56 protein-coding genes (2 of these 56 only partly in view) are annotated in these 56869 nt (G+C 73.2%); 20 read left to right on the top strand and 36 right to left on the bottom strand.

Translation table 11 applies throughout. The features are described from left to right. Both BGP03_RS32310 and BGP03_RS32305 read right to left on the bottom strand, forming a co-directional pair. Positions 1 to 1000, bottom strand: the 5' portion of a protein-coding gene (locus BGP03_RS32310; protein WP_298796238.1) for an acyl-CoA dehydrogenase family protein. Its footprint begins 179 nt before the window's first position; only the first 1000 of its 1179 coding nucleotides appear in the window; the start codon lies at positions 998 to 1000; its stop codon lies off the left edge, out of view. Between the two features lie 148 nt (positions 1001 to 1148). Then, positions 1149 to 2594, bottom strand: a complete 1446-nt coding sequence (locus BGP03_RS32305) for a DHA2 family efflux MFS transporter permease subunit (protein WP_298796240.1) — start codon at positions 2592 to 2594, stop codon at positions 1149 to 1151. A gap of 116 nt (positions 2595 to 2710) precedes the next feature. On the opposite strand from BGP03_RS32305, the gene BGP03_RS32300 reads away from it, so the two are divergent. Further along, on the top strand, positions 2711 to 4198 hold the full coding sequence (locus BGP03_RS32300) for an NAD-dependent succinate-semialdehyde dehydrogenase (RefSeq protein ID WP_298796242.1): 1488 nt from the start codon (positions 2711 to 2713) through the stop codon (positions 4196 to 4198). Positions 4199 to 4232: 34 nt separating this feature from the next. Here BGP03_RS32300 and BGP03_RS32295 read toward each other — a convergent pair whose 3' ends face one another. Genes BGP03_RS32295 through BGP03_RS32275 form a run of 5 tightly spaced genes read right to left on the bottom strand, consistent with a single transcriptional unit; the run spans position 4233 to position 9139 of the window. Next, positions 4233 to 4532, bottom strand: coding sequence for a hypothetical protein (locus BGP03_RS32295; RefSeq protein WP_296376203.1), 300 nt, complete (start codon positions 4530 to 4532; stop codon positions 4233 to 4235). Continuing rightward, the gene (locus BGP03_RS32290; protein ID WP_298796245.1) at positions 4529 to 6463 is read right to left on the bottom strand and encodes a hypothetical protein; all 1935 of its coding nucleotides are present in this window, start codon (positions 6461 to 6463) and stop codon (positions 4529 to 4531) included. Before BGP03_RS32290 ends, BGP03_RS32295 begins: the two co-directional genes overlap by 4 nt. Next, positions 6460 to 7767 (bottom strand): hypothetical protein, encoded by a 1308-nt coding sequence (locus tag BGP03_RS32285; RefSeq protein ID WP_298796247.1) that lies wholly within the window; start codon positions 7765 to 7767, stop codon positions 6460 to 6462. Before BGP03_RS32285 ends, BGP03_RS32290 begins: the two co-directional genes overlap by 4 nt. A 22-nt stretch (positions 7768 to 7789) precedes the next feature. Next, positions 7790 to 8167, bottom strand: coding sequence for a hypothetical protein (locus tag BGP03_RS32280; protein WP_296376210.1), 378 nt, complete (start codon positions 8165 to 8167; stop codon positions 7790 to 7792). A 51-nt stretch (positions 8168 to 8218) separates the two neighbouring features. Next, on the bottom strand, positions 8219 to 9139 hold the full coding sequence (locus tag BGP03_RS32275) for a glycosyltransferase family 2 protein (RefSeq protein ID WP_298796249.1): 921 nt from the start codon (positions 9137 to 9139) through the stop codon (positions 8219 to 8221). Between the two features lie 275 nt (positions 9140 to 9414). On the opposite strand from BGP03_RS32275, the gene BGP03_RS32270 reads away from it, so the two are divergent. The 5 genes from BGP03_RS32270 to BGP03_RS32250 all read left to right on the top strand — a co-directional run bounded on the left by BGP03_RS32270 (position 9415) and on the right by BGP03_RS32250 (position 12929). Beyond that, positions 9415 to 10221: a glycosyltransferase gene (locus BGP03_RS32270; protein ID WP_298796251.1), complete on the top strand. Its 807-nt coding sequence runs from the start codon at positions 9415 to 9417 to the stop codon at positions 10219 to 10221. A gap of 149 nt (positions 10222 to 10370) precedes the next feature. Next, entirely contained in the window at positions 10371 to 11057 is a 687-nt protein-coding gene (locus BGP03_RS32265; protein WP_298796254.1) for an energy-coupling factor ABC transporter permease, read from the top strand. Continuing rightward, positions 11054 to 11398, top strand: a complete 345-nt coding sequence (locus tag BGP03_RS32260; protein ID WP_298796256.1) for a PDGLE domain-containing protein — start codon at positions 11054 to 11056, stop codon at positions 11396 to 11398. Before BGP03_RS32265 ends, BGP03_RS32260 begins: the two co-directional genes overlap by 4 nt. Further along, positions 11398 to 12162: a cobalt ECF transporter T component CbiQ gene (cbiQ, locus tag BGP03_RS32255; RefSeq protein ID WP_296376218.1), complete on the top strand. Its 765-nt coding sequence runs from the start codon at positions 11398 to 11400 to the stop codon at positions 12160 to 12162. The genes BGP03_RS32260 and cbiQ overlap by 1 nt, the downstream gene beginning before the upstream one ends. Next, entirely contained in the window at positions 12159 to 12929 is a 771-nt protein-coding gene (locus tag BGP03_RS32250) for an ABC transporter ATP-binding protein (RefSeq protein WP_296376220.1), read from the top strand. The genes cbiQ and BGP03_RS32250 overlap by 4 nt, the downstream gene beginning before the upstream one ends. Here BGP03_RS32250 and BGP03_RS32245 read toward each other — a convergent pair. From BGP03_RS32245 to BGP03_RS32235, 3 genes are all read right to left on the bottom strand, one after another. Further along, positions 12905 to 14257: an SPFH domain-containing protein gene (locus BGP03_RS32245; RefSeq protein WP_298796258.1), complete on the bottom strand. Its 1353-nt coding sequence runs from the start codon at positions 14255 to 14257 to the stop codon at positions 12905 to 12907. The genes BGP03_RS32250 and BGP03_RS32245 overlap by 25 nt on opposite strands. A gap of 74 nt (positions 14258 to 14331) precedes the next feature. Continuing rightward, complete coding sequence (locus BGP03_RS32240; RefSeq protein WP_296376222.1) at positions 14332 to 14766, bottom strand: NfeD family protein; 435 nt, start codon at positions 14764 to 14766, stop codon at positions 14332 to 14334. 34 nt (positions 14767 to 14800) lie between these two features. Continuing rightward, positions 14801 to 15628 carry a DUF3097 domain-containing protein gene (locus tag BGP03_RS32235; protein ID WP_298796260.1) on the bottom strand — a complete coding sequence of 276 codons (828 nt, stop codon included), beginning with the start codon at positions 15626 to 15628 and terminating at the stop codon, positions 14801 to 14803. Positions 15629 to 15760: 132 nt separating this feature from the next. On the opposite strand from BGP03_RS32235, the gene BGP03_RS32230 reads away from it, so the two are divergent. Continuing rightward, on the top strand, positions 15761 to 16558 hold the full coding sequence (locus BGP03_RS32230; RefSeq protein ID WP_298796262.1) for a hypothetical protein: 798 nt from the start codon (positions 15761 to 15763) through the stop codon (positions 16556 to 16558). A gap of 365 nt (positions 16559 to 16923) precedes the next feature. Here BGP03_RS32230 and BGP03_RS32225 read toward each other — a convergent pair whose 3' ends face one another. Continuing rightward, positions 16924 to 17757, bottom strand: coding sequence for an alpha/beta hydrolase (locus BGP03_RS32225; protein WP_298796264.1), 834 nt, complete (start codon positions 17755 to 17757; stop codon positions 16924 to 16926). Positions 17758 to 17897: 140 nt separating this feature from the next. Beyond that, positions 17898 to 18932, bottom strand: a complete 1035-nt coding sequence (locus BGP03_RS32220; protein ID WP_296376231.1) for a response regulator receiver protein — start codon at positions 18930 to 18932, stop codon at positions 17898 to 17900. Positions 18933 to 19107: 175 nt separating this feature from the next. Between BGP03_RS32220 and BGP03_RS32215 the strand changes: the two genes are divergently transcribed. From BGP03_RS32215 to BGP03_RS32200, 4 genes are all read left to right on the top strand, one after another. Next, complete coding sequence (locus tag BGP03_RS32215) at positions 19108 to 20331, top strand: cytochrome P450 (RefSeq protein WP_296376320.1); 1224 nt, start codon at positions 19108 to 19110, stop codon at positions 20329 to 20331. Continuing rightward, positions 20328 to 21509 carry a tyrosine-type recombinase/integrase gene (locus BGP03_RS32210; RefSeq protein WP_296376233.1) on the top strand — a complete coding sequence of 394 codons (1182 nt, stop codon included), beginning with the start codon at positions 20328 to 20330 and terminating at the stop codon, positions 21507 to 21509. Before BGP03_RS32215 ends, BGP03_RS32210 begins: the two co-directional genes overlap by 4 nt. Positions 21510 to 21734: 225 nt before the next feature. Continuing rightward, positions 21735 to 22070 carry a metalloregulator ArsR/SmtB family transcription factor gene (locus BGP03_RS32205; RefSeq protein WP_296376235.1) on the top strand — a complete coding sequence of 112 codons (336 nt, stop codon included), beginning with the start codon at positions 21735 to 21737 and terminating at the stop codon, positions 22068 to 22070. Continuing rightward, positions 22067 to 22702, top strand: a complete 636-nt coding sequence (locus tag BGP03_RS32200; protein ID WP_296376237.1) for an SRPBCC family protein — start codon at positions 22067 to 22069, stop codon at positions 22700 to 22702. The genes BGP03_RS32205 and BGP03_RS32200 overlap by 4 nt, the downstream gene beginning before the upstream one ends. A gap of 32 nt (positions 22703 to 22734) precedes the next feature. Here the strand turns inward: BGP03_RS32200 and BGP03_RS32195 are convergent, their stop codons facing one another. From BGP03_RS32195 to BGP03_RS32165, 7 genes are all read right to left on the bottom strand, one after another. After that, a complete protein-coding gene (locus tag BGP03_RS32195) occupies positions 22735 to 23772 on the bottom strand; it encodes a ferrochelatase (RefSeq protein ID WP_298796267.1) in 1038 nt (345 codons plus the stop codon). A 161-nt stretch (positions 23773 to 23933) separates the two neighbouring features. Continuing rightward, positions 23934 to 24710: an enoyl-ACP reductase FabI gene (fabI, locus tag BGP03_RS32190; protein WP_296376241.1), complete on the bottom strand. Its 777-nt coding sequence runs from the start codon at positions 24708 to 24710 to the stop codon at positions 23934 to 23936. Between the two features lie 41 nt (positions 24711 to 24751). Next, positions 24752 to 25477 carry a beta-ketoacyl-ACP reductase gene (locus tag BGP03_RS32185; RefSeq protein WP_296376243.1) on the bottom strand — a complete coding sequence of 242 codons (726 nt, stop codon included), beginning with the start codon at positions 25475 to 25477 and terminating at the stop codon, positions 24752 to 24754. Between the two features lie 11 nt (positions 25478 to 25488). After that, complete coding sequence (locus BGP03_RS32180) at positions 25489 to 26478, bottom strand: VWA domain-containing protein (RefSeq protein ID WP_296376245.1); 990 nt, start codon at positions 26476 to 26478, stop codon at positions 25489 to 25491. Further along, on the bottom strand, positions 26479 to 27402 hold the full coding sequence (locus tag BGP03_RS32175) for a DUF58 domain-containing protein (protein WP_296376246.1): 924 nt from the start codon (positions 27400 to 27402) through the stop codon (positions 26479 to 26481). It abuts the gene before it with no gap. Continuing rightward, entirely contained in the window at positions 27399 to 28427 is a 1029-nt protein-coding gene (locus BGP03_RS32170; protein WP_296376248.1) for a MoxR family ATPase, read from the bottom strand. The genes BGP03_RS32175 and BGP03_RS32170 overlap by 4 nt, the downstream gene beginning before the upstream one ends. 47 nt (positions 28428 to 28474) lie before the next feature. Next, positions 28475 to 29827 carry an NlpC/P60 family protein gene (locus BGP03_RS32165; protein WP_298796271.1) on the bottom strand — a complete coding sequence of 451 codons (1353 nt, stop codon included), beginning with the start codon at positions 29825 to 29827 and terminating at the stop codon, positions 28475 to 28477. Positions 29828 to 30079: 252 nt separating this feature from the next. On the opposite strand from BGP03_RS32165, the gene BGP03_RS32160 reads away from it, so the two are divergent. Beyond that, the gene (locus BGP03_RS32160; protein WP_296376252.1) at positions 30080 to 32878 is read left to right on the top strand and encodes an aconitate hydratase; all 2799 of its coding nucleotides are present in this window, start codon (positions 30080 to 30082) and stop codon (positions 32876 to 32878) included. A gap of 185 nt (positions 32879 to 33063) precedes the next feature. On the opposite strand, the gene BGP03_RS32155 is transcribed toward BGP03_RS32160, so the two are convergent. The 3 genes from BGP03_RS32155 to BGP03_RS32145 are packed head-to-tail and all read right to left on the bottom strand — an operon-like array spanning position 33064 to position 35918. Next, positions 33064 to 33486 carry a MarR family transcriptional regulator gene (locus BGP03_RS32155; protein WP_298796272.1) on the bottom strand — a complete coding sequence of 141 codons (423 nt, stop codon included), beginning with the start codon at positions 33484 to 33486 and terminating at the stop codon, positions 33064 to 33066. After that, positions 33483 to 34928 carry an MFS transporter gene (locus BGP03_RS32150; RefSeq protein WP_298796274.1) on the bottom strand — a complete coding sequence of 482 codons (1446 nt, stop codon included), beginning with the start codon at positions 34926 to 34928 and terminating at the stop codon, positions 33483 to 33485. Before BGP03_RS32150 ends, BGP03_RS32155 begins: the two co-directional genes overlap by 4 nt. Positions 34929 to 34973: 45 nt before the next feature. After that, positions 34974 to 35918: a TetR/AcrR family transcriptional regulator C-terminal domain-containing protein gene (locus BGP03_RS32145; protein ID WP_298796276.1), complete on the bottom strand. Its 945-nt coding sequence runs from the start codon at positions 35916 to 35918 to the stop codon at positions 34974 to 34976. Positions 35919 to 36061: 143 nt separating this feature from the next. Here BGP03_RS32145 and BGP03_RS32140 point away from each other — a divergent pair, with 143 nt between their 5' ends. Further along, on the top strand, positions 36062 to 37252 hold the full coding sequence (locus tag BGP03_RS32140; RefSeq protein ID WP_296376261.1) for an FAD-dependent monooxygenase: 1191 nt from the start codon (positions 36062 to 36064) through the stop codon (positions 37250 to 37252). On the opposite strand, the gene BGP03_RS32135 is transcribed toward BGP03_RS32140, so the two are convergent. The 5 genes from BGP03_RS32135 to egtA all read right to left on the bottom strand — a co-directional run bounded on the left by BGP03_RS32135 (position 37234) and on the right by egtA (position 42178). Further along, entirely contained in the window at positions 37234 to 37698 is a 465-nt protein-coding gene (locus BGP03_RS32135; protein ID WP_296376263.1) for a cupin domain-containing protein, read from the bottom strand. The two genes, BGP03_RS32140 and BGP03_RS32135, sit on opposite strands and share 19 nt — an antisense overlap. A gap of 149 nt (positions 37699 to 37847) precedes the next feature. After that, positions 37848 to 38819 (bottom strand): L-histidine N(alpha)-methyltransferase, encoded by a 972-nt coding sequence (gene egtD, locus BGP03_RS32130; protein WP_296376265.1) that lies wholly within the window; start codon positions 38817 to 38819, stop codon positions 37848 to 37850. A 15-nt stretch (positions 38820 to 38834) separates the two neighbouring features. Beyond that, positions 38835 to 39566: an ergothioneine biosynthesis protein EgtC gene (gene egtC, locus BGP03_RS32125; protein ID WP_296376267.1), complete on the bottom strand. Its 732-nt coding sequence runs from the start codon at positions 39564 to 39566 to the stop codon at positions 38835 to 38837. Between the two features lie 3 nt (positions 39567 to 39569). Continuing rightward, a complete protein-coding gene (gene egtB, locus BGP03_RS32120) occupies positions 39570 to 40910 on the bottom strand; it encodes an ergothioneine biosynthesis protein EgtB (RefSeq protein WP_296376269.1) in 1341 nt (446 codons plus the stop codon). Then, positions 40877 to 42178: an ergothioneine biosynthesis glutamate--cysteine ligase EgtA gene (gene egtA, locus BGP03_RS32115; protein WP_298796279.1), complete on the bottom strand. Its 1302-nt coding sequence runs from the start codon at positions 42176 to 42178 to the stop codon at positions 40877 to 40879. Before egtA ends, egtB begins: the two co-directional genes overlap by 34 nt. A 119-nt stretch (positions 42179 to 42297) precedes the next feature. On the opposite strand from egtA, the gene BGP03_RS32110 reads away from it, so the two are divergent. Both BGP03_RS32110 and BGP03_RS32105 read left to right on the top strand, forming a co-directional pair. Continuing rightward, a complete protein-coding gene (locus BGP03_RS32110) occupies positions 42298 to 42864 on the top strand; it encodes a TetR/AcrR family transcriptional regulator (RefSeq protein ID WP_296376273.1) in 567 nt (188 codons plus the stop codon). 101 nt (positions 42865 to 42965) lie between these two features. Next, entirely contained in the window at positions 42966 to 43352 is a 387-nt protein-coding gene (locus BGP03_RS32105; protein WP_296376275.1) for a group 1 truncated hemoglobin, read from the top strand. 54 nt (positions 43353 to 43406) lie between these two features. On the opposite strand, the gene BGP03_RS32100 is transcribed toward BGP03_RS32105, so the two are convergent. The 5 genes from BGP03_RS32100 to BGP03_RS32080 all read right to left on the bottom strand — a co-directional run bounded on the left by BGP03_RS32100 (position 43407) and on the right by BGP03_RS32080 (position 48972). After that, positions 43407 to 43853, bottom strand: coding sequence for a MarR family transcriptional regulator (locus tag BGP03_RS32100; protein WP_296376277.1), 447 nt, complete (start codon positions 43851 to 43853; stop codon positions 43407 to 43409). A 70-nt stretch (positions 43854 to 43923) separates the two neighbouring features. Next, the gene (locus tag BGP03_RS32095) at positions 43924 to 45783 is read right to left on the bottom strand and encodes an ABC transporter ATP-binding protein (RefSeq protein WP_298796294.1); all 1860 of its coding nucleotides are present in this window, start codon (positions 45781 to 45783) and stop codon (positions 43924 to 43926) included. Positions 45784 to 45966: 183 nt separating this feature from the next. Beyond that, positions 45967 to 46776 (bottom strand): enoyl-CoA hydratase/isomerase family protein, encoded by an 810-nt coding sequence (locus BGP03_RS32090; RefSeq protein WP_296376279.1) that lies wholly within the window; start codon positions 46774 to 46776, stop codon positions 45967 to 45969. A 30-nt stretch (positions 46777 to 46806) separates the two neighbouring features. Continuing rightward, a complete protein-coding gene (locus BGP03_RS32085; protein WP_296376281.1) occupies positions 46807 to 47016 on the bottom strand; it encodes a helix-turn-helix domain-containing protein in 210 nt (69 codons plus the stop codon). Between the two features lie 324 nt (positions 47017 to 47340). Further along, the gene (locus BGP03_RS32080; RefSeq protein WP_296376283.1) at positions 47341 to 48972 is read right to left on the bottom strand and encodes an ABC-F family ATP-binding cassette domain-containing protein; all 1632 of its coding nucleotides are present in this window, start codon (positions 48970 to 48972) and stop codon (positions 47341 to 47343) included. Between the two features lie 127 nt (positions 48973 to 49099). Here BGP03_RS32080 and BGP03_RS32075 point away from each other — a divergent pair, with 127 nt between their 5' ends. Continuing rightward, on the top strand, positions 49100 to 49891 hold the full coding sequence (locus BGP03_RS32075; protein WP_298796283.1) for an SDR family oxidoreductase: 792 nt from the start codon (positions 49100 to 49102) through the stop codon (positions 49889 to 49891). A gap of 388 nt (positions 49892 to 50279) precedes the next feature. On the opposite strand, the gene dgt is transcribed toward BGP03_RS32075, so the two are convergent. Beyond that, complete coding sequence (dgt, locus tag BGP03_RS32070) at positions 50280 to 51737, bottom strand: dGTP triphosphohydrolase (protein ID WP_298796285.1); 1458 nt, start codon at positions 51735 to 51737, stop codon at positions 50280 to 50282. Between the two features lie 136 nt (positions 51738 to 51873). Between dgt and BGP03_RS32065 the strand changes: the two genes are divergently transcribed. The 4 genes from BGP03_RS32065 (at position 51874) to BGP03_RS32050 (ending at position 55426) form a co-directional block, all read left to right on the top strand. Further along, positions 51874 to 53040 carry a lycopene cyclase family protein gene (locus BGP03_RS32065; protein ID WP_298796287.1) on the top strand — a complete coding sequence of 389 codons (1167 nt, stop codon included), beginning with the start codon at positions 51874 to 51876 and terminating at the stop codon, positions 53038 to 53040. Between the two features lie 75 nt (positions 53041 to 53115). After that, positions 53116 to 53565 carry a universal stress protein gene (locus tag BGP03_RS32060; RefSeq protein WP_296376292.1) on the top strand — a complete coding sequence of 150 codons (450 nt, stop codon included), beginning with the start codon at positions 53116 to 53118 and terminating at the stop codon, positions 53563 to 53565. 73 nt (positions 53566 to 53638) lie between these two features. Next, the gene (locus BGP03_RS32055) at positions 53639 to 54604 is read left to right on the top strand and encodes an adenylate/guanylate cyclase domain-containing protein (RefSeq protein WP_296376294.1); all 966 of its coding nucleotides are present in this window, start codon (positions 53639 to 53641) and stop codon (positions 54602 to 54604) included. A gap of 33 nt (positions 54605 to 54637) precedes the next feature. Continuing rightward, positions 54638 to 55426, top strand: coding sequence for an arylamine N-acetyltransferase (locus tag BGP03_RS32050; protein WP_298796289.1), 789 nt, complete (start codon positions 54638 to 54640; stop codon positions 55424 to 55426). 67 nt (positions 55427 to 55493) lie between these two features. On the opposite strand, the gene BGP03_RS32045 is transcribed toward BGP03_RS32050, so the two are convergent. The 3 genes in view from BGP03_RS32045 to BGP03_RS32035 are tightly spaced (at most 6 nt apart) and all read right to left on the bottom strand, a layout consistent with a single transcriptional unit that may run on beyond the window. Then, positions 55494 to 55880, bottom strand: coding sequence for a metal-sulfur cluster assembly factor (locus BGP03_RS32045; protein WP_296376298.1), 387 nt, complete (start codon positions 55878 to 55880; stop codon positions 55494 to 55496). Next, positions 55877 to 56329, bottom strand: a complete 453-nt coding sequence (gene sufU, locus BGP03_RS32040) for a Fe-S cluster assembly sulfur transfer protein SufU (protein WP_296376300.1) — start codon at positions 56327 to 56329, stop codon at positions 55877 to 55879. The genes BGP03_RS32045 and sufU overlap by 4 nt, the downstream gene beginning before the upstream one ends. A 6-nt stretch (positions 56330 to 56335) precedes the next feature. Then, positions 56336 to 56869 carry the 3' end of a cysteine desulfurase gene (locus BGP03_RS32035; protein WP_296376302.1) on the bottom strand. The gene runs 714 nt beyond the window's last position, so 534 of the gene's 1248 nt are visible here — the last part of the coding sequence; its start codon lies off the right edge, out of view; the stop codon is at positions 56336 to 56338.

Raw genomic sequence — 56869 nt, 5'->3', positions numbered from 1 at the left:
CGTAGCGCGTGCCCAGGTCCTTGACGACCGCCGCGGCGAGCTCGGGCGCCTCGCCCGACTCCAGCGCCCCGGCGATGGCCAGCGACATCCGGCGCAGCGCCCACAGCCGGCTCACCAGCGCGCCGATCTCCCGGCGGGTACCGGCGTCGACGGGACCGGCCGTCAGCTCCCCGATCAGCGCCGCCAGCAGCGGGTAGGTGGACAGGAACCGCTCCGGCCCGCTGCGCTCGAACGCCAGCTCGCTGGTGACCTGGTGCCAGCCCGAGCCGATCTCGCCCAGCACCATGTCGTCGGGGATGAAGACGTGGTCGAACACGACCTCGTTGAAGTGGTGGGCGCCGGTGATGATCGGGATCGGCCGGATCTGCACGCCGGGCGCGTGCAGGTCGACGATGAACTGGCTCAGCCCCGCGTGCCGGTGGGTGTCGTCCTTCGGCGCGGAGCGGGCCAGGGCGAAGAACGCGTGGGCCTGGTGGGCGCCCGACGTCCAGACCTTGGTACCGGTGAGCTCCCAGCCCCCGTCGACCTTCTCGGCCTTCGTGCGGACGCTGGCGAGATCGGACCCCGAGTCGGGCTCGCTCATGCCGATGCCGAAGTACACCTCACCGGCGGCGATGCCCGGCAGGAACTTCCGCCGCTGCGCCTCGGTGCCGAAACGCATGAGGGTGGGGCCGATCTGGCGGTCGGCCACCCAGTGCGCGGCCACCGGCGCCCCGGCGGCGAGCAGCTCCTCGGTGACGACGTAGCGGTCCAGCGGCGTGGCACCCCCGCCCCCGTACTCGGTGGGGATGGTCATCCCCAACCAGCCCCGCTTGCCCAGCTCCCTGGTGAACCGCTCGTCCCAGCCCGAGAGCCAGACGTCGGCCCGGGGCGACCAGGCGCCCGCCGCCCGCTCGGCGGCGAGGAACGCCCGCACCTCGGCGCGCAGCTCCGCCGCGCGCGGCGGCAGGTCGACGGGCGGTGGGACGAGGGCAGGCAACCGCGAGAGAGTGGAGGTCACCCCGACATCCTGCGCCACACCGCCGCGGGTGGCACGCCACCCCGCCCAACGTCACCCCCCACGCGTCCCACCCCACCTCGCAGCCCGCGGAGCTCGTCGCAGGACGCCGGCGCGCTGCGAGGTGACACGACGGGCTGCGAGGTCGGGGTCAGTGGACGGGGACGGCGTCCGCCGCGGCCTGCTCCTGAGCCGGGGTGCGGATCAGGAACGCGCCGGCGACGGCGACGACCGACAGGCAGGCCGCGACGAGGAACGCGGCGTGGATGCCGCCCGCGGTCTGCTCGACCTCGCTCGCCCCGCCGGCCGCCAGCGCCGCCTCGCGGACGCTCAGCACCGACACCAGCAAGGCCACACCGGCCGCGCCGGCGAGCTGCTGCGTGGTGCTGAAGATGGCGCTGCCGTAGGAGTACAGGCGCGGCTCCACCGCCCCGAGACCGGCGGTGAACAGCGGCGTGAACGCGAACGCCAGGCCTGCGCTGAGCATCAGGTGGAACACCAGCACCAGCCACATCGACGACGTGGCGGTGAACAGCGTGGCGAACCACAGCGCCGCGCTGGTGACCACCGCGCCGGGCACGAGCAGCATCCGCGCGCCGACCTTGTCGTAGAGCCGGCCCACGATCGGACCCAGCAGGCCCATCAGCAGGCCGCCCGGCAGCAGGAGCAGGCCGGTGCCCAGGGGGTCGAGGCCCAGGACCGTCTGCATGTAGATCGGCAGCAGCACGATGGTGCCCAGCAGCGCGGCCATCATCAGCATCATCAGGATCGACGCGGTGGTGAAGGTGCGGGCCCGGAACGTGCGCAGGTCGAGCAGGGCGCCGTCGGTGCGCTGCAGCTGCAGCTGGCGCAGCACGAACGCCACCAGGCCGAGGCCGCCGGCCACGAACGGCACCCACAGCGGCACGACCTCACCGGACGCGGCCTGCCCGATGCTGCTCAGCCCGTAGACGAGGCCGCCGAAGCCGACCACCGACAGCAGCACCGAGACGACGTCGATGCGGGTGTCGGTGGGCTCACCGATGTCGACGATGCGGCGCAGCCCCAGCACCAGGGTGACCACCGCGATCGGCAGCACCAGCCAGAACATGAAGCGCCAGCCCAGCACGCTGAGCACCAGGCCGGACACGGTGGGCCCGATCGCGGGCGCCACGGCGATGACGATGGAGATGTTGCCCATGATCGCGCCGCGCCGGGCGGGCGGCACCAGCGTCATCACGGTGGTCATCAGCAGCGGCAGCATGATCGACGTGCCGCCGGCCTGCACCACGCGGGCCACCATCAGCACCCCGAAGCCCGGGGCCAGCGCGGCGACCAGCGTGCCGGTGCTGAACAGGCCCATGGCCGCGCCGTAGAGCACGCGCGTGGAGACCCGGCGGATCAGGAAGCCCGTGATCGGGATGACCACCGACATCGTCAGCAGGAAGCCGCCGGTGAGCCACTGGCCGACGCTCGCGGTGATGTCGAGGTCGGTGAGCAGGACCGGAAGCGCCACGCTCATGATCGTCTCGTTGAGGATCACGACGAACGTGGAGACGAGGAGCACCGCGATGACGGTGCGGTCCCGCGCGCTCAGGGAGATCGTACTTTCGGTCACGTGACGTCCTCTGTGTCGCGGGCGGTACTTCCGAGGTTATGGGATAGGACCGACAGAACGCCGTCGGTTAATCGGTCGGCACTGCCACGGCCCTCCCCGGGTGGCACCATCGCGGCATGACGACTACCGGAGAACACGTTCCCGGCGACGAGGCCCGAGTGATCGACGCCGTTCCCACCGGCCTGTTCATCGGAGGCACCTGGCGCCCGGCCTCGGGCGGCCGGACGCTGACCGTCGACGATCCCGCCACCGGCAAGGCGCTGTGCGAGGTGGCCGACGCCTCCCCCGCCGACGGCATGGAGGCCCTCGCCGCCGCCACGGCCGCACAGGCGTCGTTCGCCGCGATGCCGCCGCGGGAGCGCGGCGAGATCCTGCTCCGCGCCTACGAGATCATGATGGAGCGCATCGACGACCTCGCCCTGGTCATGACGCTGGAGATGGGCAAGCCGCTCGCCGAGTCGAAGGGCGAGATCACCTACGCCGCCGAGTTCTTCCGCTGGTTCGCCGAGGAGGCCGTGCGCATCGACGGCGGTTACGCCGTGGCGCCGGCGGGCACCAGCCGCTTCCTCGTGCAGAAGCAGCCCGTCGGGGTCTGCCTGCTGATCACGCCGTGGAACTTCCCGATGGCCATGGGCACCCGCAAGATCGGCCCGGCCGTCGCCGCCGGCTGCGCGATGGTGCTCAAGCCGTCGGAGCTCACCCCGCTGTCCATGCACTCCCTCGCGGCGATCCTGGCCGAGGCCGGGCTGCCCGACGGCGTGCTCAACCTCGTCACCACCTCCGAGGCCGGCGCCGTCATGGAGCCGCTGATCCGCGACGGCCGCGCCCGCAAGCTGTCGTTCACCGGCTCCACGCCGGTCGGGAAGAAGCTGCTCGAGCAGTGCGCCGAGAAGGTGCTGCGCACCTCGATGGAGCTGGGCGGCAACGCGCCGTTCCTCGTGTTCGACGACGCCGACCTCGACAAGGCGGTCGAGGGCGCGATGCAGGCCAAGATGCGCAACATGGGCGAGGCCTGCACCGCCGCCAACCGCTTCCTCGTGCACCGCTCGGTCGCCGACGTCTTCGCGGAGAAGCTCGCCGCCCGGATGGGCGCGCTCACCGTCGGGCGCGGCACCGAGGAGGGCGTCCAGGTCGGCCCGCTCGTGAACGCCAAGGGCCGCGAGAAGGTCACCGCCCTCGTCGACGACGCACTCGAGAAGGGCGCCACCGTCGTGGTCGGCGGCGACCCGGTGGACGGACCGGGCTGGTTCTACCGGCCCACGGTGCTCACCGGGGTGCCGCTGGAGGCGCGGCTGTCGCGCGAGGAGATCTTCGGCCCGGTCGCGGCCATCACCGTCTTCGACACCGACGACGACGCCGTCGCCGCGGCCAACGACACCGAGTTCGGCCTGGTCAGCTACCTGTTCACGGAGAACATCACGCGGGCGCTGCGGGTCTCGGAGCAGCTGGAGTCCGGCATGGTCGGGCTCAACACCGGGCTCGTGTCCAACCCGGCGGCCCCGTTCGGCGGCGTCAAGGAGTCGGGGCTGGGCCGTGAGGGCGGCACCGTCGGGATCGAGGAGTTCCTGGAGACCAAGTACGTGGCCATCGGCTTCGGGGGCTGACCTCCGGGGTCGACCGGAACCTGTCCCCGGCGGCTCAGCCGCCCGTCGTCGGGGACGGTGCCGCCGGCGCGGCGGGCGCCGGGCCGTAGAAGGCCTTGGACGGGTCGGTGCCGTTGACGATCGAGGTGACCATCAGGACCCCGCCCTGCATGCCGAGCAGCGCGATCAGGCCCACCAGCACCACGGCGCTCGCCCCGGTCAACGTCTTGACCTGCCGGGATGTCCGGCCCAGCCGGGTCCGGCCGGTCTCCACCACCCAGGCCCGCGCCGCCATCAGCGCCAGGAACAGGGCGGCGGAGGCCCACACCCACACGTCGTCAGCCGGATTGATCACGCCGGGAGGTCCGTCCGCTTCACGGCCCAGTCGAAGCCGTCCTGGTAGGTGATGACGTACTTGCCCGACGCCACGAGCTGCTGCAGGATCGCCAGCGACCAGCCGGGGGTCTTGCCGTAGAGGTAGACGCCCTGCTTCTCGATCGAGGTGTACGAGACGATCGCCGCGGGCCGGTTGTCGTTCTGCGTGCACGGGATCGGGTCGTCGGCCAGCTCGACACAGGCGCCGAACAGCACGCCGCTGCCGTGCTGGTTGAGCCCCACCACGCCGGTGGGCCCGAGCCCGCTCAGGGCCACGATCTGCGCGCTGGGGGCGTTCTTGTCGGCCAGGGTGGGCGTCTGCGCGGACACCTGCCGGTACAGGGCCACCTCCTCCGGGTAGACGACCTGGTAGGAGTCGTTGCCACCCCGGATGAGCACGACGGAGCCGAACAGCACCACCATCCCGAGCGCCAGGAACACCTCGGTGACGCGCCCGCGGTTGCGGACCAGGGCCCGCAGGGCGTCGGTGGCGAGGATGGACAGGATCGGCAGGCCGTAGAGCACGATGCGCAGGATCAGCTCGCCGCCGTAGCTCTGGACGGCCGCGAAGAACATCGGCACCACGGCGAGGCCGATCGGCACCAGGTCGCGCCGGCGCCTCCAGTAGGTCCACGCGCCCGCGATGGCCAGCAGCCAGGTGAGGCCGGGCATCAGGACCCTCAGGTACTTGACGACGACCTGCCCGGTGTCCCCGGTCAGGCGGTCGGCCACCCCCGCCTGGATCGCGCCCTGGTCGCCCGAGCCGATGATCAGGCCCAGCTGGTTGATCCAGAACTCACGCCCGGCGATGAGGATGAACACCACGATCGCCATGACGCCGACGAGGATGATCCCGCGCCCCCGGAACCGGCCGACCACGGCGAGCAGAACGAGCTGGCCGACGATCGCGAACGGGGTGATCTGGTGCTCCGGAGCCGCCGCGAGCAGGCACAGAGACGCGCAGAAGTAGATGAGCAACAGCTGCCGCGGGGGCAGTGTGGGTTTGTTCGGTGGCGTCAGCAACGACACCATCCACCGCCGCACCACCGACAACCGTGGCGCGTCCTCGTGGGGACGCGGCCAGCCCGGCACCCCGGCCGGGTCGGTGCGGCGGGTGGCGAGCGGGCCGAGCGCGAACGTCAGCACCGTGACCATCAGCACGATGCCCGTGGCCTGCGGCGAGAAGTAGTCCTGCTCGATCCAGTTCAGGCCCACGAACAGCCACGCCGCCACCCAGGGCGCCCGGCTGCCGCCGAGCATGGAGCGGGCGAGCGCGTAGATGCCGATCGTCCACACCGTGACGACGGCGGGCGGGAACCAGCGCAGCACCGTGTCGAGCTGGGTGGCACCGCCCGCGTCGCGGAAGAACGCCCACTGGGCGAAGAACGCCGGCCAGTAGAAGCGCGCGTCGATGCCCTGCGGGGACGCGCCGGTCTGCGCGATGGAGTCGGTGAACCCGGCGAGCAGCCACGCCGTGGAGAACCGCGCCACCGGCTCCACCACCGACGGCATCCCCGTGGAGCACAGGATCAGCACGCCGGTGGCGGCGCCGAGCATCGGGATCCGCGGCCGCGGCGACCACAGCTCGGCCACGCACGCCGCCACGGCGCACAGCAGGGCGCCCCACGCGGCGGGGCCGAGGACCTTGGCCAGGCCCCAGCCGTCGAGCTTGTCGAGGTCGGTGGTGGCCGCCGCCACCGGCAGCAGGGCCACGGCCAGCAGCGCGAGCGCCGGCGAGAGCCAGCGGAAGACACCGACCGGGATCGGTCGCGCGGCCGGGGTGGACGGCACCGGCGGCGTGGGCCGCGGTCGCTGCACGGGCAGTGCGGTGGTGGGCGGGTCGACCGGATCGTCCTCGAAGCCACTCCCGCCCGGGCCTCTCCCGTCACCACGGGTGTGCGTCGATGTCACGGTGCGGGCACCTCCGCGTCGGCCCGGCGACGAACGACCGGGAGAAGTAGTACGGCGGCCACGCAGGCCACCTGAACGATGACATAGCCGATCGCCACGGGCAGCAGCGCGGCCACGCCACCACCGGCGACGGGCACCACCGCGGCGTCGACGAGCACCAGCAGCGTGCTCACGAGCTGCAGGCGGGCGTAGCCGAAGGCCCTGCCGACGGCCTGGCGCACGCCGAGCTCGTGCACCACCACCAACCGGAACGCGAGCCCCAGCAGCAGCAGGCGCAGCACGTCGTCGGCCTGCGCGTAGGCGTCGCCGAAGATCTCGAGCACCGGGTGGGCCACCAGCGCCCCGACGGCGAGTGCGGGCAGGAAGATCAGCAGCAGGCGACGCCGCGCCACGGCGGCCAGCTCGGCGGTGCGGTGCGGCTCCCGCGCCACCCCGACGGCCAGCGGGGCCATGAAGTAGGTGGCGGCGAGATCGACGACCATCACGGCCTGCCACGCGATGAAGAACACCGCGCCCGTCTCGGGGCCGAAGCGCAGGTTGACCAGCACCGGCACCTGGTTGAACAGCAGGGCGGCGCCGAGGTGACCGGCGGCGGTGGGCCCGAGGAACCCGACGAGCTCGGCGCGGCGCGGCAGCTCCCCCGGCCCCTGCGCCCGCCGGGTCAGCCACGCGATCGCGAGCGACCCGACGGCCACCCACACGACGATCGGCCCGATCCACGACAGCACGACGCCGAACGCGCCCAGCCCGGCGATCCCACCGAGGACCACCAGCAGTGTGATGCGCGCCACGGCGAACAGCCCGTTGCGCCAGACGGCCCACCACGGACGGCCCAGCGCCACCAGCGCGGCGTCGTGCACGGCGAAGACGCCCCACCCGGCGCAGGCCAGGGCGAACACGAGGACGCCGAGCAGGAAGGGCGCCCCGGGCCCGGCCGTAACGGTGGCCAGCCGTGGCGCGAACCCGACGTAGAGCAACCCGAGCAACGCGGAGAGCGGCATGATCAGCAGCAGGCTGCGCCACACCAGGCGCCCCGTGCGGCTGCCCGCGCCCGGGATCCACCGCATCAGCCCGACGTCGAGGTTCAGCTGCGCCGCGCCGCCCACGAGGATGAACGCCGACACCACCAGCTGCGCGTCGCCGACCTGCTCGGTGGTCATGATGCGCGCCGCGATCAGCCAGCTCAGGAAGCCGGCCAGCGAGCCGAGCACCGAGCTGAGCGCGAGCGCCAGCCCGTCGCTCAGGCCGCGGGGGGCCTCGACGGCGTCGGTCTTCTCCGCGACGGCGGCATGGCGAGGTGTCACGAGCCGGTCACTGCGCGGTCATTCACTGGGCCACGACCGCGTGTCGCAGCAGGAACGGGATGCTCACGATCGTCATCAGGTACAGCGCCGTGGAGGGCTCCCAGATCGCGGCACTGATCATGATCTGGGCGACCAGAAGGGTGGCCGCCACGCCGACCCCGACCGTCAGCAGCCAGACGTGCGCGGCGGGTGCGCGGCGCAGAAAACCCGCCGCCGCCCAGCCCGGACCCAGGATCAGGAACGCGAGCGTGGTGTAGAAGCGCAGGTCGCCGACGAAGCCGCCGGTGACCCCCAGCAGGCTGAACGCGCAGGCGAGCACCCCGGCCACCACGAGCAGCAGCGCCACCACCCGGCGCGCGACCCGCGCGCGGGTCAGCACCGCCGTGGAGGTCACGCTCACCGTCGTCCTCCGTTCATCGTCGCCCGTCGGTGGGAAGTGTAGAGGCCCCGGTCAGGAGGCCTCCTCCTCCAGGGCGAGCCGGATGTGGGTGCCCTCGCGGCGGGTGGCAGCGGCCGGCCGGGCCGCGCGCTTGACCACCGGCTCCGGCTGCGCCGGGGCCACGGCGGGAATGCCACCGGGCGGGGTGAGAGCGCGGGACTCCACCTCGACCTGCACGCGCTCGGCCCGGCGCCGCACGGCGCGGCGACGCTCGGCCGCCAGCGTGCGCAGCACCCGGGTGCCGTCGGCGAAGGTGCGCAGGTTGGTCTGGCCGAAGATCCGCTCGCGCTCCATGGAGGGCACCTCGGTGATCTTCATGCCGGCCGCCGCCACACGGCAGTTGAGCACCGTCTCGATCTCGAAGCCGTCGCCCCACAGCATCTCGCCGTTGGCCGGTGCGGGCAGGTCGACGGCCGGGAGCTCGAGCTCCGGCAGGACGTCGGCCCAGAACGCGTTGTAGCCGTAGCAGAGGTCGGTGTACGACGTGCCGAACAGCGCGTTGGCCACGCCGTTGAGGCCGGCGTTGCCGCTCTTGCGCAGCAGCGTGATGTCGTCGCTGCCGCCGCCGCGGACGAACCGGCTGCCCTTCGCGAAGTCGGCCCCGGCCACCAGGGCCCGGACGAACGCCGGGATCTCGGCCGGGTCGGCCGACCCGTCGGCGTCGAACATCACGATCACGTCACCGGTGGCCGCCCCGAAACCGCAGGCCATCGCGTTGCCCTTGCCCTTGCGGGTCTGGGTGATGACCTTGACCCACGGCAGGACCCGCTGTGCGGTCTCGATCGTGCCGTCGACGGAGTTGCCGTCGACGACGATGATCTCGTGCACCGCCGGACGCACCGCAGCGATCGCCGGAAGCACGACCTCCAGGTTGCGCGCCTCGTTGCGGGTCGGCACCACTACGGACACCCGTGGGTTGCCGCTGCGCTGCATCGCCGTTCTCCCCCCTGCCGCACCTGCGGTCTGCTCGCGTGGCTGTCCGTGGTCGTCAGCCCGCTCGACGCCCGGGACACTCCTCATCACAAGGCTTATCTCCGAGGCACCCCGTCGCGTTACGTAACAATTTTGCGACCGGTTGACTCCGTTTGGAGTAGTTCAGTTGGTACATACGGTCGCAGCAGCTCTGCATCAACCGATGTGCACTCTACGGATCCCGGCCCGGAGGCGACGACGCGGTCCCCGTCCCGGGGGGCGGTACCGTCTGCTCCGTGCTTCCTCTCGCGAGCGTCTCGGTCTGCATTCCCGCCCACCGGGCCGAGGAGACCATCGCCGAGACCCTCGGCAGCGTGCTGGAGCAGACCTACCGCGACTTCGAGGTCATCGTGCTCGACAACGCGAGCGGGGACCGCACGGGGATGGTGGCCCGGGCGGCCAGCGACCCCCGGATCCGCGTGGAGCGCACTCCGGGCCCCGTACCCGAGCCCGAGCACTGGAACCGCGTGGTGCAGCTCACCCGCGCCCCACTGGTGAAGCTGATGCGCCCTGACGACCTGCTGCACCCCCGCTGCCTGGAACTGCAGGTGGCCGCGATGGACGCCGACCCGGGCCTCGCGGTCGTCGCCTCGCGCCGGCACGTGATCGACGGGGAGAGCCGGGTGCTCGTGCCGCGGCGCGGGTTGTCCGGGCTCACCGGGATGCGCACCGGCGTCGAGGTGGCCCGGCGGGTGGTGCGCCACGGCGGCAACCCGATCGGCGATCCCGCCGACGTGCTGTTCCGCCGGGAGGACTTCTTCGCCGCGGGCGGCTGGCGCGCCGACCGGCAGCACATCCTGGACCTCGACCTCTGGATGCGGCTGCTGCAGTACGGCGAGTTCCTCGGGCTTCCGGAGCCGCTGGCCGCCGTGCGCGCCACCCCGGTCACGGACCCCGACGAGGCCGCGCGGCAGCGACAGCTCCTCGACGGGGAGCTGGCCGACTCGCAGGTCCTCCAGGTCCGGGGCATCGACCGGACGGTCAGCCGGTTGCTGGCGCCGGCCGGTGCGGTCCGCCGGAAGGTGCTGTCCGCCCTCACCTGACCGGGAGGACAGTTCGCCCACCCACCCCCTACCGCACAATCTTTGCGAATGCCCCATACCGGCGTCTAGCCTGGGCCCGGTCCCCGACCGGGTGACCTTCGGCGCAGGTGAGGGGGGCCGTGGTGGTCGTACGGATCACAGCGATGCACATGAGCGACGGTCTGGTGGACATCCCCACGGCCGCGGTCTTCGGGGCGGTCGCCGTCATCGGCCTGGCCCTGGCCGTCACCCGCGCCCGTCGCGATCTCGACGACCGCACGGCGCCGATGGCCGGCCTCGTCACCGCGTTCGTGTTCGCCGTCCAGATGATCAACTTCCCGATCCTGCCCGGCGCCAGCGGCCACCTGCTCGGGGGTGCGCTCGTCGCGATCCTCGTCGGGCCGTGGGTCGGGGCGCTGTGCATCGCCATCGTGCTGGCGGTGCAGGCCCTGCTCTTCGCCGACGGTGGGCTCACCACGCTGGGCACCAACATCACCAACATGGCCCTGATCAGCGTGTTCGTCGGCTACGGCGTCGCGATGGCGCTGCGCGGGCTCGCCCGCCGCAGCCGGGCCGGCCTCGTCGCCACGGCGTTCGTTGCGGCGCTGGTGGCCACGGTCGGTGCCTCGCTCGGCTTCGTGCTCGAGTACGCGATCGGCGGCGCGGCCGGGGCGGCGCTCGGCACGGTGTTCGCGCTGATGTCCGGCCTGCACGCGCTGATCGGCGTCGGCGAGGGCGTGATCACCGCCGCCACCATCGGTGCCGTTGCGGCCATCCGGCCCGACCTGGTCTACCTGCTGCGCGGCACCGCCGCCCCGCTGGAGCTGCGCACCGCCACCGAAGGGACGGGAGCATGAGCGTGCCGTCGAAGGACCGCAGGGCCATGGGCTTCTTCGTCGGGCTGCTCCTCGCGGCGCTGCTCATCGCCGGAGGCCTGTCCTACTTCGCCAGCTCGGCGCCCGACGGCCTCGACACCGTCGCGCGGAACGGCTGCGTACTCACCGAGGACGGCGAGCCCGAGTCCGGCACCTGCATCGCCCAGAACGCGCAGGACAGCGCGACGGCCGGCAGCCCGCTGGCCGACTACGCGGTCGGCGGTGGCGAGGGCACCACGGGCCTGGCCGGCGTCCTGGGCGTCGTGGCGTGCCTGGCGGTGGGCGGTGGCCTGTTCTGGGTGCTGCGCAGGCGCGACTCCTAGTGGGCGCCGGGCACTCGCATCCCCTGTACCTGGCGGGCTCCTCACCGGTGCACCGCCTGCCGTCCGAGGTCAAGATCGTGGCGGCGTTCCTGGGGGTGGTGTGCGTCGTCGCCACCCCGCGCGAGGCGTTCGGCGTCTTCGCGGGCTACCTGGTGCTGCTCGGGGCGATCTGGGCGATCGCCCGGATCCCGCCCGGTTGGATCCTGCGCCGTTCGCTGATCGAGGCCCCGTTCGTCGTGCTCGCCGTGCTGCTGCCGTTCACCGGCGGGGAGCCGCGCCTCGACTGGCTCGGGCTGTCGCTCTCCGAACCCGGCCTGCTGGGCGCGTGGAACATCCTGATCAAGGGCACGCTCGGGGTGCTCACCTCGCTCACGCTGGCCGCCACCACTCCCCTGCGCGACCTGCTGATCGGCATGCAGCGGCTGCACGCACCCGCCCTGGTGATCACGATCGCCACGCTCATGCTCCGCTACATCGACGTCATCGCGGGCGAGGCCCGGCGGATGCGGCTCGCGCGGATCTCGCGCGGCCACGACCCGCGGTTCCTCTGGCAGGTCGGCGCCACCGCCCGCGGCGTCGGCTCGCTGTTCGTGCGCTCCTACGAACGCGGCGAACGCGTGCACCTCGCGATGCTCTCCCGGGGCTGGGCGGGCGAGATGCCCCGACTGAACGAGGACGTGACCACCGCCCGGCACTGGCGGCTCGGGCTCGCCCCCGCCGGCGTCGCCCTGGCGCTGGCCGTGACCGGATGGATCCTGACATGACCACCCCACCCTCCCTGCTGGTGGAGGGCCTCGCCTTCGCCTACCCCGACGGCCACCAGGCCCTCTACGGCGTCGATCTGCGCATCGAACGCGGCGAGCGGGTGGCCCTGCTCGGCCCGAACGGCGCGGGCAAGACCACCCTCGCGCTGCACCTCAACGGCATCCACACGGCCGGGCGGGGCCGCGTCGCCGTCGGCGGCCTCGCGGTGGAGAAGGCGAACCTGCGTGAGATCCGCCGCCGGGTCGGCATCGTCTTCCAGGACCCCGACGACCAGCTGTTCATGCCCACCGTCGGCGAGGACGTGGCATTCGGACCGGCCAACTTCGGGGTCAGCGGCCCGGCGCTGCGGGAACGGGTGGACAACGCGCTCGCCACCGTCGGCATGGCGGAGCACCGCGACCGCTCCCCGCTGCACCTCTCCGGCGGCCAGCGCCGACGCGTGGCGCTGGCCACCGTGCTGGCCTGCGAGCCGGAGATCCTCGTGCTCGACGAGCCGTCGTCGAACCTCGACCCGGTGGCCCGCCGCGAGCTCGCCGACGTGCTGCTCGGCCTGGGCACCACCATCCTGATGGTCACCCACGACCTGCCCTACGCCGTGGCGCTGTGCCCGCGCAGCGTCGTGATCGACGACGGCGTGGTGGTGGCCGACGGCCCCACGCGCGACCTGCTCGCCGATCCCGACCTGCTGCGCCGGCACCGCCTGGAGCTGCCCTACGGCTTCACGCTCACGCAGACCGGGGCCTACTCCTCCGGCGGGGCGGGGTAGCCCGGCTTCCTCGTCGGCGCCTTCTCGGCCGCGGGCACGGCCGGGATGCCGCGCGGCGGGGTGGGCGTGGCGCTCTCGGGGAGCGGACGCCCGGCCGCCGGCTTGCGGGTGGACACGGGCCCGTCGGCGCGTGCGGGCGGGGGCATGTGCTGCGGCACCGGCGCCCCGGCCGGGGGCGGAGCGGGCAGGCCCGGGGTGGGCGGCACCGGAGCCCCGATGGCCGGCACCTCCTTGCGGGCCGCCGCCTCCGCGTCCGCCACGACCTTGGCGATGGCGGGGTCGGGGGTGGTGTCGAACCAGTCCTTCACCGACTCGTCGTCGTCCTGCGGCCGCGACAGGCTCTCCTCGACCGGCGACGGCTCGAACTTGAACACGCCGTCCTCCCCCGGGGCGCCCAGCATGCGCGTGAAGCCCTCCAGCGCCTTGCCGAAGTCCGACGGCACGACCCACACCTTGTTGGCGTCGCCCTTGGCCATCTGCGGCAGCGTCTGCAGGTACTGGTAGGCCAGCAGCTCCGGGGTGGGGCGGCCGGACTTGATGGCGGCGAACACCTTCTCGATGGCCTTCGCCTCACCCTGGGCCTCCAGGTACCGGGCGGCCCGGACGCCCTGCGCGCGCAGGATGCGGGACTGCCGGTCGGCCTCGGCGTTGAGGATGGCCGCCTGCTTCGCGCCCTCCGCGGTGAGGATCTGGCTCTGCTTGTTGCCCTCCGCACTGCGGATGGCCGACTCCCGCTGACCCTCGGCGGTGAGGATCATGGCGCGCTTCTCGCGGTCGGCCTTCATCTGCCGCTCCATCGAGTCCTGGATGGAGCGCGGCGGGTCGATCGCCTTGATCTCGACGCGCGCGACCCGGATGCCCCAGCGGCCGGTGGCCTCGTCGAGCTCGCCGCGCAGCACGGTGTTGATCTCGTCGCGCGAGGTGAGCGTGCCCTCCAGGCTCATGCCACCGACGACGTTGCGCAGGGTGGTGGTGGTGATCTGCTCGACGCCGACGATGTAGTCGGAGATCTCGTAGACCGCCGCCTTCGGATCGGTGACCTGGTAGTAGACGACGGTGTCGATGTTGACCGTCAGGTTGTCCTGGGTGATCACCGGCTGCGGCGGGAACGACACGACCTGCTCGCGGAGGTCGATGCGCTCCCGGACCTTGTCGACGAACGGCACGAGGAACACCAGGCCGGGGTCGGCCGTGCCCTTGAACCGCCCGAGCCGCTCGATGACCGCCGCCGTGGCCTGCGGGATGATCTGCACCGCCTTGACGAGCGAGACCACGACGAGCGCCACCAGCAGCACCACGACGATGAGCAGGACCGTACTTCCGTCCACCAGCGTTCCTTCCCTGTTCTCCCCGACCCCTGGACCTCAGGGGAGGGGATCCTCGCGCACCCGGGTGGCCGGGCTCACGCCACCCCGACGACGAGGGCCGTGGCGCCGGAGATCTCCATGACCGTGGCGTGCTCGCCCGGCTCCAGCACGTCGTCGGCGTCGACCGCGCGGGCCGACCACAGGTCACCGCCGATCGTGACCTGACCGCCGTGGCCGTCGACGCGCCGCACGACCACCGCGTTCGCCCCGACCAGCCGCTTGAGGTGCGACTCGTGGTGGCCGAGCCCGCGTTCGAGCTTGCGCCGCAGCGGGGGGCGCACCGCGAACACCAGCAGCCCGGCGGACACGACGAACACCGCCCCGCCCACGATGGGCCCGGCGACCAGCAGGGACGCCCCACCGGCCAGCAGCGCGGCGCCGCCGAGCATCAGGAGCACGAACGCCCCCGACAGCACCTCGGCGGCGATCAGCACGAGACCCGCGACGAGCCAGATCACGGCGGGGGTCATGTGTCCGATTCTGCCAGAGAATCGCTGGTGGTGATCAGACCGTCACGAAGTCGATGAGCTGCTCGACGGCCCCGATCAGCGGGGTCTCCAGATCCCGGAAGCTGCGTACGGCGCCGAGCACGCGGCGGGCCCCGTCGGCCGGCTCACCCCAGCGCAGAGCGTCGCAGACACCGCTCTTCCAGTCGGTGCCGCGCGGGATCCGCGGCCAGGCCCGGATGCCGACGACCGACGGCTTCACGGCCTCCCAGACGTCGACGTAGGGGTGCCCGGTGACGAGCACGTGCGGCCCGATGACGCTCTGCGCGGCGCGGGTCTCCTTCGACCCCGCGACCAGGTGGTCGACGAGCACACCGAGGCGCCGCTGCGGCCCGGGCCCGAACTCCGCGACGGCGGCCGCGAGGTCGTCCATGCCGTGCAGCGGCTCGACGACGATGCCCTCCACACGCAGGTCGTGACCCCACACCCGCTCGACGAGCTCGGCGTCGTGGATGCCCTCCACCCAGATGCGCGCGGCCCGCGCGGTGCGGGCGGTGTGGCCCTGCACCTTGACCGAGCCCGACGCGGAGCGCACGGGTGCTCTGCCGTCGCCCCGCCCGACCCCGACGCGGGCGGCCGGGACCAGCGTCACCAGCGCACCGTCGACCATGAACCCGGCCGGGACCAGCGGGAACACGCGCTGCCGACCGTGGCGGTCCTCGAGGGTGACGTCACGGATGTTCGCGGTGGTGACGGCCCCGCAGAAGCCGCTGGCCGGGTCCTCGACCACGAGCCCGACCTCGGCCGCGACCTCGGGGATCGCACGTTTCGTCGGCCTGCGAACGCCGTCGGTGTCGAAGACCCCGCGGTAGTCGTGCGTCGTCACCGGGCAGTTGTACCGGGACGTCTCCCGTCGCTGTGGCACCGACACGCATCCCGGTCCGGGGTGACGCAACGTGGCCGTCGTCACCCGCACGGCGGGAGTGCCGTCCGCCCCGGACGTGGCTAGCCTGGCGCCGTGCCCTGCCCCTCCGCGACCTTCACCGTGTGGACATCGGCCTGGCTGGCCGGCGCCGCGGCGCCCGACGACGTCCTCGACGCGCTCGCGCCGTGGGCCGAGGCGCACGACGTGCAGGCCGCCGATCCCGACACGGCCGCGGCCACCGACCTGCCCGAGCCGGGCTCGCCGGTGTCGTCGCTGATGTTCCTGCTGGCCGCGCTGCGCCGGGCCGCGCCGCGAACCCCCGCGCGCCTGGTGCTGCCCGCCCCCGGCGACGTGCGCGGCCTGCCGGGTCCCGGGATCTTCAGCCGGGAGGCCACCGCCGCGGGCGAGGGCGTGCTGTTCGTCGACGCCGGCGTCGGGATCGTGCCCACCCAGATCGCCGACGGCGTGCTGCGCTGGACCGTCTACCCCGTGCCCGAGCCCGGGCCGGTGCCGGAGTTCGTGGCGCTGAGCCAGGCCGAGCGCGACCTGCGCGAGGAGGTGCGGCGCTCCACGTCGGTGCTCACCTCGCTGGGGGTCGCGCGGCACCGGCCCGGGGTGCGCGAGGAGATCGCCGCCAGCCTGCGCCGACGCCCGCAGTCGCTGTGGCCGGCCGGCATGCCCGGCCAGCCGCTGCGCGTGCTGCAGCAGGCCGACGAGGTGGAGGCCATCCTCGCCGCCGCCTCGGTCGACGAACCCGACGGGGCGCTGTCGGCGTCGGCGGCCCAGGCCCGCCGGGATGCCCTGCGGCCCATCGAGACCGCCGTCCGCGTCGCCCGCCGGGCGGCCGTGGCCGAGGCCGTGCGCGTGCTGGCCAGCAGCCCGATGGTCTGACCCCACCCGTCGGTGGATGTGCGCCGCCGCTGCCCTGGTCAGCGTCCGGCCCATGACCACTGTGGATCGACGCCGGGGGGATCGACGCCGGGGGGATCGACGCCGGCGTTCGCGCTCGCGCTGCTCGTCATGATCACACTGCACGAGCCGGCGCACGCGGTGGCGGCGCCGGCGCTGGGCCGTCCTGCGTCAGGTCCTGCTGGTCGGCGGCCTGGCGCTGTGAGCTCCCGACCTCGGGCGTCTCGACGCGCTGTGCGCCCCGGCGTCGTCACCCACGCGCTGACCCTGGGCCGCAGAAAATCGAGGGCACACGGCAGTTCCCCACCGCCACGCGCACGACGTGGCGATGATCGAGCAGTGACCGGTCATGGGTCCCGCAGGAACGCGGCGAGCACGTCGAGCGACTCCTGCGGGCGTTCCTCGACCAGGAAGTGCCCCGCGTCGACGACGGCACCGCGCACGTCGGCGATCCGCTCCCGCCACACCGTCAGCGGGTCGACGGGGCGGTTGCCGACCACCCCGCGCCCGCCCCACACGACGAGGCTCGGGGCCGCGACGCGGCGGTCGAGGTCGGCGCGGTCGTGCTCCAGGTCGACCGACGCTCCGGCGCGGTAGTCCTCCAGCATCGCGTGCCGGGCGTCGGCGTCGGCGAAGCAGCGCTCGTACTCGGCGACGGCCGCCGGGTCGAACGCGTCGAGCCCGCTCCCCCAGCCACCGAGGAGCGAGTGCAGGTAGCCGGTGGGGTCGGCGGCGATCAGGGTCTCCGGCACCGGCTCGGGCTGGATGTAGAAGAACCAGTGGTAGTAGGCCGTGGCCAGCGCGCGGTCGACGTTCTCGTAGACGTGCAGCGTGGGCAGGATGTCGATGAGCACGAGGCGCGTGACGGCGTCGGGGTGGTCGAGCGCGAGCCGGTGCGAGACGCGGGCCCCGCGGTCGTGCCCCACCAGCGCGAACCGCTCGTGTCCCAGCGCCCGCATCACCGCCACCTGGTCGGCGGCCATCGCGCGGAACGAGTAGCCGGCGTGGTCGGCACCCGCCGACGGGCGCGACGAGTCGCCGTAGCCGCGCAGGTCGGCGACCACGACGGTGTGGTCGTGCGCCAGCGCGGGCGCGATCCGGTGCCACATGGCGGAGGTCTGCGGGAAGCCGTGCAGCAGCAGCACGGGCGGCCCCGCCCCGGCGTGGCGGACGGTGATCACGGCGTCGCCGGTGTCGACCGCGGTCGTCTCGAAACCCCTCGAACATCTGGCGGACGCTAACGGTGTCTCCGCCCCCTGGCGACCGCAACCACACCGTGGTTCCCGCACGATCGTCCTGAGGCCGGGTGGCGGCTGCGCCGTCACCGAGGTCCGCCGCGGTCGGCCAGGGCCGCGCTGATGAGCTCGCGCAGCTCCGCCGCGGCCGGTCGGGACGCGTCCAGCTCCTGCCGCAGGCGGGCGACCTCCTCCCGGACACCGACCAGCTCCGTGTCCGCGCCCTCCTCCCGGGCCCGGGCCGCACGCAGGTCGTCGCGCAGCCCGGCGAGGTCGGAGCGGTCACGGTCCCGGTCGGCCTCGGCCCGGGCCCGGACGGCCGCCAGTTCCGCGGCCAACCCCTGCCGCGCCGCGCGTTCGGCGTCGCGGTCGGCGACGGCGGCCGCCGCCTGCTCCACAGCCTGCACGCGGGCGGCGTCGGCTGTGTTCACGGTGCGCGTCGCGTCGGCCAGGTCCGCAGCGAGAGCAGCGGACCCCGCGAGCGCGGCGTCCCGCTCCGCCGCCGCCCGCTCGGCACCCAGGCGGGCGTCCTGGACCTGCCCCTCCGCGGTGGTGAGCTGCGCGGCCATCATCTCCCGCGCGGCCACCGCCTCCCCCGCCTGCTGGCGCGCCGCCCCCAACGCCTCGGTGGCCTCCAGCGCCTGACGCGCCGCCGCGGTCGCCCGGGCGACCGCCTCGGTCCGCTCGGCGGCCGACCGCTCCGCCGCCTCGGCGCTGCGCCGGGCGCGGGCGACGGCGGCGTCGCGGTCCTGCTCGGCGGCGAGCCGGGTGGCCTCGGCCGCGGCGGCCTGCCGGTTGGCCTCCTCCACCGCCGCGACGGCGTGGGCCTCCACCTCGTCGATCCTGGCCGTGACCAGCGTGAGTGCCTCCGTCAACGCCGCGACCGGCCCGCGGACGGCGTCGACGTGCTCGCGCAGCCGGTCGGCGTCGAGCCCGAAGGCGGCACGGGACGAGTCGAGACCCAGCGCGTCGAGGGCGTCGCGTTCGGCCCGGGCCATCTGGGCACAGGTCCGGCCGCCCTCCCAGCGGGTGTCGCGGCAGAACGTGCGGCGCCGCCCGCCCTGCGGGCCCGGTGCGGGGAGCTCGGCCCGGCACTTGCTGTAGCCGCAGATCGGTTCCATGTTGACAAACTCTACAACAGGTTCTTTGTATGGTTTATCGCAACCCCGACCAGCGAAACCTGCGTTTCGTTGGTGAGCAGCTGACCGAGGGGAGGGGCAGGAGAGGCCCCTGACTAGAGTCGACGGCATGCGCGGGGCCCGCGGACGCATCGTCAACCTCCTGGCACGACTCGTGATGTGGCGACGGCGCGGGAAGGGATCGCCCGACGCGCTGCTGTCGATGCTTCCCGACTCGGCTCTCGTCCCGCTGCAGCGCGACGGGCTCGATCCCGTCGCCGACCTCGGCGAGCTGCGCTCCCGCGAACCGGTCAGTCAGCTCAAACTTCCGCTGGGCCTGCGGGCCTGGCTCGTCACCGGTTACGCGGAGTCCAGGGCCGTCCTGGGTGCGGCCACCACGTTCAGCAGCGACTTCAGCCACCTCGTGGGCACCGTCGGCATCACCGCCGACCAGAACCCCGGCGGCCTGGGCTTCACCGACCCGCCCGACCACACGCGCCTGCGCAAGATGCTCACACCGGAGTTCACCGGCCACCGGCTGCGCCGTCTCGCCCCGCGGATCGACGCCATCGTCGACGGCCAGCTCGACGAGATGGCCGAGGCCGCCCGGTCCGGCGACCCCGTGGACCTGGTGCAGCGCTTCGCCCTGCCGATCCCCTCGCTCGCCATCTGCGAGCTGCTCGGTGTCCCCTACGAGGACCGGACCGACTTCCAGCGTCTCTCCACCACCCGCTTCGACCTGCTCGGCGGCGTCGGTGGCACGCTCGGCGCGATCTCGGAGTCGATGACCTACCTGCGCGACATGGTCAAGCGGCAGCGGGCCGAGCCCGGCGACGGCATGCTCGGCATGCTGGTCAAGGACCACGGCGACGACATCACCGACGAGGAGCTCGCGGGGCTGGCCGACGGCCTGCTTACCGGCGGCCTGGAGACCACGGCCAGCATGCTGGCCCTGGGCGCGATCGTGCTGCTGCAGCACCCGGAGACGCGGACCGCCCTGATCGAGCGCGACGACGCCATCGACCCGGTCGTCGAGGAGCTGCTGCGCTACCTCACCGTCGTGCAGGTCGCGTTCCCCCGCTTCGCCACCGAGGACGTCGAGGTGGGCGGGCAGAAGATCCTCACCGGCGACATCGTGCTGAGCTCCCTCTCCGGCGCCAACCGCGACGGCGTACCCGGCCTCGAGGGGTTCGACCCGACGCGCGCCTCCCGTCCGCACCTCGCCTTCGGCTACGGGATCCACCGCTGCGTCGGCGCCGAGCTCGCCCGCATGGAGCTGCGCACCGCGTACCCGAAGCTGCTGCGCCGCTTCCCCGCCATCGCGCTCGCCACCGACGACCTGACCTACCGCAAGCTGTCGTTCGTCTTCGGCACGGACGCGCTGCCGGTCACGCTGGGGTGAGCAGCGCCGACGCGCTGGCGGTGTTCGAGTCGCTGCCCGCCCCCGTCGAGCCCGTCGACTGGCCCGGCGTCGACGATCCCGACGCGCTGCGCGCCCAGCTCGCCGACTGGTTCTCCCAGTACGCCAACGCCGGCACCCGCCGCACCTACGCCTACGCGCTCGGTCTGCCGGTCTCGTGGGTGGACCGGGCCCCGGTGCCGTCGGCCCGGCGCCCGCCCGCCGCACCGGCCGGGCCGCTGCACGACCTGGCTTGGTTCCGCTGGTGTGCCCGCATCCCGCTCGACCCCCGTGCCGCCACGGGCACCCATGTGAAGGCATGGCTGCACGCCCTCGACGCCGCCGGGGCCCAGCGCCGCACCCGGCAGCGGATGCTCTCCACGCTGTCGGCCCTCTACGGCCACCTCGCCGAGACCGGGGTGGTGGCCGCCAACCCCGCCGCCCTCAACCGGGCGCGGCTCGGGCTCACCGCCGGCGCCCGCGACGCCTCCCCCACCGTGCGGCTCACGGCCGGGCAGGTCGCGGCCCTGCTCAGCTCCGCGGCGCGGCCGACGGTGCGCGGGCGCCGCGCCGAGCTCTACGCCCGGCGCGAGGTCGCGTTCGTCGCGCTGCTGACGCTGGGCCTGCGCATCTCGGAGATCACCGGGTTGGACCGCGCCGACCTGCGCCGATCCGGCGGCGACGACGTGCTGCGGGTGCTCGGCAAGGGTGGGTTGCACCGGGAGGTCTACGTCACCGCCCTCGTGGGCGAGGCGCTCAGCGCGTACCTGACCGAACGCGACCGTCACGACGGCGCCGCCACCCCCGCCCGCCGGGGCCGTACCACCGCGGGCTCCGAGCCGATGCTCGCCACCCGCGAGGGCGGACGCTGCTCACGGGTGGACCTCTACACCCGGTTGCGCCGGATCGCCGCCACCGCCGGCCCCGAGCTCGACGGGGTGGCCGACCGCGTGCACCCGCACGCCCTGCGCCACGCCTACGTCACCATCGCGCTCGAGCAGGACGCCCGTATCCAGCACGTGCAGGCCGACGTCGGCCACGCGACGATCGCCACCACCCAGCACTACGACCGCGGCCTGCGCACCCGCGACACCACCGCCGCGGACGCCGTCGCCGCCGCGGTGGCCCAGGCGTGTCGGGAAGCGGCAGCCGGCGTCGACGTCCCTCCTGATCCCACCTGACATCGACGCGCTGCCGGCCTGGCAGCAGGAGGTCCGCCGCGAGGTGCGCCGCCTGGCGCACGAGGCAGACCCGGAAACCACCGAGACGATCAAGCGCACCCGCCGGCCGTACTTCGTCCCGCCGGGCAACGTCTGCGCCCTGCTCGCGGCGAGGACACCCCGGGCCGGCAGCGGCCGAAAGATAAAAGCTGGACTTGTATAAGCCTCTACTTCTATAGTCGCCGGGTGCACGCGTTCGACGTCCTCGGTGATCCGGTCCGCCGCAGGATCCTGGAGCTGCTCGCGGCCGGCGAGCAGAGCTCCGGGGAGCTCACCACCACGATCCGCGACGAGTTCGGGATCAGCCAACCCGCGGTCTCCCAGCACCTGAAGGTGCTGCGGGACAACGGGTTCGCCACCGTTCGCCCGGAGGGCACACGACGGCTCTACGCCGTGCGCAGCGAGCCGCTCCGTGACGTCGACGCCTGGCTAGACCCGTTCCGCCGCTTCTGGACCCCGCACCTGGACGCGCTGGCCACCGAGCTGGCCCGCGGCCGCCGACGAAAGGACCACCCCTCATGATCGACGTGACCCACCAGATCAACGCCGTCTCCCGCGCGGTCGGCTCCCGCACCCTCGACGCCGGTGAGGCCCGGACGGTCACGATCAGCCAGACCTACAAGGCCGACGCCGACGACCTCTGGGACGCCTGCACCAACGCCGAGCGGATCCCGCGCTGGTTCCTGCCGGTCAGCGGCGAGCTGCGGGTCGGCGGGCAGTACCAGCTGGAGGGCAACGCGAACGGCACCGTCCTCACCTGCGACCCGCCCACCGCGTTCTCCGCGACCTGGGAGTACGGCGGGCAGGTGAGCTGGATCGAGGTCCGCGTCTCCCCCACGTCCGACGGCGCCCGCTTCGAGCTCGAGCACATCGCCCACGTCGACGACGAGCTGTGGGCACAGTTCGGGCCCGGCGCCGTCGGCCTGGGCTACGACATGGCGTTCATCGGCCTGTACCTGCACCTGACCGGTGGCGGCGTCACCGTCGACCCCGCCGAGGCCCTGGCCTGGTTCGCCTCCCCCGACGGCCTCCGGTTCATCACCGCGGCGAGCACGGCCTGGGGCGAGGCGAGCGCGGCTGCGGGCACCGACCCCGGGGCGGCCCGCGCGGCGGCCGAGCGCACCACGGCGGCGTACACGGCCGTCCCGGAGTAGCCCGCGCTCCCGCCCCGGAGGCGGGCGCGGCGTCAGGAGGCCGGGCGGCCCCGGCGCTTCGGCGGCAGGCAGCAGTCCACCGCGCACGGCGCACCGTTGACGGTGCAGCCCGCGCCCGGGACCTCGCTCAACCGGCGGGGCGCGCCGTCGTGGCGGTGCTCGTCGATCAGCTCCACCACCATGTCGGCGAACCGCGGGTCCGGCCCGGCGGTGGCGGCCCGCGCGAAGCCCATGCCCAGCTCGGCGGCCCGCTCCTTCGCCTCGTTGTCGAGGTCCCACACCACCTCGACGTGGTCGGAGACGAAGCCGACCGGCGAGATCACCACGTCCGTGACGCCGGCGGCGTGGAGGGCGTCGATGTGGTCGACGATGTCGGGCTCCAGCCACGGCACCTGCGGGGGGCCTGAACGCGACTGCCACACCACGTCGTACTCCGCCGCCCCGACCTCGGCCGCCACCAGCCGGGCCGCCTCGGCGACCTGCCTCGAGTAGCGGTGGCCGCCCTCCTCGGGAGGACCGGCCGCGGCGTCGGCGGACGTCGGGATGGAGTGGGCCGTGAACACCAGCCGCGCGCCCGGCGCGACCTCGGCCTGAGCGGCGCGCACGGCGTCGGCGTTGGCGGCGACGAACGCGGGGTGGTCGAAGAAGTGGCGCAGCTTGGTCAGCTGCGGGGCGGCGTCACCGACGGCCTTGCGGGCGCGGGCGATGTCGTCGTCGTACTGGCGGCAGGCGGAGTAGCCCCCGTACGCACTCGTGGCGAACACGAGCGCGTTCCGCACGCCGTCGGACACCATCGACGCGAGGGTGTCCTCCACCAGCGGGTGCCAGTTGCGGTTGCCGAAGTAGACGGGCAGGTCGGTGCGATCCCGAACGGCCGCGATCAGCTCGCGGTTGCGGGCGTTGATCGGGGAGACGCCGCCGAAGTGCTGGTAGTGCTCCTCGACGGCGTCGAGCCGCTCCGGCGGGATCCCCCGCCCCCGGGTCACGTTCTCGAGGAAGGGGCGGACCTCGTCGGGGCCCTCCGGGCCACCGAAGGACAGGACGAGCAGGGCGTCGACCGTGGAGTGCACGCCGATGATCCTCCCACCGATTCCCCGAAACGGCCTCGGGAGCGGGGTGGCTGTGCGTGCCTCCCGGCACCGGAACTACCTGCCGTGCGCCGACGACGTCGTCGATCCGCCGGTCCCGGCGGCGGTGGCCCGGCGCCGCGACCGGGCCTTCCCGCCGTGAGTCACACGCCGATCGCGTGGAACCCTCCGTCGGCCATCACCATCGACCCCGTGGTGACGGGCAGCCAGTCCGACAGCACCGCGCACACCGTCTTGGCCACCGGCACCGGGTCGGTGACGTCCCAGCCCAGCGGGGCGCGGCCGTCCCAGGCGTCCTCGAACGCGGCGAAGCCGGGGATGGACTTGGCGGCCATGGTCCTGACCGGGCCGGCGGCCACGAGGTTGACCCGGATGCCCTGGGGGCCGAGGTCACGGGCGAGGTAGCGGCAGACCGACTCCAGCGTCGACTTCGCGACGCCCATCCAGTCGTACGCGGGCCACGCCTGGCGGTTGTCGAAGTCCATGCCCACGACCGAGCCACCCGGACCCATCAGCGGCAGCAGCGCGGTGGCCAGCGACTTGAACGAGTACGCGCCCACCTGGATGGTGGTGGCCACGTCCTCCCACGGCGCGTTCATGAACGCCCCCTCGCCCAGGCACGACGGCGGGGCGAAGCCGATCGAGTGCAGCACGCCGTCGAGGTGCGGGGCGTCGCCCAGGTGCGGGGAGACCCGCTCGACGAGGGAGTCGAGCTGCGCCTGGTCGGAGACGTCGAGCTCCACCACCGGCGCGGGCTGCGGGAGCCGCTGCGCGATGCGCTCCACGAGCCGCATGCGTCCGTAACCGGTGAGCACCACCTGCGCGCCCTGCTCCTGCGCGACCTTGGCCGCGTGGAACGCGAGCGACGCGTCGGTGATCACACCGGTGATGAGCAGGCGCTTGCCCTCGAGAAGTCCCATGAAAGGTGACCTTAGTGGAGCGCCCCGGACCCGCCGGGACGCTAGTGACCCATGCCCAGTCCGCCGTCGACCGGGATCACCGCGCCCGTCACGTATCCGGCGGCGTCCGAGCCGAGCCACGTGACGGCGGCGGCGACCTCCTCGACGGTCGCGTACCGGCCCAGCGGCACCTGCTTGAGGATCTCCTCGCGCCGGGCGTCGGGCAGCGCGCGGGTCATGTCGGTGTCGACGAACCCCGGCGCCACCACGTTGGCGGTGATGCCGCGGGAGCCGAGCTCGCGGGCGATCGACCGCGACAGGCCCACCAGGCCCGCCTTGGAGGCCGCGTAGTTGACCTGGCCGGCCGAGCCCAGCAGCCCGACGACGCTGGAGACGAACACCATCCGGCCGCCGCGGGCCTTGAGCATGCCGCGCGAGGCCCGCTTGGCCACCCGGTAGGCGGCGGTGAGGTTCGCGTCGATCACCTTCGTGAAGGAGTCCTCGCTCATCCGCATGAGCAGCCCGTCGTCGGTGATGCCGGCGTTGGACACCAGCACCTGCACCGGGCCGTGCTTGTCCTCGACCTCCGAGAACGCGGCATCGACGGCGTCGACGTCGGTGACGTCGCACTGCACGGGCAGCAGCTCACCGGGCAGGCCGTCGACAGGCGCCCGGTGCGTCACCGCCACCTGATCACCCTGCGCGGCGAAGGCGGTGGCGATCGCCAGCCCGATCCCGCGGTTTCCTCCGGTCACCAGCACGCTGCGTCCACCCTCTTTGGGTCCCATGGGGCGCAACCCTACGGAAAGCGCCTCCCGAGGACGATCCCGGAGCCGAGCCCGACGACGAGCAGCAGTGCTCCCCCGGCCAGCCACGGCCGGCTGGTGTCGACCTGCCGCACCTCGTAGCCGATCTGCTCCCCCAGCTGCGAGTACACCTGCCGCAGCTCCTGCTCGCTCGCGGCCTTGTAGAACTGGCCGCCGGAGAGCTGTGCGATGGTGCGCAGCGAGTCGTCGTCGACCGCGACGGACACCGGCGGCTTGTCGGGGTCCAGCTCGATCGACCCGTAGTCGGTGCCGAACGAGATCGTGGAGACCGGGATCTTGGCCTGCGCCGCGGCCCGCGCCGCGGTGTAACCACCGCGTGGCAGGTTCTTGGCGTCCGGCCCGCTGGGCACCGTCTGCCCGCCGTCGCTCATCAGGACGATCCGCGCGGGCGGCGGCCCGTCGGCGGAGCCACCGGCCAGGGCCTGGGAGAACGTCTCCACCGACTGCATCGCCGCGAAGATCGCCTCGCCCGTGGCCGTGGCCTCCGCCAGCTTGAGACCGTCGATCGCGCGCTTCACCGGCTCGCGGTCCACCGTCGGCGAGACCAGCACGGCCGCCGTGCCCGCGAACGACACGAGCCCGAGGTTGACGCCCGGCGTGAGCTGGTCGGCGAACGCCTTGGCGGCGGCCTGGGCCGCGGCGAGACGGCTCGGCTGGACGTCGGTGGCGCGCATGGAGAGCGACACGTCGATCACCAGCAGCACGGTGGCGCGGTTGCGCGGCACCTTCGCCTCCGCCTGCGGGCCGGCCAGCGCCACGGTCAGGACGGCCAGCGCCACCATCAGCGCCGCCGCGGGCACGTGGCGGTACCAGCCGGGCCGTTTCGGGGCGACGGAGTCGAGCAGGGCGAGGTTGGTGAACTTGACGACGTCACGGCGCCGGCGGCGCAGCAGCACGACGTAGGCGACGACGAGGGCGGCCACCACGAGCAGCCCCAGGAGCCACCAGGGTTGGGAGAACATCTACCGTCCTCCCCCCGACCACGCCCGCTTGCGCGCCAGCGCGAAGCGCACGATGTCGGCGATCCAGTCGGAGTCGGTGCGCAGCGTCAGGTGCGCGGCACCGGAGCGGCGCAGCGCGGTGGCCACCCGGTCGCGGTGCTCGGACGCGGCGGCCGCGAACTCGCGGCACAGCAGCGGCGTGGTCTGCACCTCGCGCTGGCGGCCCGTCTCGGGGTCGGCCAGCACGACGGTGCCCACGTCGGGCAGCTCCAGCTCCCGGGGATCGAGCACCTCGATCGCCAGCAGCTCGTGGCGGGCCGAGAGCGCGCGCAGCGGCCGCTCCCAGTCGGGTTCGCCGAGGAAGTCGGAGATCACGACGGCCAGGCCGCGCCGCCGGGGCGGTCGGCGCAGCTGCTCGATCGCCGCGGCGAGGTCGCCGCGGGTGCCCTCCGGCGCCCGCGGGGTGGCCGCGACCGTCCGCAACAACCCGCGGGCGTAGGTGAGCCCCCCGCGCGCCGGCAGGCGCACCGTCCTCTCCCCGGTGGCGACGACGGCCCCGACCCGGTTGCCGCCGCCGCGCGTGAGGTGGGTGACGGCGGCCAGCGCGGCGATGGCGAGGTCGCGCTTCTCGCAGGTGGCGGTGCCGAAGTCGAGGCTGGGCGACAGGTCGAGCACCACCCACGTCTCCAGCTCGCGGTCGGCCACGGTCTGGCGCACGTGCGGCTCGGTGGTGCGGGCGGTGACGGCCCAGTCCATCCGGCGCACGTCGTCGCCGGGCTGGTAGGCGCGCGCCTCCCCCGGCTCGCTGCCCGGGCCCGGCACGAGCCCGACGTGGTTGCCCTGCAGCAGCCCGTCGAGCCGCCCGCGCACGGTGAGCTCGAGCGCGCGCAGCGAGGCCTCCATCCGCCCGTCCCGGAAGGAGGGCGGGTTGGCTACTGGCGTCATCCGGGCTGGCCGGCGGCCGTGTACTGGGCCGGGCGGGCCGTCACCTGCGGGAGCGGGACGGTGGCCAGCACCCGGGAGATGATGTGGTCCATCGGCACCGAGTCGGCCACGGCGTCGTAGGAGAGCACCAGGCGGTGGCGCAGCACGTCGGGGGCCACGTCCAGCACGTCCTGCGGGAGCACGTAGTCGCGCCCGCGCACCAGGGCCAGGGCCCGGGCCGCCGCGACGATGCCGAGCGTGGCGCGCGGGGACGCGCCGTAGGACACCCAGCCGGCGACGTCGGCCAGGCCGTGCTCCGCCGGCGTCCGGGTGGCGACGACCAGGCGCACCACGTAGTCGACGAGGGCGTGGTGCACGAACACCCTCGACGCCACCCCCTGCAGCCGCACCAGCTCCGCGGGGTCGATCACCTGGGTGGCCACCGGCGGCTCGGCGCCCATCCGGTAGACGATCTCCCGCTCCTCCTCCACGCCCGGGTACTCGACGATGATCTTGAAGAGGAACCGGTCCCGCTGGGCCTCGGGCAGCGGGTAGACACCCTCGTTCTCGATGGGGTTCTGGGTGGCCAGCACCAGGAAGGGATCGGGCATCGGGAAGGTCCTGCCGCCGATCGACAGGTGCCGCTCCGCCATCACCTCGAGCATGGCCGACTGCACCTTGGCCGGCGCGCGGTTGATCTCGTCGGCGAGCACGAAGTTGGCCACCACCGGGCCGAGCTCGACGTCGAACTCCTCGCGGCCCTGGCGGTAGATCCGGGTGCCGAGGATGTCGGCGGGCACGAGGTCGGGGGTGAACTGCAGGCGCGAGAACGAGCCCCCGACGACCTTCGCGACGGTCTCGACGGCCAGGGTCTTCGCGACGCCGGGCACGCCCTCCAGCAGCAGGTGGCCCTTGGCCAGCAGGCCGACGAGCATCCGCTCGACCAGGCGGTCCTGCCCGACGATGACGCGCTTGATCTCGAAGACGACGCGCTCGAGGCGCTCGCCCTCGGTGGCCGGGCTGGGGACGGACTCGTCGACGCTCACGCGGCCATCTGACACCGCGTCCCGTATGACGACGGTGAAAGGGCGCCTCAGAGCATCCGGGTGACGTAGGGCATGAGCCCCCCGTAGCGCATCGGCACGACGCGGACGGCGCTGCCCGAGTAGGGCGCCTCGATCATCCGGCCATCGCCGATGTAGAGGGCGACGTGCCCGATCGCGCCGCCCTCGGCGTAGAAGAGCATGTCACCCGGCCGGCGCTGCGAGACCGGCACCTGCTGGCCGGAGGTGTACTGGTAGCCGCTGTAGTGCGGCAGGGAGATGCCGACACCGCCGAAGGCGTAGATCATCAGGCCGGAGCAGTCGAACCCGATGCGGTTGTAGTCGCCGTAGCTGTCGGCGACGCCGCCGTCGCGGATGCCGCGGGACGGACCGGACCGCGTGCCACCGCCCCAGGCGTACTGCACCCCGAGCTGCGACATCGCCCGGTCGATCACGGTCGCGACGGAGCCGGAGGCCCGGACCGGGGCGCGAGCGGGGCCACCGGACGGGGCCGCCTGCGCGACCCTGGCGGCGGCCGCGGCGGCCGCGGCGCGCTGCCGGGCGGCTTCGGCCTCGGCCTGCTGCTGCTGCCAGGTGAGGAAACGGGCGCGCTGGTCGCGCAGGCCGGCGTCCGCGGCCTCCGCCGCACCGAGCTGCCGGTTCACGTCGTCGCGCTGGGCCTGCACCTGCTGCAGCTGTGCGATCTGCGCGCGGGTCTGGGCCTGGACGGTGGCGACCGCCCCGTCGGCGGCCGTCTTCGCCCGGGTCGCGCGGTCCGCCTCGGCCCGCGCGTCGTCCTCGGCGGCGCGCGCCAGCGAGTCGGCGTTGGCCTTGGCGACCCGCGCCCGTTCCATGCTGTCCAGTGCCTGCTGCTGCTGGGCGGCGACCACGTTGGCCAGGCCCGCCCGGTCGATGAGGTCCTGGGGGCCGGTGGCGCTGGTGAGCAGGCCGAGCGGTCCCGTGTCGGGCCCGTTCTGGAACTGCGCCACCAGGAACGCGTCGAGCTGGGCCCGGGCATTGTCGATCGCGCTACCGGCGGCCGCGGTGGCGATACGCGCGTCGGCCGCCTTCCTGCTGGCGGCATCGGCGGCGGCCTGCGCGCTCTGCATGTCGACGAAGGCCTGGTTGGCGACCTCCTGTTGCGCCGTCAGCTGCAGGTGGAGGTCATCGACCTTCGCGTCGAGGCCCGCGAGCCGGGAGGTCAGGGACGCCACCGCGGCGGCCCGCTGCGCGACCGTGGCCTTGCTCTGCTGCAGGTCGCCGTTGGTCGGGTTGGGCGGGGGCGGCGGTGTCGGGGGCTGCGCGAAGGCCGTGCCGGGCACTCCGGCGAGGCCCAGCGGGGGCATGATCCCGATCATCGCGACGAGCACGGCCAGCACGCAGAGACGTCCGTACCGCCGCACCCGGAGCCTCCCACCGACGCATGATCATGACGAGCGTCCGCACTCTGTCAGCCGGACCGCCGTCCGCCGGGTCGGGACACGCGGGGATCGACGATTTCCACCACATGGGGTAGCCGTCCCCGACTCGACGTCTTCACAGTACGAGCGTACTGTTTGCGGCAACGGGGGTCCACGGTGCTGGCGGGAGCCGGTGCGCGAGACTCGCCCGCGAGACCCACCGACGCGCCCACCACCGCTTCAGGAGGACACAGAGTGACCAGCACAGACAGCTTCGGCGCGAGGGGGACGCTCCAGGCCGGCGGGGCCGAGCACGAGATCTTCCGGCTCTCTGCCGTCGAGGGCGCCGAGCGCCTGCCGTTCAGCCTGAAGGTCCTGCTGGAGAACCTGCTCCGCACCGAGGACGGCGCCAACGTCACGGCCGACCACGTGCGCGCGCTCGCCGGCTGGGACCCCACGGCCGAGCCCGACACCGAGATCCAGTTCACGCCGGCCCGCGTGATCATGCAGGACTTCACCGGCGTTCCCTGCGTCGTCGACCTGGCCACCATGCGCGAGGCCGTCACCGAGCTGGGCGGCGACCCGGCGAAGGTCAACCCGCTGGCGCCCGCCGAGCTGGTCATCGACCACTCGGTGATCATCGACGTCTTCGGCACCCCCGACGCGTTCGAGCGCAACGTCGACTTCGAGTACAGCCGCAACAAGGAGCGCTACCAGTTCCTGCGCTGGGGTCAGGGCGCGTTCGACGAGTTCAAGGTCGTCCCCCCGGGCACCGGCATCGTGCACCAGGTCAACATCGAGCACCTCGCACGCGTCGTGATGACCCGCAACGGGCAGGCCTACCCCGACACGCTCGTCGGCACCGACAGCCACACCACCATGGTCAACGGCCTGGGTGTGCTGGGCTGGGGCGTCGGCGGCATCGAGGCCGAGGCGGCCATGCTCGGCCAGCCCGTCTCGATGCTCATCCCGAAGGTCGTGGGCTTCAAGCTCGTCGGCGAGATCCCGGCCGGCGCCACCGCCACCGACGTCGTGCTGACGATCACCGAGATGCTGCGGCGCCAGGGCGTCGTCGGCAAGTTCGTGGAGTTCTACGGCGAGGGCGTCGGCGCGGTGCCGCTGGCCAACCGCGCCACCATCGGCAACATGAGCCCGGAGTTCGGCTCCACCGCGGCGATCTTCCCGATCGATGAGGAGACCATCCGCTACATGAAGCTGACGGGTCGCCCCACCGAGCAGCTCGAGCTCACCGAGGCCTACGCCAAGGAGCAGGGCCTCTGGCACGACCCGAAGCGCGAGCCGGTGTTCTCCGAGACCCTCGAGCTCGACCTGGGCACCGTCGTCCCGTCCATCGCCGGCCCCAAGCGCCCGCAGGACCGCATCGAGCTGACCGACGCGAAGTCGGCGTTCCGCAAGTCGGTGCACGACTACACCGACGACCCCGAGGGCGCCCCGGTGGGCGTCGACGAGTCGGAGAAGGAGTCCTTTCCCGCCAGCGACCCGCCCGCCCCGGGCAGCGGCGCCGACGAGAAGCCGGTGCTGTTCTCCGCGGCCGAGGGCTGCGAGGGCCGCCCGTCGAAGCCGACGAAGGTCGTCTCCGAGACCCGCGGCGAGTTCACGCTCGACCACGGCGCCGTCGTCATCGCCTCGATCACCAGCTGCACCAACACGTCCAACCCGTCGGTGATGCTCGGCGCGGCGCTGCTCGCGAAGAACGCCGTCGAGCGCGGCCTCACGGTCAAGCCGTGGGTCAAGACGTCGATGGCCCCGGGCTCCAAGGTCGTCACCGACTACTACGAGAAGGCCGGCCTCTGGCCGTACCTGGAGAAGCTCGGCTACCACCTCGTCGGCTACGGCTGCACCACGTGCATCGGCAACTCCGGCCCGCTCTCCGACGAGATCTCCGCGGCCATCAACGAGGCCGACCTCTCGGTCGTCTCGGTGCTCTCGGGCAACCGCAACTTCGAGGGCCGGATCAACCCGGACATCAAGATGAACTACCTGGCCTCGCCGCCGCTGGTCATCGCCTACGCCCTCGCGGGCACGATGGACTTCGACTTCGAGAACCAGCCCCTGGGCCAGGACACCCACGGCACCGACGTCTTCCTGAAGGACCTCTGGCCGTCGGCCAAGGACGTCCAGGACACGATCGACAACTCGATCAGCCAGGAGATGTTCACCAAGGACTACGCCGACGTCTTCGCGGGCGACGAGCGCTGGAGGAGCCTGCCCACGCCGGAGGGCAAGACCTTCGACTGGGACGCGCAGAGCACCTACGTGCGCAAGCCCCCGTACTTCGAGGGCATGTCGCCGGAGCCGTCGCCGGTCGTCGACATCTCGGGCGCGCGGGTGCTGGCCCTGCTGGGCGACTCGGTCACCACCGACCACATCTCCCCCGCCGGCGCCATCAAGCCCGGCACCCCGGCGGCTACGTACCTCACCGACCACGGCATCGACAGAGGAGACTTCAACTCCTTCGGCTCGCGGCGCGGCAACCACGAGGTGATGATCCGCGGCACCTTCGCCAACATCCGGTTGAGGAACCAGCTGCTCGACGACGTCTCGGGCGGCTACACCCGCGACTTCACCCAGGCCGACGCCCCCCAGTCGTTCATCTACGACGCGGCGCAGAACTACGCGGCCGCCGGCATCCCGCTGGTCGTGCTGGGTGGCAAGGAGTACGGATCCGGCTCGTCCCGTGACTGGGCGGCCAAGGGCACCGCGCTCCTGGGCGTCAAGGCCGTCATCGTCGAGTCGTTCGAGCGCATCCACCGCTCGAACCTGATCGGCATGGGCGTCATCCCGCTGCAGTTCCCGGCGGGCGAGTCGGCGACGTCGCTGCACCTCGACGGCACCGAGACGTTCGACATCAGCGGCATCACCGAGCTGAACGACGGCTCCACGCCCCGCACCGTGGCGGTGAAGGCCACGAAGGCCGACGGCACCGTCGTCGAGTTCGACGCGGTCGTCCGCATCGACACCCCCGGCGAGGCGGACTACTACCGCAACGGCGGGATCCTGCAGTACGTGCTGCGCGGCATGCTGCGCGCGTAGCACCTCTCCCCCTGCTCCGCTGACGGCGGGCGTCCCCGGCTCCGGCCGGCGGCGCCCGCCGTTTCGTTTCTCCGGGCGTCGGTGATGTCGTCGTTTCGACGACGTTGCGAAGGCGTCAATGTTTCATTGACATCGGGGAAGACCCGATCGTGAGCGGATATCGGTGCGGGAGCACCGATATCCGCTCACGACTCCGGCGAGGGCACCAGGACACCCGCCAGGGCGCGGTCCAGGTCCGCCAGGTGCTCGGCCGGGAGATCCGTGAGCGCGCGGGGCGGCGTGGCCAGCAGCGCCTCCGCCTCCCGGGCGGTCCGCTCCCCCGCCGCCGTCACCGACAGCACCTTGCGCCGGCGGTCGGTGGCGTCGGGCGTGCGGACGACCAGGCCCCGCTGCACGAGGTCCTCGACCACCACCGAGACGTACGGCGGATCGGAGCCCAGCCGCTCGGCGAGCAGGCCGCCCGTCGTCGGTTCGGCGGCGATGCGGCGCAGCACCTTGATCCGGAAGAAGCTCATGCCCAGTGCCGCGCAGACCTCCGCGCGGCGGTCGTCCTCGGTCACGAGCGCGCGCATCGCCGCCCACACGCGCTGGGCGGCTCCGTCCGTCACCGGGCCCCCACCGGCTCGGGGGCGGGGCTCTCGAACAGCTCCGCCGTGTCGGCGGCCGTCCGACGGGCCCAGTTCCCGGTCCCGACAACGCCGAGCACGAGGATCACGAGACCGCAGCCCACCATCACAGCCCAGCCGATGCGGCTGGCGTCGGCGAAGCCGGTCGTGATCGGTCCGCTGATCCGCGCGGTGACCAGCGATCCCAGCACCGCGACGCCCAGCGCCGAGCCCACCTGGCGGCTCGTCGACGCGACGGCCGACGCCACGCCGGCCTGGCTGATCGGCATGCCGGAGACGGCCGTGTTGGTGATCGGAGCGTTGATCATGCCGAACCCGATGCCGAAGACGGCGTAGGCCAGGATCAGCATGCCGATCGGGGTGTCGGCCTCGATCGTCATCAGCAGGATCAGCGCGCCGAGGGTGAGTCCCGCTCCCCCGGCGAGCAACGAGATGCGCGGGCCCCGGCTGGCGACGAGCCGACCGGAGACCACCGGCAGCAGGCCCGCCATCAGGGCCATCGGCAGCGTCAGCAGGCCGGCGTGCAGCGGGCTGAACCCGCGCACGTCCTGCAGGTAGAGCGCGTTGAGGAACAGGAACCCGGCCAGGGCGGCGAACGCGGCCACCGCCGTGACGGTGGCGGCGGAGAACGGGGCGCTGCGGAAGAACCGGGGATCGATGAGCGGATCGCGACGCCGCGACTCGACCACGACGAGCAGCACCGCCGACACCACGGCCACCACGAAGCATCCGACGATCAGCGGGGAGCCCCAGCCGTGTCCGGGGCCCTCGATGACCCCGAACGTGAGCCCGCCCAGCACCAGCCCCACCAGCGCCTGGCCGTACGGGTCGAACCGGCGCGCCCGCGGCGCCCGGGACTCCGGCACGAACCGCGCGGCCAGCACCACGGCCGCCAGCACGATCGGCACGTTGATCCAGAAGATGGAACGCCAACCGACCGAGTCGACGAGGACGCCGCCGACCACCGGGCCCAGCGACATGCTCCCGCCGATCACGGCGCCCCACACGCCGATGGCCTTGGCGCGCTCCCGCCGGTCGGTGAACGTGTTCGTGATGATCGACATGGCCACGGGGTTGAGCATCGAGCCACCGATCGCCTGCAGCGCCCGGAACCCGATGAGCGAGCCGACGTCCGGCGCCAGGCTGCACAGCAGCGAGCCCAGGCCGAACAGCAGGAGCCCGGTCTGGAACACCCGCCGGCGGCCGATCCGGTCGGCGGTGGAGCCGGCCAGCATCAGGAGGCACGCGATGGTGAGCGTGTAGGCGTCGATGGTCCACTGCAGGGCCGAGACCGACGCGCCGAAGTCCCGCTGGATCGACGGCAGGGCCAGGTTGACGATCGTGTTGTCGAGGCTCACGACGAACAGGCTCGAACAGCAGATGGCCAGGACGAGCATCCGCCGGCGGCGGCTCAGGTCGGGCACGGGAACCTCGATCGTTGTACGGCTATAACGGTTAGCACAGTACAACTACAGCGGCGGGACGGCGCCCCGGTTCGGGGTGTCGAGCGCCACGCGCAGCCCGTCGAGCAGGTAGCCCAGGCCGCGCTCGAACATCACGTCCAGGTCGAGATCGAAGTCCATCGACAGGATCCGCTCGAAGTGCGGGAAGTCGCCGGTGCCCACGATCGACCGCAGTGCGGCCTCCTGGGTCTCCATCCACTGCTCGTTGTCCAGACCCGTCACCGCCTGGGCGGCGGCCTCGGGTTCGAGGTTCACCGCGGTGCCGCGGGCGTAGTTGAACACCGTCAGGTGCACGTCGAACATGGCCGGGAGGTCCAGTCCGAGGCCGTCGAGGGCGGTGAGCACCCACTCGGTGTAGGCCATGCCGCCGGCGACCGGCTGGGGCCGGGTCAGCGACAGCGCGGGCGCCAGCCAGGGATGGCGCCGGAACGCCGTCCAGAGCGTGCGCCCCGCCAGCTCGAGCTGGGCCCGCCAGCCCGCGGGCGGCCTCGCCGGCGGTTGCCACTCCTGCCGCATCACCGCGTCCATCATCTGCAGCAGCAGGTCGTCCTTGTCGGCGACGTGGCGGTACAGCGACATCGGCCCCGCCCCCAGGTCGGTGGCGACCCGGCGCATCGACAGCCCGTCGAGACCCTCGGCGTCGGCGATCGCGACCGCGGCGGCGACGATCCGGCCGGCCGTCAGGCCCGCCGCCGGCTCGGCGCGACGACGAGGCGGCCGGGTGGTGCTCGGCGCGGCGACCACGGTACCGACGCCGGGCACGGTCCGGACCACCCCGTCCTGACGCAGAGCGGTGATCACCTTCGTGGCGGTGGCGATGGCCACGCCCCACGTCCGGCTGATCTCGCGGGTGGAGGGCATCCGGTCGCCCGGCACGAGCTCCCCCCGCTCGACCCGCCCGCGCAGCTCCGCGGCGATCCGCGCGTAGGGCGGCGCCTCACGATCGACCACGATTCCTCCGGTGTACTAGTTCACCTGCGTGCCTGGTCGCACGGCTTTCAACCCGCCGCGTCCTGGCCTGCACTAGTGCAGACAACGCTCTGACCTGCACGAATGCTTGCCTGCTTTCTAGCGTACGACGTACTCTAGCCCGCATGGACACCACCGAGGTACTCATCTCCGGCGCCAGCATCGCCGGCCCCGCCATCGCGTACTGGCTACGCCGGCAGGGGCACTCCGTCACCGTCGTCGAGCGGGCACCCGCACTGCGTCCCGGCGGCCAGGCCGTCGACCTCCGCGGGGCGGGCCGCACCGTCATCGAGCGGATGGGCCTGATGCCCGAGGCCCGGGCCGTCTCGCTGGACCAGCGCGGGCTCGCCTACGTCGACGGGCGCGGCCGCATCACCGCGACCATGCCCGCCGACGCGTTCGGCGGGGAGGGGATCATCTCCGAGATCGAGATCCTGCGCGGCGACCTGGGCCGGCTCCTGGTCGACGCCGCAGGCGACGTCGAGTACCTCTTCGACGACACCATCACCGGCATCACCCAGGACGACCACGGCGTCGACGTCACGTTCGAGAACGCCGCGCCGCGCCGGTTCGGGCTCGTCATCGGCGCCGACGGGCTGCACTCCGCGGTCCGGCGGCTCGCGTTCGGGCCGGAGTCCGACTGCGTCCGTCCGCTCGAGTGCTACACCGCCTACTTCACCGCGCCGGCGGCCGGCGACCTCGACGGCTGGTACATGATGCACAACCTGCCCGGCGGCCGTGTGGCCTCGCTGCGGCCGGGGCGGCTGCCCGGCGAGAGCAAGGCGTCGCTCTCGTTCCGCTCGGCGCCCGTCGCCCGCACCGGTGCCGCGGCGCACAAGGACCTGCTCGCCGAGCGCTTCGCCGGCGGCGGCTGGAAGGTCCCCTGGCTGCTCGACGCCATGCGCGCCGCACCGGACTTCGCGTTCGACTCGGTGGGCCAGGTGCACCTCGACCGCTGGTCGAACGGGCGTGTGGTGCTACTCGGCGACGCCGGGTACTGCCCGACCCCGCTCACCGGACTCGGCACGAGCCTGGCGCTGGTCGGGGCGTACGTCCTGGCCGGCGAGCTGGCGGCCCGGGCGGACCACCACTCCGCGTTCGACCGCTACGAGCGGGTCCTGCGGCCCTACGTCACCACCGGCCAGGAGCTGCCACCCGGCGGCATCGGCGGGTACGCCCCGACGAGCGCGCTCGCGATCCGCCTGGGCGCGCTCACGATGCGCTCGATGACCCGCTGGCCGATGCGCGGGATCCTGGAGAAGCAGTTCGCCAAGGCCGGCGGTATCGACCTGCCGGACTACTGCCTCGCGGGGTGACCCGGATCGACCCAGGCGACGGTCTCGGGATCGGTGACGCCGTCGATGTCCAGGTTCACGACGACCGGGTCCTGCCCGCTGCGCGTGAGCACACACTCCAACGGCTCGTCGTCGAGGGCGTTGATCTCCTGGTGCGGCACGAACGGCGGCACGAAGATGAACCCTCCCGGCCCGGCCTCGGCCGTGAACTCGAGGTTCTCGCCCCACTTCATCCGGGCCCGCCCGCGCACCACGTAGATGACGCTCTCCAGCTCACCGTGGTGGTGGGCCCCGGTGCGGGCGCCCGGGTGGATCGTGACGGTGCCGGCCCACAGCTTCTGCGCCCCCACCCGCCCGTGCGTGACGGCGGCGGCGCGCTCCATCCCGGGGGTCTGCGGGGTGTTGCCGTCCAGTGCGTCGGGCGGGATGACCCGCACCCCGTCATCACGCCAGTCGCCGCTGCTCACGAAACGCACCCTACCCACCCCGCGAGTCGGCAGATTCCCGCCCGCGAGTCGCGCAGGTTCCCGCGCATCCTCCGCCCGGAAAACCGTCGACTCGCCCTCGGAGAAGCGCCGACTCGCGCGCTGTGAAGTGCCGACTCGCGGGGTGGGGGTCAGACGGCTGTCGCCAGGGTCAGCGCGAAACGGGCGTCGGGGTCGGTCCAGCTGCGGGTGAACTCGAAGCCCGTGGCCTCCAGCCACCCGCGCACGCCACCGGGCCGGAACTTCGCGGAGATCTCGGTACGCATCTCCTCCCCCGCCGCGAACTCGACGGTGAGGTCCAGGCCGCGGACGTGCACGGTCATCGCCCGCTGCGCCCGCAGGCGCATCTCGATCCACTCGTGCTCGACGTCCCAGACCGCGACGTGCGTGAACGCCTCGGGGGCGAAGTCGGCGTCCAGCTCGCGGTTGAGCACGTGCAGCACGTTGCGGTTGAACTCCGCGGTGACGCCGGCCTCGTCGTCGTAGGCCGCGACGAGCACCTTCTCGTCGATCACCAGACCGGTGCCGAGCAGCAGCTGCTCGCCGGGCTGCAGCACCGAGCGGAGCTGGGTGAGGAACGCGGCACGCTCGGCCGGGACGAGGTTGCCGATCGTCCCGCCCAGGAACGCCACCATCCGGCGGCGGCCGCGGGGCAGCCGGTCGAGGTGCTTGGTGAAGTCGCCGACCACGCCGTGCAGCTCGAGATCCGGGTACTCGACGGCGAGCGCGTCCATCGCCAGCCGCAACGCCGACTCGCTGACGTCCTGCGGCACGTACTGGCGCAGCGTGCCCGCGCGGGCGAACGCGTCGAGCAGTACGCGGGTCTTCGCCGACGAGCCGGAGCCCAGCTCGACGAGCGTGTCGGCCCCGGACGCGACCGCGATCTCGTCGACGCTGCGCTCCAGCAGGGCGCGCTCGGTGCGGGTCGGATAGTACTCGGGCAGCCCGGTGATCTGCTCGAACAGCTCGCTGCCGCGCGCGTCGTAGAACCACTTGGGCGGCAGCTGTTTGGGGTTCGCGGTGAGACCGGCACGCGCGTCGGCCCGCAGGGCCGCGTCGGCGTCGTGCTCGGTCAGGTGGATGTCGAGAAGGGCGCTGCTCATCGGACTCCCGTTGTCTCAGAGCGTGGTGAAGCGGTGGCGACCCGGGCGGGCCACCAGCAGGTGCCGGGCGGGCACCTCGGTCCATGGAGCGTCGGTGGTGGGTTCGGACGCGACGAGGGCCGTCGCGTCGGAGGTGGTGACCGACAGCGCGTGGTCCCAGGCGGTGGCCCAGATCGTCGCGCCGTCGGTGAGCAGGAGGTTGAGCCGCGACCCCGGGGCGGCCGCCGCCACGGCGGTGACGACGCCGGCCAGCACCGTCGCGGGGTCGGCCCCGCCGCGGAGCCCGTCCCGGACCAGCGCCCACAGCAGCGCGGCGTCGGTGGGGGCGTCGAGCGTCATCAGGTCGACGACGGGCAGGGCCGCCGCCAGGGCGGCCACCGCCTGCGGCCAGCCGCGGACGACGCCGTTGTGGCTGAACAGCCACCGCCCGTCGCTGAAGGGCGCCGCGGCCGTATCGGTGACGGGCATCCCGGTGGTCGCCGACCGCACCGCGGCCAGCACCGCCGTGGAGGAGGTGACCCCGGCCAGCGCCGTGAACGCCGTGTCCGACCAGATCGGCGACGCGCTGCGGTAGCGGACGGCCCCGTCCCCGGCGTACCAGCCGACGCCGAAACCGTCGGCGTTCACGGTGCCACCGCCGCGCATGTCCGCGGGTGCGTAGGACTGCCGCAGCAACGAGTGCTGCGGCTCGAGGACCAGCGACGACAGCGTCACGGCCGGTCCGAGGTAGGCCAGGTGGCGGCACACGCGCTAGTGCACGTCCCCGGGTGCAGCGTCGCGGGCCAGCCGGAAGCCGGAGAAGATCTGCCGGCGGATCGGGTGGTCCCAGTTGCGGAACGTGGATCGCAGCGCCGACGGGTCGGTGCCGAAGGAGCCCCCGCGCAGCACGCGGTAGTCGCCGCCGAAGAACACCTCGGAGTACTCCGGGTACGGGAACGTCTCGTAGCCCGGGTAGGGGTGCCACCCCGACGACGTCCACTCCCAGACGTCGCCGATCAGCTGGTGCACCCCGAGCGCCGACGCCCCGCGCGGGTAGGCGCCGACGGGCGCGGGCCGCAGGTGGCGCTGCCCGAGGTTGGCGTGCTCGGGCGTGGGGTCCTCGTCGCCCCACGGGTAGCGCCGCGACCGCCCGGAGACCGGGTCGAACCGCGCGGCCTTCTCCCACTCCGCCTCGCTGGGCAGGCGCTTGCCGGCCCACGCGGCGAAGGCGTCGGCCTCGTGGCAGCTGACGTGCACCACCGGCTCGTCCACGACGATCGGCGCGAGTACCCCGAACGTGCGCCGGTACCACTGCCCCGACCCGTCACGCTTCCAGAACTGCGGCGCCACCAGACCGGCGTCCACGCGGTGCCGCCAGCCCGCCTCGCTCCACCACCGCGGCTGGTCGTACCCACCGGCGTCGACGAACTCTGCGTACCACCCGTTCGTGACGGGCGCCGTGTCGATCCAGAACGCGTCGACGTGCGTGGCGTGCGCGGGCCGTTCGTTGTCGAGCGCCCACGGTTCGGTGGAGGTGCCCATCGTGAACCCACCGGCCGGTACGAGCACCTCCCGCACGGGCAGCGGCGAGCCCGACGGCGGCGGGTCGGCGTGCAGCACCGCGGGCCCGGTGCGCAGCTGGTGGGTGGCCAGCATCGTCTCGTCGTGCTGCTGTTCGTGCTGCACGATCATGCCGAACGCGAACCCGTTCTCGACGAGCCGGCGGCCGGTGAGCGGCGTGCGAGCCAGGGCGTCGAGAGCCTTGTCGCGCACCTCGGCCACGTAGCGGCGGGTCTCCGACGGGGTGAGCAGCGGCAGCGCGACCCGGCTGGCCCGCGAGTGCTGGAACGCGTCGTAGAGGCCGTCGATCTCGGGCCGCAGCGGCTCGCGCCCGCCCACGTCGCGGACGAGCCAGAGCTCCTCCTGGCTGCCGATGTGCGCGAGGTCCCACACCAGCGGCGACATCAGCGGCGAGTGCTGGGCGACGAGGTCGGCCTCGTCGACGGCGTCGGTGAGCGCCGTGCTCCGGGCGCGCGAGGCGCTCAGCAGGTCGGCGACGGTCGTGCGGAGATCGGGGCTCAACTCTCTCCCTCCGGGAGGTCGGCGGGGCACAGGCCCCGCAGGACACGGTGTTCGGTCATGGTCGTGAGGTCCTCCACCAGCCAGCCCGGCGCGCCGACGGCCGGCAGCTGCGCCACCGCCAGCTCGAACACCGCGGCCGCGGCCGTGGCCAGCACGGGGTCCTCCAGCCCCCGGCGGGCGGCGGACACCCACCGCTCGCGGGCGGGCTCGCAGGCCTCCCGGGCGCGGTCGAGCACCGCTCCGTCGGCGAGCAGCGCCGTGAGCACCGCGGTGGGCAGCGCCCAGCCGCGGCCGGGCTGCATGTCGATGTAGCGCACCTCCAGGTGCCCGTGCGGGCGCACGGGCGGGAAGAGCGTGGAGACGTGGTAGTCGAGGTCGGCGGTGGTGGGCGGTGGCCCGGGCAGGCCGCCGCACACCCAGTCGGCGAACGTGACGGCCTCGGGGACGAGCCACCCGTCGTCGCGGCGGACGCACAGCACCGGGCTCTCCATGACGCGGCGGGCCCAGGCGGCGGCCGGGTCGAGCGCGTCCACGTCGGCGACCGGGGGCGGCCCGGTACGCGCCTCGTCGGCCTGCAGCCAGCTCATCCACCGCGCCGACTTCCAGCCGGTGTCCCGCCCGTTGAGCGTCGGCGAGTTGGCGAACGCGGCGAGCAGCACCGGACCGAGCGCGTGCACCGCCGACCAGCGGCGGGCGACCTCCGCGCCCTGCCCGGCGTCGACGCAGACCTGCACGGCGGACGTCGAGCACATGGCGGTGCGCCCGCAGGTGCCGATCCGGTCGAAGGCCTGCTCCATGGCGCGGTAGCGCGGGAGGTCCAGCAGCCGCACCGGCGGACGCGACGCGTCGGCCGCGCGGGACTCGGGGTGCAGCCCGTGGGCGGCGAGGAGGCCGTGGAGAACCTCGGCGTCGGAGACGGTGGCGCCCACCAGGTCGGGGAGACCCGGGAGCGGGGGGCTCGCGATCTCGATCTGGCCGCCCGGCTCGACGGTGATCTCGGAGCCTGCCGGCAGCGGACGTGCGGGGGACGCGGGGTCGAGCGAGCGCGGGGTGTGGGGGCCGAGGGCCGCCGCGAGCGACGCGAGCGTCACCGGCCGTCCCGGCCGGGCGACGTCGTGGAGCAGCCATTCCAGCTCGACCCCGACGAGCGTCGGCGGGCCGTGCTTGAAGCACACCGACGCGACGTAGGCCTCGGCGTCGGCACAGTCGTGCAGCACGCTCGGCCCGGCGTCGGGGGCGGCGTCCTCCGCGGCGGTCACCGCCTGGGCGACCACCGCGACCCCCGGCTTCTGCGTCACGCGAGAGAACGCTACTCGCGCTGCAAGCCGATTGCAGGAGGTGGCCGAGGGTCCTGTGATGAAGCCGTAAGACCTTCCCAAGACGTACGTACGTCTGGTTGGCCGGTAAGCTCACCGGTGTGCCCCGCGTCAGCAGCGACCAGCTCGCCGCCCGGCGCCAGGAGATCCTCGACGGCGCGCGGGCTTGCTTCGCCCGCTTCGGCTACGAGGGGGCCACGGTACGCAGGCTCGAGGAGAGCACGGGCCTGTCCCGGGGGGCGATCTTCCACCACTACCGCGACAAGGACGCCCTGTTCCTCGCGCTGGCCGAGCAGGACGCCGGGCGCATGGCCGACGTCGTCGCCGAACAGGGGCTCGTGCAGGTGATGCGCGAGCTGGTGGCCGACCCGTCGGGGGTGCGGGGCTGGCTCGGGACCCGGCTCGAGGTCTCCCGTCGGCTGCGCACCGAACCGGAGTTCCGGGAGCGCTGGAGCGCCCACTCCGCCGCGCTCACCCGGGCCACCCGCGAGCGCCTGGAGCGACAGGCCCGGACCGGCACGCTGCGTGACGACGTCCCGGTCGCGGTGGTCGCGCAGTACCTGGAGCTGGTACTGGAGGGCCTGATCTCCCACCTCGCGATGGGCCTGCCCGCCGACGACATGGGCCCCGTGCTCGACCTGGTGGAGGCGACGGTCCGCCGGAGATAGGTCGTGTCAGATCCTGTTGTGCACTCTTGACGTGCCCGGCGCGCAACCCGGACAGTGAACCCCGCCACACCCCTCATCGACGAAGACGGCGGGAGACCGACATGGCCGAGGGCAGCCTCTACGACCGACTGGGCGGCACGTACGCGATCGCGGGTGCGGTCGACGTGCTCGTCGACCGGCTCTTCGCCAACGTCGCGGTGAACGCCAACGAGGCCGTGCACGCGCACCACGGCGACCCCGCCAACGCGCCGGGTTACAAGTTCCTGGTCACGGCGTGGTCGATCGAGGCCGCCGGCGGGCCGAAGTGCTACCCCGGCCGGGACATGACCCTCACCCACGACGGCCTCGTGATCACCGACGGGGAGTTCGACGCCGTCGCCATCGAGATCGCCGCCACCCTGAACTTCCTCGGCGTGCCCGCGCCCGAGCAGAAGGAGTTCATGGAGATCATCGAGAGCTACCGCGCCCAGGTCGTGCAGGCCGCCTGAAACGTGGGTGCGCCGGGACAACGGTGTCGCGGCGCACCTGCCCTGCACTTTCGGTCAGGGCTGGAGGTCGGCGGCCCTGAGCCGCTCCGCGAGCGCGGTGAGCTCCCCGCGGAGGACGGCGAGGGCGCCGTCGGTGAGCCCGGTGGCGACCCGGACGCGCGCCTGCGCCCCCGCCGCCCGGTCGCGCAGCGCCCGCCCGGCATCGCTCAGCGTCACCTGCATCATGCGCTCGTCGTCGCTGCGCCGGCGCCGCTCCAGCAGGCCCTGGGCCTCAAGCCGCTTGAGCAGCGGCGAGAGCGTGCCCGTGTCGAGGTGGAGCCGGCGGCACAGCACCGACAGCGCGACGGTCTCGTCCTCCCACAGCACCAGCATCACCGCGTACTGGCTGTACGTGAGACCGATGTCGTCGAGCAGCGACCGGTAGCACCCGGTCATCGCCCGCGACGCGCTGTGCAGGGCGAAGCAGAGCTGGTCGTCGAGGACGAGGTCCGGCGCCGTCATCGACCCAGCGTAGGTCCCTCGACGCCCAGCGTGACCAGGCGTAACGTCGACAGGGCCGGACGGCCCAGCGTCATCCGACCAGATGCTGGCCGGCGAACTGCGTGCGGTGCAGCACCGCGTAGCGCCCGCCCGTGGCGAGCAGCTCGTCGTGGGTGCCCCGCTCCACGATCCGACCGTGCTCCACGACCGCGATCTGGTCGGCCGCGCGGATCGTCGAGAGCCGGTGCGCGATCACGATGGCCGTCCGCCCCGCCAGCGCCTCCACGAGCGCCTCCTGGACCGCGGCCTCGGACTCGGAGTCCAGGTGCGCGGTGGCCTCGTCCAGGATGACGACGCGGGGCTTCGCGAGCAGCAGCCGGGCGATCGTCAGGCGCTGGCGCTCGCCGCCGGAGAGCCGGTAGCCGCGCTCCCCCACCACCGTGTCGAGCCCGTCGGGCAGGGCGTCGAGCAGCTCGCCGAGCCGGGCCCGCTGCAGCGCCTCGACGATCTCGGCGTCCGAGGCGCCGGGGGCGGCGTAGCGCAGGTTGCCGCCGATGGTGTCGTGGAACAGGTGCCCGTCCTGCGTGACGACGCCGACGGCGCCGCGCACCGAGGCGAACGTCAGGTCGCGCACGTCGATGCCGGAGAGCTCCACCGCGCCGCCGTCGACGTCGTAGAGGCGCGGCACGAGCGACGCGATGGTCGACTTCCCCGCCCCCGACGACCCGACCAGTGCCAGCAGCCGCCCGGCCCCCACCTCGAGGTCGACGCCGTGCAGCACCTCCTCGTTGTGCCGCTGGTCGAGCACCGCCACCTCCTCCAGCGAGGCGAGCGAGACGTCCTCGGCGTTGGGGTAGGCGAAGCGCACGTCGCGCAGGCGGACCGACACCGGGCCGTCGGGCAGCGTGCGGGCGTCCGGCTTCTCGGTGATCATCGGCTGCAGGTCGAGCACCTCGAAGACCCGCTCGAACGACACCAGCGCCGTCATGACGTCGACGCGGGCGTTGGCCAGCGCGGTCATCGGCGTGTAGAGCCGGGTGAGCAGCAGCGCGAGCGTGACGACCGTGCCCGCCTCGATCTGCCCGGTGACGGCCAGGTAGCCACCGAGCCCGTAGATCAGGGCCTGGGCGAGCGCGGAGACCAGCGACAGCGCCGTGACGAACACGCGCGAGACCATCGCGGTACGCACCCCGATGTCGCGGATCCGGAGGGTGCGCTCGCCGAACTCCGCCAGCTCGGCGTCCGGGTCGCCGAACAGCTTGACGAGCGTGGCGCCCGGCGCGGAGAACCGCTCGGTCATCTGGTTGGAGATGCCGGCGTTGAGGTCCGCGGCCTCGCGCCGCAGGTCGGCGATCCGCACGCCCATCCGGCGGGCCGGAATCACGAAGATCGGCAGCAGCACCAGGGCCAGCAGCGTGACCTGCCAGGCCAGCGTCAGCATCACCGCGACGGCGAGGGTCAGCTGGATGACGTTGCTGACCACGCTGGCCAGGGTGGTGGTGATCGCCGACTGGGCCCCGATCACGTCGTTGTTGAGGCGGCTGACGAGCGCACCGGTGCGGGTGCGGGTGAAGAACGCCACCGGCATCGTCTGCACGTGCCCGAACACCGCGCGGCGCAGATCGGCGATCAGCCCCTCGCCCAACCGGGACGAGTACCAGCGGGTGAGCAGCCCGTTGCACGCCTCGATGATCGCCAGGGCGGCGATGCCGGCGGCCAGCCCCACCACGGTCGCGGCGGCGGCGGAGGTGCCGCCGCCCTTGACGATGGTGTCCACCACCCGGCCCGCGACCACCGGCGTGGCCACCCCGACCACCGCGGAGAGCACCGTGAGCAGCAGGAACGCGATCAGCCAGTTCCGGTAGGAGGCCGCGAACCGCCAGATGCGCGGGATCGTGCCCTTCTTCACCGACCGCGGGGCGGTGGCCCCGCGCTCCACCCCGCGCAACATCCCGAACGGTCTCTCCACGCGGCCAGTCTCACCGCCCGGGGAAACCCCCGCCACACGGACGGGCCCCGCCGCCGGGCCATGATCACCGTTCTGGTGCGGGACGGGGTGCGGTGGGCGCCGGTGTCCGCCGCACACCGCCGCCCCCGTGGGGACGACCGGCGGCGATCACGGCCGGGGGCGTCCTCAGCCCTCTCCGGCGGCGAGGGAACGCAGGCGGATCACCTGCGCCGCGCGTTCGGCCGCCAGGGCGGCGGCCGGGTCCAGCCCGTCGGCCACGCCGGCGAGCAGCGCGAGGGTGGCCGAGGCCGCCTTCGGAGCCGCACTGACCAGCGCCGTCGCCAGCTCGTCGACGGCCGCGTCGAGCTCCCCGACCGGCACGCTGCGCAGAGCCAGACCGCTGCTGACCGCCTCCTCCGCGCCGACCCGGCGTCCGGTGAGGCAGATGTCGACCGCGCGCGCATAGCCCACGGCGTGCACCAGCGGGTAGGTGCCGCCCAGGTCGGGCACGATGCCCAGGGCCGTCTCGGCCATGCAGAACTTCACGTCGTCGGCCACGATCCGGATGTCGCAGGCCAGTGCGAGCTGGAACCCGCCCCCGATCGCGTGCCCCTGCACGGCCGCCACCGTGACGCGGGCGGGATCGCGCAGCCACGCGAACCCCGCCTGGAACGACGCGATGGTCGTGTCGGCCTGCTCGGCGGGCATGGTGGCCAGTGCACTGATGCCGGGCAGACCGTCGACCTCCCGCGCGGTGAACGCGCGCTTGTCCAGCCCCGCCGAGAACGCGCGGCCCTCACCCCGGACCACCACGACCCGCACGTCGGCGGGCAGCGACTCCCCGATGGACTGCAGCGCGGCCCACGTGACCGGGGTCTGGGCGTTGAGGCTCTCCGGGCGCGACAGCGTGATCGTCGCCCGGGGGCCCTCCACATGCAGTGTCACCCCGCCTCGGGCGAGCAGGTCGAGGTCCGGAGCGGGGTCCACCTGAGTCATGTCCGGGAGGTTACCCCCGGGTAGTTGCCGCTACTTCTTCTTGGTGCGGGTCGCTCCGCCGCGGCCGCGCAGCGTCACGCCGGTCTCGCTGAGCACCCGGTGCACGAACCCGTAGGACCGGCCCGTCTGCTCGGCGAGCGCCCGGATGCTGGCGCCCTTCTCGTACTTCTTCTTGAGGTCGGTGGCCAGCTTGTCGCGCTGGGTGCCGGTGATTCGGGCACCCTTCTTGAGGTCCGTCATCGGACTCCTCCAAAACTTCGTTGCCCCTGGTGAAACACGCCCCTGGGCCTGGTCGGCCCGGCGGTGCGGCAATGATCGTCCACGTCCGGACGCGGGACCAGGAGATCCACTCGATGATCGGTGAGCGGTTCCTCCGAATGGATCACGCGGACGGGTGATCATTGCCGTCCGCCGATCACCGCCTCGTCACCCCGACGCCATCTCCTCGTCACCCCAGGAGGCGATGGAACGCGCACATCGCCATTCATGCGTGTCGAATGTGGCCCTGTGTGCCGCAACTGCGGCGTGCGATCGGGTGATCATCGTCCCGGCCGGATCGTCCGATCAGGCCAGTTGGACGAGCTCCAGATACTCCGCCGACCAGAGGTCCTCGGTGCCGTCGGGCAGCACGATGACCTTGTCGGGGTGCAGCGCCTCGACCGCGCCCGAGTCGTGCGTGACCAGCACGACGGCCCCGGTGAAGCGCCGCAGCGCGTCGAGGACCTGCTCGCGGCTGGCCGGGTCGAGGTTGTTCGTGGGCTCGTCGAGCAGCAGGACGTTGGCCGCACTGGACACCAGACCGGCCAGTGCGAGCCGGGTGCGCTCGCCGCCGGACAGCGTGCCCGCGGGCTGCTTGAGCTGGTCGCCGGAGAACATGAACGACCCGAGCAGCGTGCGCAGCTGCTGCTCCTGGGTGTCGGGCGAGGCGTGGCGGATGTTCTCCCACACCGTGGCGTCCATGTCGAGGGTGTCGTGCTCCTGGGCGAAGTAACCGGTGCGCAGACCGTGACCGGGCACGACCTCGCCGGAGTCCGGGACATCGACGCCCGCCAGCATGCGCAGCAGGGTGGTCTTGCCCGCGCCGTTGAGCCCCAGCACGACGACCTTGGCCCCGCGGTCGACGGCCAGGTCGACGCCGGTGAAGACCTCCAACGAGCCGTACGCCTTCGACAGCCCCTCCGCGGTGAGCGGCGTCTTGCCGCACGGTGCGGGATCGGGGAAGCGGATACGGCCGGTCTTGTCGTTCTGGCGGACGTCCTCGAGGCCCGCCAGCAGCTGGTCGGCCCGACGGGCCATGTTCTTCGCCGCGACGGCCTTGGTGGCCTTGGCGCCCATCTTCAGCGCCTGCGTGTGCAAAACCGCCGCCTTCTTCTCGGCGTTGGCGCGCTCACGCCGGCGGCGCTTCTCGTCGGTGGAGCGCGCGTCCTGGTAGCGCTTCCAGTCCATGTTGTACTGGTCGACCTCGCCGCGGGTGGCGTCGAGGAACCAGACCTTGTTGACCACCGCGGCCAGCAGCTCGGTGTCGTGGCTGATCACCACGAGGCCGCCGGTGTGGGTCTGCAGGAACCCGCGCAGCCACGTGATGGAGTCGGCGTCGAGGTGGTTGGTGGGCTCGTCGAGCAGCAGCGTGGTGTCGCTCGGCGCTCCCCCGCCGCCGCCGTCGGAGGCGGCGAACAGGATGCGCGCCAGCTCGACGCGACGGCGCTGACCACCGGACAGCGTGGCGATCTGCTGCTCCATGACGCGGTCGGGCAGGCCCAGGTGGGCGCAGATGCGGGCGGCCTCGCTCTCGGCCGCGTAACCGCCGAGCGCGGAGAAGCGCTCCTCGATGCGGCCGTAGTCGCGCACGGCCTTGTCGTTCTGCTTGCCGTCCACCAGCTCGGCCATCGCGGTCTGGGCCTTCTCCATCTTCCGCAGCATCTCGTCGAGACCCTTGGCCGACAGGACGCGGTCCTTGGCGGTGACGGTGAGGTCGCCCTCGCGGGGGTCCTGCGGGAGGTAGCCGACGGGGCTGTTCGCGCCGACCTTGCCCCCGTAGGGCTCGCCCTCGCCGGCGAGCACGCGCATCGAGGTGGTCTTGCCGGCGCCGTTGCGGCCGACGAGGCCGATGCGGTCGCCCGGCTGCACGCGCATCGTGGCGCCGGAGAGCAGGATGCGCGAGCCCGCGCGGAGTTCGAGGTCGGTGGCTGTGATCACGGAGGAGCTCCAGGTATTCCGGGTGGGGACAGACGGGTGGGCCGCACGGGAGGCGGCCTACTCGATCCGGATCACGTGGCCCAGAGTACCGGCCGACGCCACGCGATTCGCGAAGTAGGGTCCAGGCATGACTGATCTCACGGGCTCGGCTGGTCTGAACGGCAGGGCAGCACTCGTCACCGGCGGAAGCCTCGGCATCGGCCACGCCATCGCCGCCGAGCTGCTCACCCGCGGGGCCTCGGTGACCATCACCGCCCGCAAGCCCGACCAGCTCGCCGCCGCCGCCGAGGAACTCGTGGCCAAGGCCGCGGGCGGCGACGCGTCGCGCGTGCTGGCCGTGCCGGGCAACGCCGGGTCGGACGAGTCCCGCGCCGAGGCCGTCGCCAGGACCGTGGAGGCGTTCGGCTCGCTGGACATCCTCGTCAACAACGCGGGCATCAACCCCGTCTACGGCGACCTCATGACCGCGGACCTGAACGGCGTCCGCAAGATCTTCGACGTCAACGTCGTGGCGGCCCTGGGCTTCGTGCAGGAGGCCTACAAGGCGTGGATGGGCGAGCACGGCGGCGTGGTGATCAACCTCGCGTCCACGGCGGGCCTGCGCTCCACCGGCGTGATCGCGGCCTACGGCGCGTCGAAGGCCGCGCTGATCCGGCTCACCGAGGAGCTGGCCTGGCAGCTGGGCCCGTCGATCCGCGTCAACGCGGTCGCCCCCGCCGTCGTCAAGACGAAGTTCGCCACCGCGCTCTACGAGGAGGGCGAGGAGAAGGTCAGCTCGGCCTATCCGATGAAGCGCCTGGGGAACCCGGATGACATCGCGTCGCTGGTCGGCTTCCTGGTCTCCGACGAGGCGTCGTGGATCACGGGCGAGACGGTGCGCATCGACGGCGGCGTGATGGCGACGGGCACGTTGGGCTAGCGAGCGCGGCTACCGCCGCCCGTGCGCGGATAACAGTGTTCCCACCCTGATATCCGCGCACGACCGCTGCCGCACGTCGTGGTCCCCGGCAGGCCGCAGCGGGGATGCTCGCGCGGCACTCCGAGTGCCGCAGCGCGTTCGCCCCGGCCGGGGTGGTCGCCCAGGTCTCGCGGGACTCGCCCCGGCAGCACGCGCTGCTGCGGCTGCGCCGGTCCGGGGCCGTCCGGATCGACCCGCTGACCGACGAGGTCACCTCGGTCGGGGCCGACTGCTCGGCGGCTCCGGCACGTCGGACATGTCGTCCCCTTCGCCCGACGGCTTGCGCGCCACCGTGATCACCCCGGACCCGGACGACATCGCCGCGGTCGCGCTGTCGTCCCCGTCCGGGCTACAGCACCGCGGCGTCGGTCCACAGCCGGCCGGAGCGGCCGGTGAGCACGTCGAGCAGGGCCGTGGCCTGGCCGTCGGTGAGCGAGGCGACGTAGTCGACCACGGCCCGCCCGGTGGCCAGACCGTCGACCTCCGCCGCGGGCGCCAGGGCCGCGTACTCCCCCCGGGCCAGCTCGACGAGGTCGTGCAGGCGGGGCGGCAGGCGCGGGCCGCTCTCGTCGTCGGTGAGCCAGTCGTGCAGGGCCCCGACCAGGCCGGTCAGCACCGTCGCCTGGCCCCGCTGGTGCGACGCGAGATCGGCGCGCAGGAGCACGAACCGCTGGTGCACGAACTTCAGCACCGCCACCTCGTGCCACTGCGCGGTGGCCAGCGCCACGTGGGCCGAGCGGACGGGCGGCTCGGGCCGGACGTCGACCCCGCCGACGAGCCGCGACGTCCAGCGCGCCGAGAACTCCGCGACGGCCCGCTCGGCGGCCATCGACCCGTCGAACGACGTGGCCAGCAGCCCGTCCACGAGGTCCTCCCGCACCCGCTCGACAGCGGCTGTGAACGCGTCGTCGTCGTAGGCCCAGGCGTCCTTGTCCGCGAGCCGCAGGCGCAGCCGTTCGAGGTCGGCGCCGGGCCCGTGCGGGCCCGGGGCACGCAACCAGCCGTTCAGCTCCGCCGCGACACCCGCCTGCTGCAGCACGCCGACGCGGTGGAAGTCCTCGAGGTCGTGGATGGCGTAGGCGATGTCGTCGGCGGTGTCCATCACGGCGGCCTCGACGGTCTGCTGCCACGGCCCGATGACGCCGGCGAACACGGCGCGGCTCTGGCGCAGGTCGTCGAGCTCGGTGGTGTAGGCGGAGAACTTGGCCGAGCCGGCGGACGGCGCCCCGGGCAGTGGCCCGGCTCCCCGCGGTGGCAGCGGCGCGACGCTCGGGTGCGGGTCCGGGTGGGCCCGACGCGACCACGGGTACTTGAGGATCGCCGCCCGGACGGCCGCGGTCAGGTCCAGGCCCGTGCCCCCGGGACCGTGCAGGTCGATGGTGGTGACGATGCGGAAGCTCTGCGCGTTGCCCTCGAAGCCGTCGGGCAGGCCGAGGCGCTCGCGGGCGAGCCGGTCGAGCACCTGCTCGCCGAGGTGGCCGAACGGCGGGTGGCCCAGGTCGTGGGCCAGCGCGGCGGCCTCCACGACGTCGGGATCGCAGCCGCCGAGCTTGTCGACCAGCGGTTCGGGGACGAGGCGCTCGGCGATGGCGCGGGCCACCTGCGCCACCTGGAGGCTGTGGGTGAGCCGGTTGTGCACGAGCAGCCCGGACCCGGCCGGGCTCACCACCTGCGTCACCCCGGCCAGGCGCGCGAAGAACGGCGACGCCGCGATCCGGTCCCGGTCGACACGGAACGGGGAGGCGGCGAGCCCCGCACCCGACTCGGGCACGGGCACCCGCCTGCCGGCTCGCGCACGGAGATCCACCGGTGCAGGCTAGTGGACCTGCTCGTGCGCTCGGCGCGGCGCGCAGCCGGGCAGGCCGCCGCCTCGCCGACGGACGGCACGTTCGTCGCCTAGGTTCAGACGGCCCGGCACTGTCGTCGGACGGAGAGAGGTGCGCGTGGACGACGTGATCGTCGTGGGGGGCGGGCCCGCCGGGCGGGCGCTCGCCGCCGCGTGCGCGCAGCGCGGGCTGGTCACCGCGCTCGTCGACCGGTCGCCGGACGGCCCGTGGCTCTCCACCTACGGCGCCTGGGTCCACGACCTGCCCGCCGAGCTGCCCGCATCCGTGATCGCGGCGCGGGCCACCGGGCGCGCCATCGCCCGTACCGCGTGGGACCTGGGCCGCGAGTACGCCGTGCTCGACGTGCCCGCGCTGCGGGCCCATCTGGACGACGGGCTCGCCGGCGTGGTCGTCGTCGGCGGCCGCGTCACCGGTGCCGGGCCGGGCGAGGTCACGCTGGCCGACGGCACCCGGCTGCGGGCCCGGACCGTCGTGGACGCGGGCGGGCACCGGCAACCGACCCGTGGAGCGGGCCCACGCCGCACCGCGGCCGAGCAGACCGCCCACGGCGTGGTGCTCGACGAGGCCGCCGCCGCCCCGCTCGTCGCACCCGGTGAGGCCCTGTTCATGGACTGGCGCGCCGACCACGGCGAGCCGGGCTGGCCGACGTTCCTCTACGCGGTGCCGCTCGGCGGGGGCCGGGTGCTGCTGGAGGAGACGTCGCTGGCCCGGCGCCCCGGTCTGCCGCAGCCGGTGCTGCGCCGCCGCCTGCTCGCGCGCCTGGCCCGGCACGGGATCACGGTGCCCGACGACGCACCGACGGAGCGGGTGCGGTTCCCCGTCGACACCCCGCGGCTGCGCACCCCCGGCGTGATCGGGTTCGGGGCCGCCGCACCGCTCGTGCACCCCGCGAGCGGGTTCAGCGTGGCCACGGCGCTGTCGCTCGCCCCGGCCGTGGCCGACGCGATCGCCGCGGGATCGCCGGGGGACGTCGTGTGGTCCCCGCGGGCCAGGGCCGTGCACCGCTTCCGGCGGATCGGGCTCGAGGCGCTGCTGCGGATGCCACCGGCCGAGGTGCCCGGCTTCTTCGAGGTGTTCTTCTCGCTGCCCGAGCACCACCGGTGGGCCTACCTGGGCGGACGTGACGACCTGACCGGCACGGTGGCCGTCATGGGCGCCCTGTTCGGCCGGTCGGGGTGGCTGCTGCGGTCCCGGTTGGTGCTCCCGGCCCTGCGTCCCGCGGCCCCGCCACGACCGGCCGAGGAGGCTGCCCCGATCGGGTGATACCTCCGGTGCCGAACGGGGGCGCTACTCCCGGTAACCTCTGCACACGTTGTCCCCCCATGCCGGAGGCTCCCCATGCCCGCCTACCGCACCATCGTCGTCGGCACCGACGGCTCCGCCACCTCCCTCTCCGCCGTCGACCGCGCCGCGTCCGTCGCCGCCGACAGCGACGCCGAGCTCGTGATCGTCTGCGCCTACACCCCCGCCAGCCGCGACGAGACCGCCGGCGCCGAGGACGCCCTCAAGGACGAGGCCTACCTCGTGGTCGGCTGGACCCCCGCCGAGGAGACCCTGCGCACCGCCGAGGACCGCGCCGTCGCGGCCGGGGCCGGGAAGGTCCGCACCGTGGCCGCCGACGGTGCGCCCGTCGACGTGCTGCGCAAGGTCGTCGAGGACAGCCGGGCCGACCTGCTCGTCGTCGGCAACAAGGGCCTCAACACCCTCTCCGGGCGTCTGCTGGGCTCGGTGCCCTCGGACGTCGCCCGGCGTTCCGGCGTCGACGTGCTCATCGTCCACACCACCTGACCTGGAGGCGGGCATCAAGCGCGACTGGCTCTCGGGCGTCGAACGCCTGCTCAACAGCGCCGTCGTCCGCCACGTGGCGGGCGATGCCCCGCTCGACGAGGCGCTCGAGGAGGTCGTCCTCGGCGCCCCCCGCCGCTACACGCGCCTGGAGCTCGCCGACAAGGCCGGGCTCGATCCGGATGAGGGCAAGCGGCTGTGGCGGTCGCTCGGGTTCCCCGAGGTCGACGACGACGACGTCATCTTCAACGACCGCGACATCGCCGCCGTCCGGATCATGAGCAGCCTGACGGACGCGGGCGTGCTCGAACCGGAGGTGCGGGAGGCCGTCGCGCGGGCCGTCGCCCAGTCGATGTCACGGCTGGCCGAGTGGCAGATCGGCATCCTCAAACGCCTGATCGAGGCCCAGGGTGAGGACCTCACACCCACGCAGGCCCTGCAGGTCGCGGGCTCGGTGCTGCCGGCACTGGAGGAGCTGCAGACCTACGTCTGGCGGAGGCACCTCGCCGCGTCGATCGGGCGGATGCTGGTGGCGACCGGTGATGACGACACCGAGAACCTCGTCGTCGGGTTCGCGGACATGGTCGGGTTCACCCGCACCACGCGGCGCCGCTCCACGGCCGAGCTGTCGGAGATGATCGAGCGCTTCGGCTCGTGCACCACCGAGGTGATCGCCGACGGCCACGGCCGCATCATCAAGACCGTCGGCGACGAGGTGCTGTTCGTGACCGACCAGGTCGTCGACGGCGCCGCCATCGCCCTGGCCCTGCAGGACCGCGTGCGCGTGGAGCCGTCGCTGCCGGAGCTGCGGATCGGGCTGGCCGCCGGGCCCGTCCTGGTCCGCTACGGCGACGTGTACGGCGAGGTCGTCAACATCGCCGCCCGCCTGACCAGCCACGCCCACCCCGACAGCGTGCTCGTCGACCGCGAGGTGGCCGACGCCCTGCAGGACGATCCGCGCTACGCGGTGCGCCCGCTGCGACCCCTGGCCGTCCGCGGCTACCGCCACCTGCACCCCTGGCTCCTGGACCGCGCCTCTTGACCTGAACCCGGGTGCAGATAGGACCTGGTCGGCATGGATGCGTACCTGGCCCGGATCGGCGTCGCTCACGGGCCGCCCGACCTCGCGATGCTGCGCGCGGTGGTCACAGGCCACACGCGCTCGATCGCGTTCGAGAACCTCGACCCGTTCACCGGCCGCGACGTGGACCTCGACGGGGTCACCGCGAAGATGGTGCACGGCGGCCGCGGTGGCTACTGCTTCGAGCACAACCTGCTGCTGCAGGAGGCGCTCGACGCCCTCGGCTACCGCACGACGGCGCTGACCGCGCGCGTCGTGTGGAGCAGACCCGCCGACGCCCCGCCCGGGGCACGCACGCACATGCTGCTGCGCGTCGACCTCGACACCGGGCCGCACGTCGTGGACGTCGGGTTCGGCGGACAGACGCTGACCGGTGTCCTCGCGCTCCGCCCGGACGTCGAGCAGGCCACCCCGCACGAGGCCTACCGCCTGCGGGAGGAGGCAGGGACCTGGACGATGCAGGCGCTGGTGGGCGGCACCTGGCGCTCGCTCTACCGCTTCGACCTTACGCCGCAGGTCCGCGCCGACCTGGAGATGGGCAGCTTCTACGTCTCCCGCCACCCGGCGTCGCACTTCGTGACGGGGTTGGTGGCCGCCCGGCCCGCGGAGGGCCGCCGGCACAACCTGGGGGGCCGGACCCTCTCCACCCACCACCTGGACGCCCCCTCGGAGATCCGGGAGCTCGCGAGCCCGGCGGAGATCATGCGGGAGCTGGAGGAGACGTTCCTGCTGACGCTGTCGGAGCTGCCGGACCTGGGGACAGCCCTGAAGCGCCTCTTCTGAAACAGACGAACGGCACCCTCGTCGCCCGAGCTGCGACGGGAGTGCCGTTCGTCAGGGAGAGGAGGGGCTAGACGCGGAAGCCGAGGGCGCGCAGCTGCTCGCGGCCGTCCTCGGTGATCTTGTCGGGGCCCCACGGCGGCATCCAGACCCAGTTGATCTTGATTTCGTTGACCAGGCCGCCGGTCGGGCCCGTGGTCAGCGCCGCGCGCGCCTGCTCCTCGATGACGTCGGTGAGCGGGCAGGCCGCGCTCGTGAGCGTCATATCGATGGTGGCCACGCCGGCGTCGGCCTGGATGCCGTACACCAGGCCCAGGTCGACGACGTTGATGCCCAGCTCGGGGTCGACCACGTCACGCATGGCCTCCTCGAGATCGTCGACGGACGGGTTGTCCGTCCGGGCGGGGGCCTCGGGCATCCCTGCCGCGCCCCGGACGACGTCCTCGGTCTCGCTCATGCCGTTGCCTCCTTCGCGTCGTTGACCCGGACGACGGCGTCCTTGAACGCCATCCATCCGAGCAGTGCGCACTTGACCCGTGCCGGGTACTTCGCCACGCCCGCGAACGCGACCCCGTCGCCGAGCACGTCCTCGTCGGGTTCGACCTTGCCGCGGCCCTGCGCCATCTCCTGGAACGCCGCGAGGATCCGCAGCGACTCCGCTACCGACCGCCCGACCACGAGGTCGGTGAGCACCGATGCGGACGCCTGGCTGATAGAGCACCCCAGGGTCTCGTGCGAGACTTCGGAGACCGTGTCGCCGTCGAGCTTCACCCGCAGCGTGATCTCGTCGCCGCAGGTGGGGTTGATCTGCATCGACTCGGCGTCGAACGGGTCCTTCAGCCCGGCGCCGTGCGGCGTCCGGTAGTGATCCAGGATGATCTCCTGGTACATCTGTTCGAGCTGCATCTCTCGTCACGCCACCTTGAAGAATTCACGCGCCGCCTTGACGCCCTCGACGAGCGCCGCCACCTCGTCCACCGTGTTGTAGACGGCAAAGGATGCCCGCGCCGTGGCGGCCACCCCGAACCGGCGGTGCAGCGGCCACGCGCAGTGGTGCCCGACCCGGATCGCCACGCCCCGGTCGTCGAGCACCTGCCCGACGTCGTGGGCGTGCACCCCGTCGACGACGAACGCCACCGCTCCCCCGCGGTCCTCCGTGGTGGCCGGGCCGATGATCCGGACGCCCGGGATCGCGCTGAGGCCCTCGATCGCGGCCGCGGCGAGCTCCATCTCGTGGGCGTAGACGGCGTCCATGCCGATGGCGCCGAGGTAGTCGACGGCCGCCGCTAGCCCGATGGCCTGCGACGACATCGGCGTGCCGGCCTCGAACCGCTGCGGCGGGGGCGCGTACGTGGTGCCCTCCATCCGCACGAGCTCGATCATGGAGCCGCCGGTGAGGAACGGCGGCATGGCCTCCAGCAGCTCGGTGCGCCCGTAGAGCACGCC

This window comes from Pseudonocardia sp. 73-21 (genome assembly GCF_001899645.1).
Taxonomy (GTDB): Bacteria; Actinomycetota; Actinomycetes; order Mycobacteriales; family Pseudonocardiaceae; genus Pseudonocardia.
This window is presented reverse-complemented; position numbering and strand designations above follow the sequence as displayed.

Bases quoted from the DNA above. Each gene is read 5' to 3' on its own strand.
- egtD (WP_296376265.1), bottom strand. From the start codon at position 38,819: ATGAGCAGCGCCCTTCTCGACATCCACCTGACCGAGCACGACGCCGAC.
- BGP03_RS32090 (WP_296376279.1), bottom strand. From the start codon at position 46,776: ATGACTCAGGTGGACCCCGCTCCGGACCTCGACCTGCTCGCCCGAGGC.
- BGP03_RS32050 (WP_298796289.1), top strand. From the start codon at position 54,638: ATGGATGCGTACCTGGCCCGGATCGGCGTCGCTCACGGGCCGCCCGAC.
- BGP03_RS32265 (WP_298796254.1), top strand. From the start codon at position 10,371: ATGAGCGACGGTCTGGTGGACATCCCCACGGCCGCGGTCTTCGGGGCG.
- BGP03_RS32185 (WP_296376243.1), bottom strand. From the start codon at position 25,477: ATGGGACCCAAAGAGGGTGGACGCAGCGTGCTGGTGACCGGAGGAAAC.
- BGP03_RS32240 (WP_296376222.1), bottom strand. From the start codon at position 14,766: ATGACCCCCGCCGTGATCTGGCTCGTCGCGGGTCTCGTGCTGATCGCC.
- BGP03_RS32060 (WP_296376292.1), top strand. From the start codon at position 53,116: ATGCCCGCCTACCGCACCATCGTCGTCGGCACCGACGGCTCCGCCACC.
- fabI (WP_296376241.1), bottom strand. From the start codon at position 24,710: ATGGGACTTCTCGAGGGCAAGCGCCTGCTCATCACCGGTGTGATCACC.
- BGP03_RS32215 (WP_296376320.1), top strand. From the start codon at position 19,108: ATGTGGCGACGGCGCGGGAAGGGATCGCCCGACGCGCTGCTGTCGATG.
- BGP03_RS32180 (WP_296376245.1), bottom strand. From the start codon at position 26,478: ATGTTCTCCCAACCCTGGTGGCTCCTGGGGCTGCTCGTGGTGGCCGCC.
- BGP03_RS32275 (WP_298796249.1), bottom strand. From the start codon at position 9,139: ATGCAGCGCAGCGGCAACCCACGGGTGTCCGTAGTGGTGCCGACCCGC.
- BGP03_RS32140 (WP_296376261.1), top strand. From the start codon at position 36,062: ATGGACACCACCGAGGTACTCATCTCCGGCGCCAGCATCGCCGGCCCC.
- BGP03_RS32250 (WP_296376220.1), top strand. From the start codon at position 12,159: ATGACCACCCCACCCTCCCTGCTGGTGGAGGGCCTCGCCTTCGCCTAC.
- BGP03_RS32200 (WP_296376237.1), top strand. From the start codon at position 22,067: ATGATCGACGTGACCCACCAGATCAACGCCGTCTCCCGCGCGGTCGGC.
- BGP03_RS32220 (WP_296376231.1), bottom strand. From the start codon at position 18,932: ATGGAACCGATCTGCGGCTACAGCAAGTGCCGGGCCGAGCTCCCCGCA.
- BGP03_RS32095 (WP_298796294.1), bottom strand. From the start codon at position 45,783: ATGTTGCGCGGGGTGGAGCGCGGGGCCACCGCCCCGCGGTCGGTGAAG.
- BGP03_RS32045 (WP_296376298.1), bottom strand. From the start codon at position 55,880: ATGAGCGAGACCGAGGACGTCGTCCGGGGCGCGGCAGGGATGCCCGAG.
- BGP03_RS32105 (WP_296376275.1), top strand. From the start codon at position 42,966: ATGGCCGAGGGCAGCCTCTACGACCGACTGGGCGGCACGTACGCGATC.
- BGP03_RS32175 (WP_296376246.1), bottom strand. From the start codon at position 27,402: ATGACGCCAGTAGCCAACCCGCCCTCCTTCCGGGACGGGCGGATGGAG.
- BGP03_RS32100 (WP_296376277.1), bottom strand. From the start codon at position 43,853: ATGACGGCGCCGGACCTCGTCCTCGACGACCAGCTCTGCTTCGCCCTG.
- BGP03_RS32085 (WP_296376281.1), bottom strand. From the start codon at position 47,016: ATGACGGACCTCAAGAAGGGTGCCCGAATCACCGGCACCCAGCGCGAC.
- BGP03_RS32075 (WP_298796283.1), top strand. From the start codon at position 49,100: ATGACTGATCTCACGGGCTCGGCTGGTCTGAACGGCAGGGCAGCACTC.
- BGP03_RS32260 (WP_298796256.1), top strand. From the start codon at position 11,054: ATGAGCGTGCCGTCGAAGGACCGCAGGGCCATGGGCTTCTTCGTCGGG.
- BGP03_RS32300 (WP_298796242.1), top strand. From the start codon at position 2,711: ATGACGACTACCGGAGAACACGTTCCCGGCGACGAGGCCCGAGTGATC.
- sufU (WP_296376300.1), bottom strand. From the start codon at position 56,329: ATGCAGCTCGAACAGATGTACCAGGAGATCATCCTGGATCACTACCGG.